The following is a 56,768-nucleotide window of genomic DNA, read 5'->3' as shown; positions in this document are numbered from 1 at the left end:
GTGCCCCCCTCCTCCGCCATCTGCTTCTGGATCTCCGCCAGCCGCCGCGCCACCTCCGGGTCACCCACGAGTCCGAGTACCGCCTCCCGCAGGGCACCCGCCGTTGCCTCCTCCATCGGCACATGACGGGCGACCCCGAGCGACTGGAGCATGTCCGCGTTACCGAACTGGTCGACGGCCTGCGGTACGGCGACCATCGGCGTCCCCGTGGCGAGGCCTTCCTGGCTGCCGCCCGCGCCCGCGTGAGTGATGAACGCGTCGGCCTGCCGCAGGACCGCCAACTGCGGTACCCAGTCCCGCACTTCGACGTTCGACGGGACCGGCCCGAGCTCGGCCGGGTCCACGTGCCTGCCGACCTGGAGCACCATGTGCCAGCCGGGCAGGTCACCGAAGGCGGCCACGCACTCGCGGTAGAAGGCGGGCTGTTTGGTGAAGGCCGAGCCGAGGGAGACGAGGAGGACCTTCTCCGCGCCGGCCGGCCGCTGCCAGTCGCCCTCCGCCGCACGGTCCCCCTGACAGGCGCCGACGAAGCTGTACACGGTCTCGTCGACCCGGTCGGCGTTCGGCTGGAGTGCCTTCGGGATCAGCACGATCGAGCGAGCGGGGTGGCCGCCGAACCGGTCGGGGTCCTCGGTGATGCCGTTCTCCTCCAGCCACGCGTGGAAGCGGGCGTAGTAGGCCCGGCCGCGCTCGGTCTTCTTCGGTTCGGCCCACATCGGTTCGGCGATCTCCTCCTCGTAGCCGTCCCAGGCGACCAGGTTCGGGGACAGCGAGACCGCCTTGACGCCCCAGCGGTGGGCGAGGACGCGGGCCGGGTACGAGGTGATGTCGTGCACCACGAGGTCGGGTTCGTCACCCTCGTACGCCTTGATCAGCTGGGGCAGGGCCTGGATGGCGTCGTTCAGGAAGGGCTCCACGTTGTCCAGGAGCGTGCTGCCCCAGGCCGAGGGGTCGTCGTCGGGGGACGGCAGCGTCGAGTGCCAGAGCCGGGGCTCGGCACCGGTCTCGGCGACCTTGTCCGCGAACACCGGCGGGATCGCGTACGTCACCCGGTGGCCGCGCGTGACGAGTTCGCGGATCACTTCGAGACTGGGGTTCACGTGGCCGTGGGCGGCGATGGAGAACATGGCGATGTGCGAGGTCATGAGCCGACCGTAAGCGAGACGATACGTCTCGTGCAACTCAATTTCCCACCGCTGTCCCTGCTGAACGCCGAGGGCAGCGCTCAGCGCCGACAGCCGCGCCCTCAGCGCTGGTAGCGCGCCAGCACCAGGTTGCCGTCCTCGACCAGCCGTTCACGCAGCTCGTCCAGGCCGATCGCACCGCTGTAGTACTCCTGGAGGGCGGGAGTGGCGATCTTGTCCTTCCACTCCGGGTAGCCGCGCACGGACTGGGCGGGCGCCGAGCGGAGGTGGGCGGCCAGGGCCGTGCCGGTGGCCCAGTCGTGCTTCTGTGTGCGCAGGGCCGGGTCCCGGAGCGCCTCGGTGCCGGTGGGCAGCATCCAGTCGCCGAGCGCGAGGCGCACCATGTTCTCGGGCCGGAGCATGAAGTCGATGAACGCGGCCGCCTGCATCTGGTGCGGGCTGTCCTCGGCGATCGAGAGCGTCTGCGGGCTGACGCCCTGGGCGAGCCCGTCCGCGCCGGCCGGGGCGGGCAGCACCTGCCAGTCGAAGCCCTTGGGCGCCTGCTGCACGATCTGCTGACGGTACGAGAACCCGAGCGGGACCATCGCGTACCGGCCGCCGAAGAACCCGGGCAGGGTGTCGGAGCCGCCCATGCCGAGCGTGCTGCCCGCCGCACTGCGGTCGGTGTTCACCTGCTCGTGCACGGTCCGCGGGACGACCGCGTCGGTGTCGTCGAAGCGGATCTCCACCTTGCCGTCCGGGCCCCGGTGGAACATCCGGCCGCCGGAGGAGAGGGAGAGGTTGAGGGTGGCCGAGACGGGTTCCTTGAGCGGCCAGGCGACGCCGTACTTGCCGTCGCCGCTCAACTCCTCGGTCACGGCACGGAATTCGGCCCAGGTCCACGGCTTCTCGGGGGTCGGGACGCGTACGCCCGCCTCCTTCAGCCAGGTGGCGTTGGCGACGAGTACACGCGGCTCCTGGAGGAACGGGACGCCGTAGACGCCGTCGCCGAACGTCGTCGTCTCCCAGCTCCGCCGCGGGATGTCGGCCTTCAGCCGCTCGGACAGCAGATCGGTCAGGTCGGCGAGGTAGCCGCCGTACGCGAAGTCGGCCAGGTCGTCGGAGGCGTCGTGGATGATGTCGGGCGCCTCACCGCCCTCGAAGGAGGTGAGCAGCTGGTCGTGGACGCCGTCCCAGCTGCCCTGGACGTACTCGACCTGGATGTCGGGGTGGACCGCGTTCCACTCCTTCACCAGCTCCTTGTTGGCCTCCACGGACTCCTGCTGCCAGGCGAGGGACTGGAAGCGCAGGGTGATCCGGCCGTCGTCGCGCCCGCCGCCGGACGAGCAGCCCGTGAGGAGCAGCAGGAGGACCACGACCAGCACGCGTGCACGCATCAGCTCTTCACCGCCCCGGCGAGCATGCCGCCCGTGATCCGCTTCTGGATGACCGCGAAGATCACGAGGGAGGGCAGGGTGGCGAGGAAGGCCGCGGCGGCGAGGGGGCCGAGGTCCGCTACGCCCTCGGCACCGATGAAGTGCGTGAGGACGACCGGCAGGGTCTGTTTCTCCGGGCTCTTGAGCAGCACGAGCGCGAAGAAGAACTCGTTCCACGCGGTGACGAAGGCGAACAGAGCCGTCGCCACGATGCCGGGCGCGAGCATCGGCGCCGTGACCGACACCAGCGTGCGTGCCCGGCCCGCGCCGTCCACCGCCGCCGCCTCCTCCAGCTCGGGCGGCACGGCCCGTACGTACCCGACGAGCATCCACAGCGCGAACGGCAGCGCCCACACCACGTACACCATGATCAGTCCCGGGACGGAGTCGATCAGCCGGAGGTTCTTCAGCACCAGGAACAGCGGGATGATCACCAGCACGAACGGGAACGCCTGGCTGACCACCACCCAGCCGGTGGCCGCCCGCGAGAGCAGGCTGCGCCGCCGGGCGATGACGTACGCCAGCGGCGTCGCGATCAGCACCGCGACGACGGCCGCCCCGACCGCCGCGACCAGGGAGTTGAACAGCGCGTCCAGCAGGGGCTGCTCGTCGAAGGCCTGCCGGAAGTTGGCGAGGGTGGGGTCCTTCGGGATCCAGGTGGGGTGCAGGCTGCCCAGTTCGCGCGGCGGCTTGAAGGCGGTGGAGAGCAACCAGAGGAAGGGGAAGGCGAGGAACACGAGATAGGCGAGCAGGGCGAGGTACTGGCCGGCACGGGCGGCCCTCCGGGTCCTCATCGCTCCTCACCTCCCCTCAGCCGGCCGACGAGATGGAGCGCGAGGATCACCGAGATCACCGCCACCATCACGCATCCCATCGCCGCCGCGTACCCGAACTGCCCGTAGCGGAAGGCCTCTTCGTAGGCGAACAGCATGGGCAGGCGGGTGCGGCCGCCGGGCCCGCCGTTGGTCAGCACGTACACGAGGGCGAAGGAGTTGAAGTTCCAGATGAAGTTCAGCGCCGTGATGGCGAGCGCCACCGGTCTGATCGCGGGCCAGGTGACCGTGCGGAAGCGCCGCCAGGCTCCGGCGCCGTCCATCGCCGCCGCCTCGTGGAGTTCGCGCGGGGTGTTCTGCAGTCCGGCGAGCAGGGCGACCGTGGTCTGGGGCATGCCCGCCCAGACGCCGACCACGATGACCGCGGGCAGGGCGGTCGCCAGTCCGCTCAGCCAGTCGCGGCCGTCGCCGAGGCCCAGGTCGCGCAGGGTCTCGTTGAGGATGCCCGCGTCCGGGTTGTAGACGAGCCGCCACATGACGCCGACGACCACCTCGGGCATCGCCCAAGGGATGATCGCCAGCGCCCGCGCCAGCCAGCGCAGCCGGAGGTCCTGGTTCAGCAGCAGGGCGAGCCCGAGCGCCAGCAGGAACTGCGGCACGGTCACCCCGACCGCCCACAGCAGACCGATGCGGAACGACTCCCAGAACAGCGTGTCGTGCAGCAGGTCCTGGAAGTTGAGCGTCCCGATCCACTGCGTGGGCGCGGTGCGGCCCGACTGGGCGTCGGTGAACGCCAGCACGATCCCGTAGAGCAGCGGTCCGACGCTCAAGACCAGGATGGGGAGCAGCGCGGGCAGGACGAGGAACCAGGCGCCGTGGTCGAGGACGCGACGGCCCCGGCCCGCACCGGGTGCGCGCTTCGTCGGGCGGGGTCGCGGTGGTCGCCTCGGCTCGGTCGCCAATGTCATGGAATCGGCTCCTCTGGGCGGCTCATGAGGGTCTGGCCACCCTGGCGGCCTCCGTCATGGTGCTGAGGGAAGGTCAGGTCGTCAAGGGACCGCGCAGCCCGTCCGACCTGTGCGAATGCGACACTGGCCGGGTTGGCGGGAAACGGCGGCCGGCGCGGCGGTTTCAAGCCATGCGAGAGCTCCGTGGATGCGGTGCGGGAGCGGCGCGGGAGTGCTGTACGGCCGGACCCGACGGACCGGACAGACCGGACGGACACCACCCAACAGACACGGCGGACACGGTGGACACAACGGAGGCGAAGGATGGACGAGGCACGGGCGCGGGCGATACTCGCCGAGGCGGGGCTGGGGCATGCCGCGGAGTTGCTCGCACTGGGCGAGAACGCGGTGTTCGCCGCCGGTGACCTGGTGGTCAAGGTCGGCCGCAGCGCCGAACTCCTCGACCGCGCGCGCCGTGAGCTGGACATCGCGGTCTGGCTCGCCGGGGCGCACGTGCCCGCCGTGCGTGCCGCCGAGCCCGAACCCCGGCTGGTGAACGGTCACCCGGTGACGCTGTGGCAGCGGCTTCCCGACGCCGTACGCCCCGCCGAGCCGCGGGATCTGGCCGGACTCCTGCGGTTGGTGCACACGCTGCCCGACCCGCCCTTCGCCCTTCCCCGCCGTGAACTGCTGGACGGTGTGGAGCGCTGGCTGCGTCTCGCGGGCGACGCGATCGACCCGGCGGACGCCGGCTTTCTGCGCGAGCGCCGCGACGGCTTCGCCGCGGCCGCCGCCTCGCTCGTCCCCCACCTGCCGCCCGGCCCGATCCACGGCGACGCCCTCCCCCGCAACGTTCACGTCGGCCCCGACGGGCCCGTCCTGGTCGACCTGGAGACCTTCTCCGCCGATCTGCGCGAGCACGACCTGGTCGTCATGGCCCTCTCCCGCGACCGCTACGGGATGGCCGCCGCGGCTTACGACTCGTTCACCGCGGCATACGGCTGGGACGTGCGGGAGTGGGAGGGCTGTTCGGTGCTGCGGGGGGCCAGGGAGACGGCGAGCTGTGCGTGGGTGGCTCAGCACGCACCGAGCAACGGCAAGGCACTGGCCGAGTTCGAGCGACGGGTGGCGTCCCTGCGGGACGGGGACGAAACGGTGCGGTGGTATCCGTTCTGAGCACGATGGCCAGGGACCGGTCGCTGTCGGCGTCGGCGTCGGCGTCGGCTTCGGCGTCGGCGTCGGGGATGGGGATGGCGATGGCGATGGCGATGGCGATGGATACACCCCCGCGCCCCTTCAGGGCGTCTCCTCGCCCTCGGTGTCCCGGTCCCGGATGATCAGTGCGGCGCGGTGCAGTTCGGCGAGGACCGTGCGGACGGCCCTGCGGGCGGTGCGTTCCGGGCGGTGCAGGGCGTCGATGTGACGTCTGGCCTGCACGCCGCTCAGGGGTCTGAGGACGAGCGCCGGGTCCGGGCGCATCGTCCAGCGGGGCATCAGGGCGAGACCGCCTCCGGCGGCCACGGCCTGGCAGGCCACCGCGAACTCGTTGATGCGGTGGGCGAAGTGGAGCCGGCGGCCGGCCGCGGCGGCGACGGCCTCCAGGGTGGCCAGGATCGGGAAGCCGTCGTGCGCCGCGATCCAGGGCTCGTCGGCCACGTCTCGCGGGGTCAGCCGCCGCTTGGCGGCCAACGGGTGGTCGGCGGGCATCGCCACATCGAGCGGCTCGCGCAGCAGCGTGGTCGCGGTCACCGTGCGCGGCCACGGCGGGGCGTGGTCGAGGCGGTGGGCGAGCACCAGGTCGTACTCGCGGGTGAGCCGCGGGAAGTCGTCCTGCGCCACGTCCGCGTCGGCGAGCGCGACCCGCGGGCCGTCCGGTCCGGCGAGGCCGCGCAGCAACAGCGGGAAGAAGGCGGTGCCCGCGCTGTGGAAGGCGGCCACCGACACCTCGCCGTCCGGGCGGTCCACGAACTCGTCGACCGTGTGCCGGGCCCGCGCCAGCGCGGTCTCCACCTTGATGGCGGCGCCCGCCAGCGCCTGCCCGGCCTCGGTGAGCACCAGCCGCCGTCCGTCCTTCTCGGTGAGCGGAACGGGGATGGAGCGCTGGAGCAGCCGTAGTTGCTGGGAGACCGCAGACGGTGTCACGAGCAGCGCCTCGGCGACCGCGGTGACACTGCCGAGTTCGCCCAGCTCCCGCAGGATCCGCAACTGTCGTTCGTCCACCTCTTCAGTGTAGGGAAGCTAAAGGGTTGTTTTAGAAGCTGGTACTGGGCTTCAGGGACGTCGGCGATGCACCGTAGGCGCGTGCCCGATGCCCGCCGTACCGACGCGGTACTCCTTCTGGTCGCGCTCGTCTGGGGTTCCAGTTATCTGTCGGCCCAGACAGCCACCGCGGCCCTCCCCGTGCTGCTGGTCCTGGTGGCGCGGTACGCGCTGTCCGCGCTCGCCTGTCTCGGTCTCGTCGCGGTCCGCCGTGGCCGACGGCTGTGGACCCGTGACGAGCTCCGGGCCGGTGTGCCCCTCGGGGTCACCCAGGCCGTCGTCCTGCTGGTCGAGACGTACGGTGTCGCGCACACGAGTGCCGCCAACGCGGGGCTGATCATCAGCCTGACCATCGTCCTCACTCCCCTCCTGGACCGCTCGGGTCACCCCGGCGGTCTGCCTCCCCGCTTCTTCGTGGCCGCCGGGGTGTGCGTGGTGGCCGTCGCGCTCCTCATGACCGGCAACGGCTTCCACGCACCCCGCAGCGGCGACCTGCTGATGCTCGGCGCCGCGGTGGTGCGGGCCGGGCACGTGGCGCTCGTCGGACGGCTGACCTCGGGCCGGGCGATACGGCCGCTGCACCTGACGACGGTGCAGACCGTGGTCGGCACCGCGCTGTTCCTGCCGCTCGCCGCCCGCGACCTGCCCGCTCTGGCACGGGCCGACACAGCGACCTGGCTCCAGTTGTTCTACCTCGCCCTGTTCTGCAGCGTGTTCGCCTTCCTCGCGCAGACCTGGGCGGTGCAGCGCACATCCGCCAGCCGGGCCAGCCTGCTCCTCGGCACCGAACCCGTCTGGGCCGCGGCGGTGGGCGTCGCCCTCGCCGGAGAACGCTTCACCTTCTTCACCGGGCTGGGCGCGGCCCTGATGGTCACCGGCACCTACTGGGGCCAGGCCATCGAACGCGCCCACCGTACGTCCGTCCCCGACAACCGCGCCGACAAGGACTCCGTATGCCGGAGCACGACACTTACCAGCACCTCATCGGCCTGCTCGACGCGTGTGCCGTCGACTACCGCCTCATCGACCACGCCCCCGAGGGCTCCACGGAGTCCGTGAGCGCCCTGCGCGGACACCCGGCCACCGAGGCCGCGAAGTGCATCGTTTTGAGGGTCAAGCTGGACCGGAAGACCACACGCCACGTCCTCGCGGTCGTCCCCGGGGACCGGCGCGTGGACCTGGACGCGGTGCGGGAGTTGTTCTCCGCGCGCTACGTCGGCTTCAGTGACGCGGCCACGGCCGAGCGGCTGGCCCGTGCCGTGCCCGGCACCGTCCTCCCGTTCAGCTTCGACCCGGACCTCGAACTCGTCGCCGACCCCGAGGTCGTCGCCCAGCCGCGGCTCTACTTCAACGCCGCCCGGCTCGACCGCTCGCTCACCCTCTCCGGCTCCGACTACGCCCGGGTGGCGAAGCCACGGGTGGAACGCATCGCCGAACGTACCCAGAGCCCGCCGGGGCACTAGACAGCCGGCTCGTCCGCCAACTCCCGCATCGGCCAGGACGCGTCCACCACCGCGTCCGGGTCGCCCTTGCGGCGCAGGAAGCTCTGGAAGTCCGCCGCCCACTCCGCGTACCACTCGATCTGGCGGCGGTGCAGCTCCGCCGGGCCGAGGGCCGCGACCTTGGGGTGGCGCTCGGCTATGGCCCGGGCCAGCCGGGCCGCGGCGAGGGCGTCGGCCGTGGCGTCGTGGGCGGAGACGAGCGTGATCCCGTACTCCGTGCAGACCGCTTCGAGGTTCCGCTTGCCGCGGCGGTAGCGGTCCACGGAGCGGTCGATCGTGTACGGGTCGATGACAGGCGCGGGGTCGAGGTCGCCGAGGCGCTCCCGCAGCGACGGCAGGCCGTGGCGGCGGAGCTCGGCGGAGAGCAGGGTGAGGTCGAAGGCCGCGTTGTAGGCGACGACCGGGACGCCCGTCCTCCAGTACGTGACGAGGACGCCCGCGATCGCGTCGGCGACCTGGTCGGCGGGGCTGCCCTCGGTCGCCGCGCGCTCGTTGCTGATGCCGTGCACCGCGACCGCGTCGGCGGGGATCTCCACGCCCGGGTCCGCGAGCCATTCCCTGCGGCCGAGCTGCTTCCCGTCCTTGAGCTCGACGACGGCCCCCGTGACGATGCGCGCCTCGCGCGGGTCCGTGCCCGTCGTCTCCAGGTCGAAGCCGATCAGCAGCTCCTGGTGCCAGCCCATGGTGGCCCCCCTTCTTGGTGGTGCGTTCCCCCAGTGGCCTCCACCCTCGCATGGGCCACTGACAATCCGACGACCGCATTCCGCTTTGCGGCGCGTACGGATCGGTCACGACACCGGTCGTGAGTCCGCCCAGGCTAGTTCGAACTCCTCGCGGTACGTCCCGAAAAGGCCGCCTTCGCCTGGCTCATCCGGCTTGAGCAGTCGCTGGCCTCCGCGCAGGACGAGCACCGGAGCCTCCATCCCGCGGGTACCGCGCAGATACGTCTGGACGACCGCTATGCCGTCCGAACCGTCGCCGTCCACGAGGTAGGCGGTGAAGCGCGGTGTCTCGTCGAAGACCTGGATCTCGAAGGCGCCCGGGTCGCGCAGCTTGGACCGCACCCGGCGCATGTGGAGGATGTTCATCTCGATCGCGCGGCTCAGCTCGCCCCGCTTGATGCCGAGTTCACGCTCGCGCCGCTTCACCGCGCTGGACGCCGGGTTCAGGAACACCAGCCGCACCCGGCATCCCGACTCGGCGAGCCGTACGAGCCGTCGCCCGGAGAAGTTCTGCACCAGCAGGTTCAGCCCTATCCCGATGGCGTCCAGCCGGCGGGCGCCGCCGAAGAGGTCCTCCGCCGGGAACTGCCGCAGCAGCCGTACCCGGTCGGGGTGCACGCCCACGACGTCCGCGTACCGGTCGCCGACGAGGGACTCCACGGCGTCCACGGGCAGCCTGCGCGCGGACGGTACGTCGCTGCCCGCGCCGAGGACCTCCAGGAGCCGGGCCGAGGCGCGTTCGGCCTGGGCCAGTACCGCCTCGGACAGCGCGCGGTTGCGGGAGACGACGTTCCGGGTGACCTCCAGCTCGTCCAGGGCCAGTTCCACGTCGCGCCGCTCGTCGACGTACGGCTCGAAGCACGGCCAGTGCTGCACCATCAGCTCGCGCAACTGCGGCAGGGTGAGGAAGCTCAGCACGTTGTCGTCGGCGGGGTCCAGCAGATAGCCCTTGCGGCGGCTGACCTCGCGTACGGCGACCGCGCGCTGCACCCACTCCTGTCCGGCGGGACCGGCGGCGGCGACCACCCAGTCGTCGCCGTGGACGGGTTCGTAGATGGGACGCAGAACAGCGGCCACGACGGCGCGCAGCCGCTGTTCGACGAGGTTCAGCCAGATGTAGGCGCGGCCGGCCCGCTGGGCGCGGGTACGCACCTCGCTCCAGGCGTCGGCGTTCCAGTCCAGTTCCGGACCGATGGAACTTATCTCCATCGGACGCGCCAGGGACACCGCGCCGGGTGGGACATCTGTGGAGTTTCCCTCGTGACCCTCGTCACCAGGAGGCAACTCCAGCCCTCCCGAGCCCACCCGCGCACCGCCTTCCGCTCCCCCGAGCTCCACCCCTACCCAACGATCAAGGAAGGGTACTCCGGGAGCGGCGGGCGGTGCAGCCGGATGGACACGCAGTTTCTCAACTGCTTCAGTCCGGTTGGCCGTTCTCGCCCGCGAGCTCGGCCGGAGTGAGCGGGTTCATGGCCGTGACGTCGCGCGGGGCGATCGAGAAGCCCTGCCAGTGGACCGGCATGGGCTCCTGGTCCTCGTCCCGCGCGATGTGGTGGAAGCCGACGTTGACCCAGGTGATCGGGTGCTTGAGGGTCTCACCGTTGACCCACTTGTCGACGGACTTGCCGGACCCGGCGGGGCAGTTGCCGAGGTTGTTGCTGGCGAACTTCTCGCACTTCTTGTACTCGGTGAAGTAGATGTCGTGCTTGGTGAAGCTGCGCCCGGGGTACTTCTGGCTGGGGCCGGGGACGATCTCGTAGCTGCGGGCGTGGCCGTCCTTGTTCTTGCCGGTCGCGCTGACCACACGCCACCAGCGCATGTTCTTGGCGTCGCCGGCGAGTTCCTTGGTGACCTTGGTGCGGGTGGTCTTGTTGGTGGGCCCCTGGTTGGCGCCGGCGGGCGGGCTGACCACGGAGTCGTACTGCTCGATCCGGTTCTTGGAGGAGCCGTCCAGGGCGAAGTTGAGCCGCCAGAAGACGTTGTGGCTGTGGCTCGTGGCCTTCGACCGGGAACCGTTGCCGATCGGCCAGCCGCGGCCGTCACCCGCGTCGTAGTCGCCTGGCGAGAGGCTGCCGGTCGCGCCGACGTTCATGCTGATCGTGCCGTCGTCCTGGAAGCGCCACTCGGTCATGTACTCGTACCAGCTGACCTTGTTGACGCTGTAGACGAGCAGGTCCTTGCCCTGCGCCTGGAAGACCTTGTTGCCGGTGTCGGCCTGCATGCGGTAGGCGTGGCCGCGCGAACGGGTCGTGGTGCACAGACCCTTGATGTTCTCGGAGTCCGAGTACATGGGCTCCCGGACCTTCACGGTCTTGATGGTGCCGCCGGGGCACTCGGACGCCTTCAGGTTCACCATGCCCTGGCCGAAGCCGTAGCCCGTCAGGTCGTCGTACTCGGCCTGGCCGTCGTCGTACGGGACATGGATCTGGCCGAGCCTGGCGTTGGTGAGGACCTTGATCGGCTTGGTCTCGCCCGGCGGCTGGTACGAGATGTCCTCCAGGGCGATCCCGGCCTCGCGGTCGTGGCGGTAGCACATCCGCCAGGTGGTGCCGGAGGCGAGCTTCTGCTCGATCCGGTAGGCCGCGCTGCAGCCCCAGGTCACGGCGGGCGCGGCCTTGGGCTGGGCGGTGGCCGGGCCCGCGGCCGTGGTGAGTCCGGCGGCCAGGGCGGTCACGGTCAGGCCGACCGCCGCCCCGCTGCGGGCACGGTTGATTCCCCGCGGCCGGAGGTCGCTGATCGGGCGCTTTGCACGCATGAAGAACTGATCCCCTTGCAGAAAGCCTGCACAGAGCAGGAAAGTCAGAAGAGTTCCGAACGTCAGGAAAGTTCGGAACGTCAGGAAAGTGGAGGTACCCGGGTCAGCCGAGCTTGGCGACCTTGCGGGTGCTCAGGTCGATGATGAAGGCGCGGGTGTCGATCCAGGGTCCGTTCTTGACCTTGCTGAAGAGCCGCAGGCACCGCTGCTCGCCGCACTTGGCGAGGGTGTCGGGCTTGGTGCCCGCGTCCGCGCGGAAGACCATGCCGCTGAGGACCAGCTGGTCGGGCGAGGTGAGTTCCTTGCCGGTGGCGTCCTTGTAGTCGGCCTTCAGGCCGGCTCCGAGCGGGTCGGCGATCAGGAGCTGGGCGGCCTCGACCGTCTCGGTACGGCTGAACGGCGGCTGCACTCCGCGCTGGGTGCCGGTCTGCTCGACCTTGCCGGTGTCGAGGTTGATGGTCCTGGTGACGAGCGTGTCGTTCTTGTAGTCGTAGAACGCGGCTTCGGCGCGGCGGGGCGCGCCCGGGTCGTCCAGCTCGTCCGCGTCCGGCTCGGCGAGCTCGACGTTGATGCGTTCGGGGCCGCGCTCGCCCTCGGCGTTCTCTCCGCTGCGGAGCAGCTGCGGGTTCAGGGCGATGCGCTCGACGCGCTCCATCTCGTCGTCGGTGAGCGGGTCACGGCCCGTCCCCTTGTCCCCCTCGGCCGGAGCCGCCTCGACGACACCGGGCTGCACCGCACCCTGTCCCTGCCCCTGCCCCGCCTGTCCCGCCTGCTGGGCGGCCTGCTGCCTGGTGCTGCCGGATTCGTCGGCGGAGACCGACCCCGGCAGCGTGATCCCCACCATCACAGCTGTCCCGGCCACCGCGATGGCCCCGCCCGCCACCACCTTCCCCAGGTGGCGGTGCACTATCTTCCGCACAATTCCCCCTACTCCCCCGGAGTCACCCAGGGGTCCATGGGTCCCGCTCGTTCGGCATACCGCGTATGCGCTGGTCGGTCGGTAAGAGGGACGTAAGTCATAGGTGGTTCCATCAGTTTGAGGGAGACTCGGCCGGGAGTCGCCCCCACGGGCACGGCGCAACTGGAAGAGTCGTATCCATGCAGGTCTGGCCTGGACAGGCGTATCCACTCGGTGCCACGTACGACGGCGCCGGCACTAACTTCGCGGTCTTCTCGGAGGCCGCCGACCGAGTCGAACTGTGCCTGCTGCACGACGACGGCTCGGAGACGGCGGTGGAGCTGCGGGAGACGGACGCGTTCGTACGGCACGCGTACCTGCCCGGGATCATGCCCGGACAGCGGTACGGCTTCCGCGTGCACGGACCGTACGCGCCGGAGCGCGGCCTGCGCTGCAACTCCGCGAAGCTGCTGCTGGACCCGTACGCGCGCGCGATCAGCGGCTCGGTCACGTGGGGCGAGGAGGTGTACGGCTACCACTTCGGGGCGCCCGAGGAGCGCAACGACCTCGACTCGGCGCCGCGCACGATGACGTCGGTGGTGGTCAACCCGTACTTCGACTGGGGCGATGACCGGCGGCCGCGCACGGAGTACCACCACACGGTGATCTACGAGGCCCATGTGAAGGGTCTGACCATGCGGCACCCCGAGCTGCCGGAGGAGCTGCGCGGCACGTACGCGGCCCTGGCGCACCCGGCGGTCATCGAGCACCTGACCGAACTGGGTGTCACCGCGCTGGAGCTGATGCCGGTGCACCAGTTCGTGAACGACCACCGGCTGGTGGACCTGGGCCTGAACAACTACTGGGGCTACAACACGATCGGCTTCTTCGCCCCGCACAACGCGTACGCGTCCTGGGGTGACCGCGGGCAGCAGGTGCTGGAGTTCAAGTCCGCGGTGCGGGCGCTGCACGAGGCCGGGATCGAGGTCATCCTGGACGTGGTCTACAACCATACGGCGGAGGGCAACCACCTGGGCCCGACGCTGTCCTTCAGGGGCCTCGACAACCCGTCGTACTACCGGCTCGCGGACGACCCGCGCTACTACATGGACACCACGGGTACGGGAAACTCCCTGCTCATGCGCTCGCCCCACGTGCTGCAGCTGATCATGGACTCGCTGCGGTACTGGGTGACCGAGATGCACGTGGACGGGTTCCGCTTCGATCTGGCGGCGACGCTGGCCCGGCAGTTCCACGAGGTGGACCGGCTGTCGTCGTTCTTCGACCTCGTCCAGCAGGACCCGGTGGTCTCCCAGGTGAAGCTGATCGCCGAGCCGTGGGACGTCGGCGAGGGCGGCTACCAGGTGGGCAACTTCCCGCCGCTGTGGACCGAGTGGAACGGCAAGTACCGGGACACGGTACGGGACCTGTGGCGGGGCGAGCCGCGCGCACTGGCGGAGTTCGCGAGCCGTCTCACGGGCTCCTCGGACCTCTACCAGGACGACGGCCGCCGCCCGCTGGCCTCGATCAACTTCGTGACCTGCCACGACGGGTTCACGCTGCACGACCTGGTCGCCTACAACGACAAGCACAACGACGCCAACGGCGAGGACAACCGCGACGGGGAGAGCCACAACCGCTCCTGGAACTGCGGCACGGAGGGCGAGACGGACGATCCCGCGGTCCTGGAGCTGCGCGCCCGCCAGATGCGGAACTTCATCGCCACGCTGATGCTGTCCCAGGGCGTGCCGATGCTCAGCCACGGCGACGAGTTCGCGCGCACCCAGCGCGGCAACAACAACGCGTACTGCCAGGACAGCGAGCTGTCCTGGGTGCCGTGGCCCGGCGAGGACGGCGGCGTCTTCGGTGATCTGCTGGACTTCACGCGCGCGATGGTGTGGTTGCGCCTGGACCACCCGGTGCTCCGGCGGCGCCGCTTCTTCCACGGGCGCCAGGTGGAGGGCACCCACGACGACCTCTCCGACATCGCCTGGTTCACCCCGGTGGGCGAGGAGATGACGCAGCGGGACTGGGACTCGGCCCAGGCGTCGGCGCTCACCGTCTTCCTCAATGGCAACGCGATCTCCGAGCCCGGCACCCGCGGCGAGCGCATCACCGACGACTCGTTCCTGCTGCTGTTCAACGCCTCCCCCAAGGCACTGGACTTCCTGATCCCGGTCGACCACGGCCGCCAGTGGCAGGTCGTCGTCGACACCTCCCGCCCGGACGGCGTACCACCACAGACGGGAGCCAAGGTGCAGGCGGGGGACAGCCTGACGCTGGTGGACCGGAGCCTGACGGTGCTGCAGCGGCCGGCGTAGGCCCTAGGCGTGTTTCGAAAGTCCCGCCTGCCCCGCGACGCCTGGCACGCACGCTCGGCTTCGCTCGCGCGGGGGACCCCCATCGCCGCCGCGGGGCCCGCCCTTCGGGCGTACGACGGGACTTTCGAAACACGCCCTTGGGGGAGCGGGTGCGCAGGTTCCCGTGCCGAGCGGGTACGTAGGTTTCCATGACGTCACCCACCGTGCCCCTGGCCACCTACCGCCTCCAGCTGCAACCGGAGTTCCCCTTCGGCGCGGCGGAGGCGGCCGTGCCGTATCTGGCCTCGCTCGGTGTGTCGCATCTGCACCTGTCGCCGGTGCTGGAGGCCGTGCCCGGCTCCGCGCACGGGTACGACGTGGTGGACCACGCGCGCGTGCGGGGCGAGCTGGGCGGGGAGGAGGCGCTGCGGTCACTGGCGCGTACCGCGCGGGCGCACGGCCTCGGGCTGGTCGTGGACATCGTGCCGAACCACATGGCGATGGCCCCCCGGCACAACCGGCCGCTGTGGGAGGTGCTGCGGGAGGGCCCGGGGTCGCCGTACGCGCGGTGGTTCGACATCGACTGGGACGTGCGAGGCGGGCAGGTGCTGCTGCCGGTGCTGGGCGGTCCGCTCGGCACGGAGATCGACCAGCTCGTGGTGGACGGGAAGGAGCTGCGCTACTACGAGCATGTGTTCCCGCTGCGCGAGGGGACCGAGAAGCTGCCCCTGCCGCAGCTCCTGGACGCGCAGTGGTACCGGCCGGTGTGGTGGCGGCTGGCCCGTACCGAGCTCAACTACCGGCGGTTCTTCAGCATTTCGGAGCTGATCGGGGTGCGGGTGGAGGACCCGGAGGTGTTCGACGCCACGCACGCGAAGATCCTTCAGCTGCTGGACGAGGGGGTCGTCGACGGACTGCGGGTCGACCATCCCGACGGGCTCGCCGATCCGGACGGGTATCTGCGGCGGCTGCACGAGGCGACGGGCGGGCGCTGGACGGTCGTCGAGAAGATCCTCGCGGAGGGCGAGCCGCTGCCCGCCGCCTGGCCGGTCGCGGGCACCACCGGGTACGACGCGCTGCGGCACGTGGACGGGCTGTTCGCCGATCCGGCGGGCGTCGGTGAACTCCTCGGCCAGTACCGGCGGTTCGCGGCGCCGGGGACCGACCGGGGCGGCCACTGGGAGTCGACGGTGCGGCGCGCCGCGTACAAGGTGCTGGGCCATGAGCTGGCCACGGAGGTCGACCGTCTCACGCGCGCGGCGCACCGGTTGTGCGACCGCTCACCCGACCCCGCCCTGCACGACCACGCCCCCTGGGCGCTGCGCACGGCCCTCGTCGAACTGCTGGTGCGCCTGGAGGTGTACCGGCCGTACACGTCCGGGGACGCCGCCCTGGTCGTCACCGAGGAGGCCGCGGCCGAGGCACGCACGGTCTTCACGGTGCCGGAGGAGTCCCGGGCCGTCGACACCGTACGGAACCTGCTGCTCGGGCGGGCCGGTGCGGGGCCCGAGGGCATGGAGCTGCGGACCCGGTTCGCGCAGACCGCGTCCGCGCTGCGCGCCAAGTCCGTGGAGGACACGGCGTTCTACCGCTACGTACCGCTGTTGTCGGCGAACGAGGTGGGCGGCGACCCGGGCGGCCCGGCCGTCGCTCCGGAGGGCTTCCACGCCTACTGCGCGCGCGTGCAGCGCGACTGGCCCGCCACGGGCACCGTCCTGTCGACGCACGACACCAAGCGCAGCGCCGACGTACGTGCCGCGCTGACCGTGCTCACCGAGTGCCCGCAGCGGTGGGCCGAGGTGCTGGCCGAGGTGACCCGTGAGGGTCCCGGCATGCCCGACCCGCAGCTGGCGTGGGCCGCCTGGCAGACGGCGTTCGGGCTGGGCCCCGCCTCCGCGGAGCGCCTCCAGGGGGCGCTGCTCAAGCATGTGCGGGAGGCCGGGCTGTACACGTCCTGGACCGAGCAGGACCCCGCGTACGAGCAGGCGGTGGCCGCCTTCGTGGCGCGGGGCCCGAGCGGCGACACCCGTATGGCCGCCCTCAGGAGTGGCCTGGAGCCCCATGTGCGGGCGAACGTCCTGGGCGCCGCCCTGGTCCATCTGACGATGCCGGGCGTGCCGGACGTCTATCAGGGCACGGAGGGCGAGTACCGGGCACTGGTGGACCCGGACAACCGGGAGCCGTTCACGCCCCAAGAACAGCCCTCGGAGAAGTCCCGGCTGACCACGGCCGCCCTGCGGTTGCGCGGCCGGCGGCCCGGCGCCTTCGGGGAGACAGCGACGTACGGGCCGCTGACCGCCGAAGGGCCGGGCGCGGCGCACTGTGTCGCCTTCGTGCGCTCGGGTGAGGTCGTCGCGGCCGTCACCCGGCTGTCGCTGCGGCTGGCCGACGCGGGCGGCTGGCGCGGGACCCGGCTGGCGCTGCCTCCGGGGCGGTGGGCCGACGTCCTCGCTCCGGAGCGGGAGTTCACGGGGCACGTACGTGTGGCGGAGCTCTTCGACCGGATGCCCGTGGCACTGCTCGAACGCGTCCACGAGGAGCGCCGCGGATAGACGCGGATAGACGCGGATAGACCAGGACGACGATCCGGCCTGGCGGTACTACCCATACCCGCGAGCGGAGCGTGCCCGTTGAGCGTGGCTCACGCGCGCGCGGGCCACGCCGGGCCGTACGCGCGCGTGGGTCATGCCGGGCCGTACGCGCGCGTGGGCGGGCGTCCGAGGGCGGGCCGCGCACGCGGACCCTGCGCCTCCTTCGCCGCGTGTCTCCCCTCGCCGGGCTCCGAGAGCGCGAACACGGCGCCCGTGTTCGCTCCCATCAGACAGGCGTTGGAGAACGTCTTCGTGTACGCGACCGTCCGGCCGTCCCACTGGCCGCGCGCCGACGCGGTGACGGGGGCGTGGACCATCGGGCAGTAGGTGTTCTTGGGCGGGATGCGGGCGATGTCGCCGTCGGCATCCCGGAGCTCCTCGCAGGCCCGGACGGCGTGCCGGTGGCCCTGGGGCGGACCGCAGAGCAGCAGCGTGCCCCGGACCTCCCGGGACCGGGCGACGTCGCCCTGGGCGACCGTGACGTAGAGCCAGTTGCCGGGAACGGTCTCCCGGGGCGCCGGATGGGCCGGGGCCGAGCCCAGCGCGAGGAGGGCGAGGGCCACCGGCAGGGCGGTGCGTACCGCGTGCGGAATGTGGTGCGTCATTCCCTGTGCATCGGCACGGCGGGCTGCGAGCCCCAGCCCCGCTCACCCGAATGCGAGTCCACGCGCGCGTGCCGCCCTGCCAGCTCGAACGCGGCGACGACCACCCGCGACTGGTACTCCACCTGGCGCGCGACCGGAATCCACCGCGCCCCGAAGCCGTCCCGGTAGTCGGCGCACCATTCGTCGATGAGCCGGTCCAGGTCGGGCAGCGCGCCGGACGGGTCCTGTCCGGCGCGGGTCACGAGCTGGTGCAGCAGTCCCGCCGTGCGCAGGGCCACCCGGCGGGCCGAGATGGCGAGGGCCGTCAGACGGGCCGTGTCGAGGGGCGGCAGAGGGCGCAGAGCGTCGCTCTTGTAGGTGTCGGGGTCCCAGGAGTCGGCGATGTCGGGTCCCACCAGTAAATAGTCGTCCACCGGCGCGAGGAGGCGGGCGGCGTCGGGACCGCCGCGCACCGAGGGGCGTACGCGCGCCAGGAGGGCCTCCAGGAGGGCCGTGTCGCGGCGCAGGGAGCGGCTGACGGAGCGGAGCACCGCGTCGGCGTCCGGGGGCGGCGTGGCGATCTCCACGGATGTCACGCCCCACATGGGGGCCTCGACGACCGCGGTCACCGTCCCGTACCGGTGCGGGTGGAACCACGTGGACTCGACGGCCGCCTCCGTTATGGCGGCGACCCGGTCGCCCGGGCTCGGTGGCGGGATGCGGTAGACGGCGGGGCCGAGCCTCGGCCAGTAGAGGGTGTCGTAGGGGCCGAGTTCGCGTGGGACGCCGAGGCGCGCGGCGGTCCGCTCGACACGCCGGGCGAGGCCGGGCAGGTCGTGGGTCAGCTCGACGAAGGCGCCGCCGACGTCCACGCCGTGCAGGGAGCACTGGAAGAAGGGCCGCAGCTCGTCCTGGACGTCGAGCAGGGCGCGGGTCTCCGGCAGGACGGCCCCGTCCGCGCCCTCGGGGAGCCACTCGGGCTGTTCCAGGAAGCCGGGGCGGAAGAAGTTCCGGAAGTAGTTCCCCAGCGTGTACGGGCCCGCCAGCCAGCGCTCGTTGCGGCGGGCGCCGTCCGGGTCGAGGCACAGCAGCAGGTTCCAGGTGACGTCGGCGTCCTCGCACAGCCGGGGCTCGGCGAGAGCCCGCTCGGCCAGACGCAGGACCGTGCCGCCGCCCACGGGTTCGTTGGCGTGCGGTCCGGCGACGACGAGGGTGTGCCGGCTGCCGTGGCCGACGGAGAGCAGCCACAGGGGCGTGCCCGCCCGTGAGGTCCCCACACGGCGCAGCCTGGCGTCCCGGGGGTGCCGGGCGACGAGGGCGGCGGCGCGGGCGGCCAGTTCGTCCACGGTCGGGTAGCGGAGGAGGGGCAGCAAGGCACACCTCCACTATGTGGCGCCGACGGTTCACCTGTTGTGCATGGCGTACGCACAGTCAGTCACGGCTTCGGAGGTACGTCAACACCACGGAAGGTAAGAGGAACTTCAGTATCTCGCTCAGTAAATCCCAGGCCAGAGCTTTGATCGGGAGCCGTCCGTGTCCTCGTCGTCCTCGTCGTCCTCGTGATCCTCGTGTATCACTGGGAGGCGAGCCGGAACGCCATCCGCCCGAAGCTCACCTGATCGCCGTCCCGGACGACGGCAGCGCCGATGACACGCCGCCCGTTCACCGTCGTGCCGTTCGTCGAACCGAGGTCGCGCAGCACCCACAGCCCGCCCTGGTGCCTGAGTTCGGCGTGCACGCGGGAGACGGTCTCGTGGCTGAGCCGCAGCCCGTTGGCGGGGTCGCGGCCTATCCGCAGGGGATGGCCGTTGCCCGCGTGGGGCAGCAGCAGCTTGGGGAGCTGCTCGGCCCGCCAGGCCCGGCGCAGCCGTACCGTGAAGCCGGAGACCGACTCGACCGTGCCGAACACCAGCCGGGACCAGCGGCTCTCGGTGGGCAGGTCGGCGGTGAGCGCGGCGAGTTCGTCGGAGCGGCGGGCCACGAGGGCGAGTTCCATGCGCCGGACGAACGTGTCGTGGGAGAGACGCCCGAGGGCGACGCCGTCGCGGAGGACCTTCAGCGCCCGGTCGCGCTCCACGTCGGACAGCCGCGCGGGATACGTGTTGAACTCGAAGGACGACGTCACGCTGGTGATTGTCGGGCAGCGCGGCCGGGGTGTCCAGAAATCGGGGAAACGGCCGCCACCGGCAACTGGGTTGTCCCACGGGGCAAATGGGCCGATTCGAAAGCGAAGTGATCGTGCGTGGCGCACCATGGACGGGCTACCTCACGATCAGCCGACGCGTCGACAAAGGAGCAGCCGTCCATGCAGTTCGAGGTGTGGGCACCGCAGGCCGACCGCGTGACGCTTCATTGCGCGGACTCCACGCGCGCGTTGACACGCGATCCCGAGCGAACGGGATGGTGGACGGGCGAGGCGGACGCGACGGACGGGACACGGTACGGGTTCGCGCTCGACGACGGCCCCGTGCTGCCCGATCCGCGCTCGCGCCGCCAGCCGGACGGGCCGGACGGCACCAGCGCGGTGGTCGACCACGAGCGGTACGCGTGGCGGGTGCCGTGGGCGGGGCGCGCCCTGCCGGGTGCGGTGCTGTACGAGCTGCACGTGGGCACGTACACCCGCGAGGGCACCCTGGACGCGGCGGCGGAGCGGCTGGGGCACCTGGCCGAACTGGGCGTCACGCATGTGCAGTTGATGCCCGTGTGCCCGTTCCCCGGAGTGCACGGCTGGGGGTACGAGGGTGTCTCGCTGTGGGCCGTGCACGAGCCGTACGGCGGGCCCGAGGCGCTGAAGCGCTTTGTCGACCGGGCGCACGAGCTGGGCCTGGGGGTCGTCCTGGACGTCGTGCACAACCACCTGGGCCCGTCCGGCAACCATCTGCCCGCGTTCGGCCCCTACTTCACGGACACGCACCACACGCCCTGGGGCGCGGCCGTGAACCTGGACGCGCCGGGCTCGGACGAGGTGCGCGCGTATCTGGCCGGCAGCGCGCTGGCGTGGCTGCGGGACTACCGGCTTGACGGGCTGCGTCTGGACGCGGTGCACGCGCTGAAGGACACGCGCGCCCGGCACTTCCTGGAGGAGCTGTCGACGGCGGTGGACGCGCTCGCCGCCGAGCTGCACAGGCCGCTGTTCCTGATCGCCGAATCCGATCTGAACGACCCGCGGGTCATCACCGCGCGCGCGGAGGGCGGGCTCGGGGTGCACGCGCAGTGGAACGACGACTTCCACCACGCGCTGCACACCACGCTCACGGGTGAGGCCCAGGGGTACTACGCGGACTTCGCCCGCGCCCCCTTCGCGGCCCTGGCGAAGACGCTCACGGACGGTTTCTTCCACGACGACACGTACTCGACGTTCCGGGCCCGCCGGCACGGCCGCCCGCTGGACCGTACGCGCCTCGCGGCACACCGGCTGCTCGGCTACACACAGACGCACGACCAGGTCGGCAACCGCGCCCAGGGCGACCGTCTGTCGGCCGCGCTGTTGCCGGAGTCCCCCGGGCTGCTGGCCTGCGCCGCCGCCCTGGTCCTCACCGGGCCCTTCACACCGATGCTGTTCATGGGCGAGGAGTGGGCGGCGGGCACGCCCTGGCAGTTCTTCACCGACCACACGGACCCGGAGCTCGCCGAGGCCGTACGCCAGGGCAGGCGCCGTGAGTTCGCGGCGCACGGCTGGGCCGGGGAGGCCACGCCCCGGCCGGGGTACATCGACAACATTCCCGACCCGCAGGACCCGGCGACCCGCGACCGTTCCTGTCTCGACTGGTCCGAGCCGGACAGGGAGCCCCACGCGCGCGTGCTCGCCTGGTACCGGGAGCTCATCGCGCTGCGCCACGCCCAGCCCGACCTCACGGACCCCGACCTCGCGGACACCAAGGTCGCCCACGACGAGGACGCCCGCTGGTTCGCGTTCCGCCGCGGTGACGTCCGGGTGGCGGTCAACCTCGGCGGGGAGACCGCGTCGATCCCGCTCGGCGTCCGCCACGCGCGCGTGCTGGCCGCGTGGGAGCCGGTTCGGGCGCCGGGGGCGGACGGGGTGTTGAGCGTGCCGGGCGAGTCGTGTGTGGTGCTGACACAGGACTGAGGCCGGCGCCACCTGCGAACGTCACTTGCGAAGCCCCAGGGGCTACAACGCCTCGTCCGGCCCGTCCCGCAGCTCCGTGACCCGCTCCAGCAGGATCGCCTCCCATGCCCTCCGCAACTGTTTCCGCAGCAGCGGGAGAGGTCCGGCGTCGCGGCCCCGGACCTTCTCGGAGAGGCGGATCACCGTGTCGCAGCGAGCCAGCCACAGGCCGCGCAGACAGGGGCGGGCGCCGTACCCGGCGAGTGTGGCGGCGCGCACCGCGGCCGGGGCTCCGACGGCGTGGGCGAGGCCCGCGATGTCCTCGGCGGGGTCGCCGACCACCGCGCCGGTCCAGTCGAGGACGCCGCGCACCCGGCCGTCGGCGCTCACCACGAGGTGCTCGCCGTGGAGGGCGTGGTGGACGAGGACGGGGGAGGGCGCGGTGAGCTGGGCGGCGGCGGGCGGGGTGAGCTGGGCGAGCCGCGTGGGGTCGAACTCGTCGGCCTGGGCGAGGTGTTCGGCGGCCCGTGCGGCGGCCCTGCGCATCGCTTCCAGGGAGCGTGGCGCGACACGCGGGACGCCGAGCGCCTCGGCCTGCCGGGCGGGAACCTCGCGCAGGCCGGTGAGAAGCCCGGCCAGGTCGTCCTCGCCGACGGCGGAGACGTCGTGGTCCTCGGCGGTGCCACCGGGCAACCGCGTGTCGAGCGTGTAGGTCAGGCCGGCCGCCCACTCGCCGTGCGCGACGCTCACCGGGACGGCGACCCCGAGGTGCGGGCGGACCAGGTCGCGCAGCCGTAGCTCGCGGCGCTGCCGTACGGCGCGGTCGCGGTCCTGGGCGAGCCGCAGCACATGGCGGGTGCCGACCCACCAGGTGGAGTGCTCGCCGCCCTCGACGACGGGCCGCACGTCGGGTCCGCCACCGCCCGGCAACAGGGAACGGGCCAGTCGGCGGACGGTGTCCGCGGTGGGGGGCGGTGCCTGGGTCATGGGTCGCGCCGTCGTCATCCGGAGGGGGTCGGGGCTCCTGGCTGCTCGTTCGGTACGGCATGCCCGGCGGGAGACCGGGCACGCCGTACGCGTCATTCGACTATCGCCATCTCGCGCTCCGAGGTGTTGAGGCGGCGCCCGCCGTCCTCGGTCACCGTCACGATGTCCTCGATGCGCACCCCGAAGCGGCCCGGCAGATAGACCCCCGGCTCGACGGAGAAGCACATGCCGGGCACCAGGGGCCGCTCCTCGCCCTCGACCATGTAGGGCGGCTCGTGCGTCGTGACGCCGATGCCGTGGCCGGTGCGGTGGATGAAGTACTCGCCGTACCCGGCCTCGGTGATCACTGCGCGGGCCGCCCGGTCGACGTCCTGGCAGGCGGCGCCCGGCCGGACCGCCCGGACGCCCTCCTCCTGGGCCGCGCGCACGATGTCGTGCACCCTGCGCTCCTCGGCGTCCGGCTCACCGACGTGGACGGTACGGGAGGTGTCGGAGCCGTAGCCGTGCTTCAGGCCGCCGAAGTCGAGGACCACCATGTCGCCGCGCTCGATGACGCGGTCGCCCGCCTCGTGGTGGGGGTTGGCGCCGTTCGGGCCCGAGGCGACGATCGTGAAGTCGACCTGGGAGTGTCCGAACTGCCGCAGCAGGCCGGCGAGATCGGCGGCGACCTCGGTCTCCCGCCGTCCGGCGAAGCGAACCTCTCGGATCTCCTCGTACGCCGCGTCGGCGGCCGCGCCGGCGGCTGCCAGCCGCTGGAGTTCCGCCGCGTCCTTGACGGCCCGCAGCATCGGCAGGGCCTCGGTGAGGGACACGTAGGCCGTGTCCGGCAGCCGGTTCTGCAGGCCGAGCAGGTGCATGGCCCAGGCGTTGTCGCTGACACCGAAGCGACCACCGGAGCGGCCGGTGCGGCCTGTACGGTCGGCGCGGCCGAGGAGGTCCGCGGCGGTCTCGTAGGGGTCCGTGCCGTCGGTCCAGTCGCGCAGGGCCAGCATCGGCGCCGCCTTCGCCGCGTCCGGCGCCTCCAGGGCCGGAACGACCAGCGCGGGGTCCTCGCCGGGCCGCAGGACCAGCAGGGTCAGCCGCTCCGTCTCCGGCGGCCGGTACCCCGTCAGCCACACCAGGTCGGGTCCGGGCGCGATCAGGACGCCGTCGAGACCGGCGTCGCCTGCGGCCCGTGCCGCGCGTCGCATGCGGGCCGTGTAGTCGTCGGCGGTGAAGGGCTCGGGCGTGCCGGTCATCGTTTCCTCCGTGCGTCGGTTCCTCCGTGCGTCCGGAGTTTCCCAGGGTCCACGGGCAGCATCCTGCCCCTCCCCCGCGGCGTGCGCGAGCCGATTGCGGCGTGGCGTCAGCTCTCCAGGGCCAGCCGCGCCCCGAGCAGCAGCAGAACGCCTCCGGAGACCTGCTCCAGACGCCGGCGCACACCGCTGCGGGACAGCACGGCCCTCATGCGGCCCACGAACCACACGTACATGCTGTAGTAGCCCGTCTCGTAGACCGCCCAGAGCGCCGCGAGCCCGATCATGGTGGGCAGGTGCGGTGCACCCTCGAACGTGGCATTCCCTCCCCTCGCGTCCATACGTCCCTCAAAGCAGGCCCCAAGCCCTCCGCGTGGTCGTCGGCGTCCGTGCGAGACGTCCTGGGGCATCCCAACATCGTGGGCCACCAGGTCGACCCGCTCACGAGCCGATTGGTCCGGGAGAACGGCCGCCCCGTGGAGGTCTGGGAACCGGTCGTGTCCTCAGAGGAACGGGACCTCGCCGTCGCGTCGCTTCCCGCCGTGACCGGCCGGGCCGCTACCTCCGGGCGCCACTGGCTCTACGCCGTGGTCCGGTGCGGGCAGTGCAGCCGGAACATGCACTACAACAAGTCTGCTGGGACCAAGTCGTCGGACGTGGCGGTCTTCAAGTGCTACGGGTCCAACAGGGAACGCCACGGAGCTGTCACAGCGCGGGCCGTGGACGTGGAGGAGTACGTCCGGGAGACCTTCTTGGAGTCCCTGGGCGACGCGCTGTACGCAGAGCGGAAGTGGGTGGGGGGCACGGACTCCCGGGCCGACCTGAAGCGGCTCCGGGCCTTCCTTACGGAGCTGGAGGAGGACCGGAAGGCTGGTCTCTATGCCACGCCGGAGGGCCGCGACAGGTTCCGCCGTCAGTACGCCGAGACGGAACAGGAGATTGCGGAGCTGGAAGCCCGGCCCGTGGTCGAGGGGGGCTGGCAGGTCGTGCCGACAGAGGACCGGCCGGCGGACGTGTGGGAGCGTTGGACAACTGAGCAGCGTGGCTCATGGCTCCGGGACTCCAGCGTCCACGTCGACATCTCCCGGCCCGCCGTGAAGCGCGCGCGGATTCCTCTGAGGGAGCGCGCCACCGTTGACTGGGGTGCGCTCACCGGTCTGTACGTGGAACTGGACGCTGTCGGCGCGGACATGGACTGACAGCTGACGCACGCACGTTATTGGGTCCTCTCCTGGATTTCGCCGTGTGTCGGGCCAAGGCCTCGGGTGCGAGGGGGCCCTGGGATGGCGAACAGGTCACGGGCCGGGACGCGCCTCCTGGGCTCGCGTTCCACGTGCTCGACGACGAGGGGCGGTCGACGAGTCACTTCAGGGTGGCGTGACGGGGCCGTCCGGAACAGGTGGCAGGTACCGGGTCCTTCCGGCGCTGGTATCAGGTGACGACCCCGGGGACCGTGGTCAGCAGCTGCCGGGTGCCGTCCGCGTGCCGCACCGTGAGCCTGACCGGTCTGCCGGGGTCCGCGGACGCGACGGCCCGTGCGAGGTCGGCGGCCCGTGCGACGCGGGTACCGCCGAAGGCCAGCAGGACGTCACCGCGGACGAGGCCCGCGGTGTGGGCGGGGCCGGGGACGTGGACGCCCACGACGAGCGCGCCCGTGCCCCTGGAGGAGTCGACGACCTCGGCACCCAGCGTGGCCCGTACGGCGGTGCTCATGGCGGTGGGAGCTGAACCACCCTGCTGTGCGACGGACGTGGGGGCGTCGGACAGCAGCGTGGAGCCTCCCGGCTGCGGCTGTGCACGCGGCCGCCCGCCGGACTCACCGGGCGCGCCCTCCTGCTGTCGCAGCTCCGCCAGCTTGCTCATGCCGATGACGGTGGCGCCGACGGCGCCGAGTCCGACCCCGGTCAGGAGCAGGACGGTGGCGGCGAGCAGGGCGAGAAGCGCGGTGGCGAGCCGTTTCCCGCGGCGGGGTGCGGCGTGCGGGCGCCGGGCGGGGCCGGACGGGGCGGACGGGCCGCCACCGCCCGACTCCTGGCCGGGCATGGGCTTCGGTCGCAACACGGTCTCTTCCATCAGTCGATCGCCTCCAGGAGTCGGTCTACCCGGCGCACGACGGTGCGACGATCCACGAAAGAGTGAGACTGGTGCGGAGGGCGGACCTCAGCCCGTGTGGCCGTCGTGGCCGCCGTGCCCGGTGCCGTGGTCGAACTTCAGTGCCTCCTCGGGCAGGACGACGAAGGGCCGCATCATGCCCATGTCCTCGTGCTCCAGCAGATGGCAGTGGTACATGAACCTGCCGTACGCCCCGTCGAAGCGGCCCATCACGCGCAGCATCTGGTTCCCCGGAACCTGGAACACGTCCTTGTGGCCGCGCTCGTTGGGCGCGAGGGGAACGCGCGTGTCCGGGTTGAACCTGATCGGTTTCACCGTGCCGCCGATCGCCGGGTCGAAGCCGGAGACGTCGTACGCGTCACGGCCGAGCAGCTGGAAGTCGGCCAGGTGGATGTGCATGGGGTGCACGACCGGAGGCGGGGCGAGGTTGAGGAAGCTCCACTGTTCATGGGAGCCCTCGGCGATGGTGAAGCCGAGCGCGTCGTTGAACGCGCGTGCCGTGCGGCGGTACGTCCTCGTGGTGCCGTCCTCGCCGGTGAGCTGGATGACGCCGTCGGTGGGGACCTGGATCTCACCGGGGTCCTTGACCTCGGTCATCTCCCAGATCTCCAGATGTCCGCCGCCGCCCTTGGTGCCCGGGGCGGTCAGCACGATCAGGCGGTGGCCGTGCCCGGTGTCGTGGGTCAGCGGGCGGAAGGAGCCGGAGAGGACCTCCGGCAGTTCGAAGGTGTCCTCCTCGCAGTGGTCGCGGACGCGGAACTCCATGACCTCCGGGTAGCGCACATCATTCACCGGGTCGGGCACTCCGGGCGCCTGCCCGCGGCCCTTGTTGACCAGCCGCAGCGTCCGGCCGGCGAGCGCGCGGAAGTCGACGAGCAGGTCGAAGCGCTCGGCCGGGGCGGCGCTCAGCACGGGCAGGTCCCCGGTGAAGTCGATGGGCACGGGCCGCGGCAGCAGCCCGCCGTCGCTGCCGATCTGGTGCACCACGCCCGGCACCGGGTTGTTGTCCTCGTCGACCAGGACCAGGTTGTAGATGCGCGCGTTCGACGCGTTGACGAGACGGAAGCGGTACCAGGCGGCGTCCACGTCCGCGTAGGGCCAGATGCGGCCGTTCACCGTCGCGTACGGGCCGCTGAAGGGCAGCGAGACCGGCTTGCCCGTCTCCGGGTGCTCGTCCACGATGCGGACCGTCTTGTGCAGCAGCCGGCCGTTGAGGCGGCCGTCCTCGTCCGTGTCCAGGTTCCGGTCGGCGAGCAGCAGCGGGATCTCCCGCTCCCCGCGGGGGAGGTGGAGGGCGTCCTCCTCGTCGTCCCGGACGAGGTAGGTGCCGTACAGGCCCGTGTGCACGTTCCACCTGGTGATGTTCATGGCGTGGTCGTGGTACCACCACTGGACCGCCTGGTGGTCGTTCGGGTATTCGGCGAGCTGGGCGTCGCCGGAGCTCACCGCGTTGTCCGCCCAGCCGTCGTTGCCGCCGCCCGTCTGGGCGCCGTGCAGGTGTGTCACCGACCAGGCGGGCAGGGCCGCCACGTTCTTGTCGGGCTCGACGCCCTCACGGCCCGGCTCGGTGGTGGCCGGCGCGGTGCCCGGGGCGCGAACGGGCACCTCGACGGCGGTGACCGGGTACTCGCTGCCCTTGGGGATGCGGTTGGTCCAGGCGATGCGGACACGCTGCCCGCGCCGCACCTCGATGGTCGGGCCCGGCACCTGTCCCTCGTAGCCCCACATCAGGGTCGGCGGCAGCTGCGGGTGGAGCCGCACCCAGGTGGGACGCAGCGCGATCTCGGTCTCCCGCAGCACGTCGCCGGACTCCGGCCGCAGAACGGGCGGGACGGGCAACGGTGTCACGTACGGCGCCAGCTCCCCCGTGGCGAGCGCCTCCTCGGTGATGTGGTCGGTGATCCTCTCGATGATGTCGGTCAAGGCTCGAACTCCCCCGTGCTGTGTTGTCTGTTCTTCCCCTTACCTCAGAAGACTCCGGACATCCCACGGAAGTTCCCTGAATATCCCGTTCCGTACAAGAAGTTTCAAAAGCCCGAAATGGAACGCTGAACTCCTGTTGCCGGTGACGACTCGGCGGTCTTTGGGGGCATCGGCGGTCATCAGCGGTGATCGGTGGTCAGAGAGTCACCGGCTGCGGCCCCCACGCGAACGGCAGCGCCGGCGCCCGGTCCGGCAGGAAGCCGTGGGCGCGGCGGGCAAGGAACTCGGCGTCGTAACGGCGGACGGTGCGGTGCCAGTTGAGGATGCCGGACAGCCAGTTCCGCAGCTCGGCCACATAGCCCTCCATGGTCGCGCGGGCCTCGTCCGGAAGGTCGAAGTCCTCGTAGACCACGGGGAGTTCGTTCTTCGCGACATGCTCGAACTGCTGCATGCGCTGGGTCATCAGATCGTGGACGACACCGAGGGCGGTCGGGTAGTCGCAGCCGAAGAACGTCTGCACGACGAGGATGCCGTTGTGGACCTCGCCCTCGTACTCGATCTCCTTCTGGTACGAGAAGCAGTCGTTCAGGAGGCACGCGTAGTCCATGGCCGCGGTCTCCAGCGACCGGACCGGGCCGCTGCGGTACACCTCCGGCGGGACGGCGGGCCCGTGGCCCATGCGGCACAGACGGAGCGTGAGGTCCGAGCCGAAGGTGGCGCGGCGCATCTCCAGGTAGTCGACCGGGTCCGGGACGCGGTTCTGGATCTGGTTGGCCAGCTCCCACAGCCAGCTCTCGGTCATCACGTCCACCGCGGCCTTCATGTCGCGGCGGGCGTCCGGGCTCATCTCGGCCGTGGTACGCCGCCAGAGGTCGACAAGGCCGCGCTCCATGCCGTTCGTGGGCACGAGGGGCGGCTCGCCGTCCAGGGGCATGCAGGCCGAGAGGCGCTCGGTGCACAGCTTGGCCGCGGCGAGGTCGCGGCGGGCGCCGAACACGAGCGGGTAGTAGTCGTCGGCGTACGTCCCCCAGGCCAGCCACTGGGCGCTGAGGTCGAGTGCCTCGGGGCCCCCGTCCGGGTCCAGGCCCGCGGAGCACAACGCCAGGTCGCAGGCGGCGAGTTTGTCCTCGTCCCAGACGCCCTCGCTCAGCATGCCCATGTGGTGCATCCAGGGCACGAGTCGCTGCCGGGCCCCGTCCAGGTCGGGATTGAGGCGGGCCTGGAACGGCATGTAGAAGTCGGGCAGCAGGGACGGGCCGACCTTCTGGAACGGCACATGGGCGTGGGCGCGCAGCCGCTGCGCCGCGGCCTCGGCGAGCAGCGTGCCCATGTCGGAGGCGGACGTGCCGAACCCTGCCCGGCGGATGAGCGCCGGGCCCGAGAGCACCGCGCCACCGAGGTCCAGTGGCCCGCGCGTCACGCTGTCGTTCATGTACCGGCTGGACCGCATGTGCCATTCGTGGCCGCCCGACTGCCAGTCCTGCAGACCCTTCGTGTACGCGGCGACGGCGGCGGCCTCCTGCGGTGTGAGCCCCTTCTCCAGGGCCAGCGCGGGGACTTCGGTGAGCGCCGTGTGCTCGAACTGGTGGAGCCGTGAGGTGAGGACGTCGTTGACGGTCTCGGCCGCTTCCTGGGTCGTACAGTCGAAGAAGGTCTCCAGGACGAGGACGCCGTTGCTGAGCTCGCCCTCGTCCTCGACCTCCCGCTGGTAGGAGAACAGGTCGTTGCGCAGGTGGACGGCGTCGGAGAACGTCTCCATCAGCACCCTGAGCGGCCTCGACTCCGCGACGGGTGCGGGCACTTCGGCGGTCGCGTACTCCACGAGGCCCGCCGACCAGGGGGCCCCGCCGACCTTGCGGCGCATCTCGATGTACTCGACGGGGTTGGCGATCCGCCCCTCGTTGATGTTGGACAGCTCCCACAGCGACTCGTTCAGCAGGTGCTCGGTGGCGACCGCGAAGCGCCTGCGCCAGTGCGCCGACATCGACGGCACCGTGCGCGCCCACAGGTCCGCGAGGCCCGCCTCGACGGGATTCTCCGGCTCGGGTACGGGCGTCGCGAGGTCCAGGGGCATGAAGAGCGGAAGCCGGTCCAGGTATGCCTTGCCGCCGGCGCGGTCCTGGCTGCGCTTGAAGGTCTCCAGGAAGTGGTCGTCGAAGAAGAACACCCACACGTACCAGTCGGTGATGAGCGAGAGCGCCGGGCCGTCGCAGTCGGGGTGTGTGTACGCGCACAACAGGCCGTAGTCGTGCGCCTCCAGGTCGGCCTGTTCCCAGATGCCGGAGCCCTCCAGCATGCCCATGTCCCGCGCCCACGCGGTCGAATGGGCGCGGGCATCGTCGAGGTGCGGGTTCAGCCGCGCGGGGTACGGCATGTAGAAGTGCGGGAGTACGAAGGGCTGCGTCATGGCCGGGCCCTACCCGTGGCCCCCAACGGCCATCCCCGGGGCGGCACATGATCACACCATCGCGTGAACGGGGGCCTGAACAGGAACCCGAACGGCACCTCAGGCGCCGGGAGGGCCGGAGAGGCCGGAAGGGTCGGCCGGCGTCCGCACCGTCCGGCCCACCTCCGCCCTCAGCTCCACGAACTCCGGCAGCCCCCGGGTGCCGATCTGGTCCCGTTCCCCGGGGAGCCGCACCGGCAGGTCCAGGACCACGCGTGAACCCGGGCCCGGGGAGAGGGCGATCACCCGGTCACCCAGGTACACGCTCTCGTCGATGTCGTGGGTGACGAAGACGATGGTCGTGTCGTCGTTGCGGTGGACCTGGAGGAGGAGGTCTTCGAGGTCCTCGCGGGTCTGGGCGTCGAGGGAGCCGAAGGGTTCGTCCATCAGCAGGAGGGAGGGGCGGCAGACCAGGGCGCGGGCGATGGCCACGCGTTGTTGCATGCCCCCGGAGAGCTGCCACGGGTGGCGCCGGGCCGCGCCGGAGAGACCGACGCGGTCCAGGATGCGCTCGGCCTCGGCCCGGCGTTCTGCGCGGGGCAGGCCGCGGCGGCGCAGCGGGAGCGCGACGTTCTCGCGAACCGACAGCCAGGGGAAGAGGGAGCGGCCGTAGTCCTGGAAGACGACGGCGAGGCCGTCGGGGACGCCCGTCACCGGGGTGCCGTCGATCGTGACCTCACCCTCGGCGGCCGGGAGCAGGCCCGCGATCGTACGCAGCAGGGTCGACTTGCCGCAGCCCGACGGGCCTACCACGCAGAGGAGTTCACCGTCGGGGACCTTGAGCGTGAGGTCGCTCAGGACGGCGTGGTCGCCGTACCACTGGCTCAGCTTGCGCAGTTCGAGCATGGGGGTGCGGTCACCTGGCCCAGGGTTCGTAGAGCGCGCCCTCGGTGCCGGTGACGCGGAGGTGCAGGAGGAAGGGGCCTTCGTCGTCGCCTCGGTGGAGGGCGTGGTCGAGGGCCTGAGGGAGTTCGCCGGGCCGTTCCGCGTACGCCGAGGGGCAGCCGAAGGAGGCGGCAAGCGCGGCGAAGTCGATTCCGGTGATGTCGGTGCCGGGGACCGGGGCGATGGCGATACGCCGACCCAGCGCACGGACGGCGCCGTAACCGGCGTTGTCGAGGACGACGTACGTGACCGGCGCACCGTGCTGGGCGGCGGTCCACAGGGCCTGCACCGAGTACATCGCCGAGCCGTCGCCGATCACGCACACCACCCGGCGGCGGTCGGCGAGCGCCCGGCCGACGGCGAGCGGCAGGCCCCAGCCGAGGGCGCCGCTGCCGGTGGTGAGGAAGCCGCCGTCGTGGGCGACCGGCACGCGCGCGTGGAGGGCGTCCCGGTGGCTGGGGGCCTCCTCCACGAGGACGCGGTCGTGCGGAAGTCGTTCGCGGAGGAGGTCGAAGACCAGCTCCGGAGTCAGGTCGCCCGATGCGGGTGCCGGGGGTGGGAGACGGCGCGGCGGCGGAGGGTCGCGATGGTCCGCGTCCTTGACCAGGGCGGCCAGTTGGGTCAGGGCCGGTTTCAGCGTCGTGACGATGCTGGTGCCCGTGGGCAGCCAGGCCGCCTGGCCCGGGTCGCAGTCCAGGTGGAAGAGCTCGGTGCCGGGGCAAAGGGGCGGGCCCTGTGTGTGGACGTGGTACGTGAAGAGCGGTGCGCCGAGGGTCACGACCACGTCGTACGGCTCCAGCGTGGCCGCCAACTGGTCCGCGACCGGCGGCAGGAAGCCCTGGAAGAGCGGGTGCGACTCAGGGAAACCGGAGCGGCCCGACAGCGGGCTGATCCACACGGCGGCGCGGGTGCGCTCGGCGAACGCCCGGACCCGCGCGTGCGCGTCCTCGTCGTCGACGCCTGGACCGATGACCACCGCGGGGCGCTCACAGGTGTCGAGGCGCGCGGCAAGGGCGGACAGCGTCTCCGGACCCGCTGTGTACGCGCCGTGCACGACCCGCGGGGTGACGGGGTCGGCGGGCCGGTCCCAGTCGTCCTCGGGGACGGAGACGAAGACAGGGCCGCGCGGATGCGTCATCGCGACGCGGTGTGCCTCGGCGAGAACGGCGGGCACATCGGCGGCGCGGTCCGGCTGGCGGCTGAACTTCACGTAGGGGCGCGGGAAGCGGGCGGGTTCGTCAGCGCCGAGGAAGGGGCGCAGCTGGAGCAGGGCGCGGGACTGCTGGCCGGCGATGACGACGAGGGGCACGCGGTCGCGGTACGCGTTGAACACCGCGCCCAGGGCGTGGCCGACCCCTCCGGCCGAGTGGAGGCTGACGAGGGCGGCGCGCCGGGTGCCGATCGCGTGCCCCGCGGCCATCGCCACGGCGACGGACTCCTGGAGGCCCAGGACGTAGGTGAAGTCCTCGGGCCAGTCGCGGAACATGCGCAGCTCCGTGGAGCCCGGGTTGCCGAAGACGGTGGTCATCCCGGTGTCCCGGCAGAACGCGAGGAAGCTGTCCAGAACGGTGGGCTGTCCCGTGGGCGGCTGGGCGCGGCGGCCTCCCGTCGGCTCAGCGGGGTCCGTGGACCCCCTTGGTCCCGCCGAGTTCACTGGTCCCGCCGACCCCATCGGTTCCATCGGTCCCGTCGGTCCCGTCGATCCCGTCATCGCGTGCCCTCCCTTCCCCGGCCGATCAGTCGCCTCTCGACCGTCAGCAAACCGGTGTTGAGCAGATAACCGAGCGCGCCCAGCAGGAGCAGCACCGCCCAGACGGTGAGGAGGTCGGAGCGGGACTGGGCGTCGGTGAGTGTGTAGCCGATTCCGTCCGCGGTGCCCGGCAGGAGTTCCGAGAACACCATGAGGATGAGTGAGAGGGACAGGCTGAGGCGCAGGCCCGCGAAGATCCGGGGCAGCGCGGACGGCAGGAACAGCAGCCACAGTCGTTCGGCGGCGTTGAGCCGCAGTACGGCGGCGACGTCGAGACGGAGCGGCTCGGTGTTGCGCGTCCCCTCCGCCGTGTTGATGAGCACCGGCCACACGGCGCTGAACACGATCGACGCGAGCTGCATCGGCGTACCGAAGTCGAAGATCACGACGAAGACGGGCACCAGCGCCGGGGGCGGGACGGCGCGCGCGAACTGCAGCACCGGATTGCACAGCGCGTACGCCCGTCGCGAGCGGCCGACGGCCACGCCGAGCGCGATCCCCGCCACTGCGGCGAGGGCGAAGCCCGCTGCCATGCGGCCGAGGCTGGGCAGGATGTTGTCGACGGCGTCCGCCGTGAGGAACGCGTGGGCGACCGGCCCGGAGAACCACAGGTCGTAGGCGTGGCGGACGATACGGCCGGGCGGCGGGAAATACACGCTGCCGTGGGCACGGGCGGCGGCCTCCCACACGAGCACGGCGACGGCCAGCACGGCCCACCGGAGCAGCGCGCCCCGGGCCGCCGCGGAGGCGGCCGCCCTCCTGCCGCCGGCCGCTCCGGACACGTCGGGCACCCCGGACACACCGGGCACAGCCACTCGGCTCACCGCTTCCGCTCCCTGTGTTCCGGCGTCCACGGAAACAACCCGCGTTCGATCCGTACGAGTACGGCGTTGACGACCAGCCCCAGCGCGCCCGCCCACACCACACCCGCCAGCACGTCCCGCGTGCCGTCCGTCGCGAGGCCCGCCTGGGCGATGAAGATGCCGAGGCCCTCGCCGAAGCCGGCCAGGATCTCCGTGGCGACCGCGAGGATGAGCGCCACGGCGGCCGAGATACGGACACCGGCAGCGATGAAGGGGGCCGTCGCGGGGAGTTCGACGCGCAGCAGAACGGCGAGGCGGCCGAAGCCGAAGGCGCGCAGGGTGTCCTTGGCCAGGGACTCGGTCTCGCCGAGGCCGTAGACCGTGTTGAACAGGATCGGCCACACCGAGGCGTACATGACGAGGACGACCTCCGTCTCCGTGCCCGAGCCGAGCAGCAGCGAGACCAGCGGGATCAGCGCGACGGACGGCAACGGCCGCAGGAACTCCACGACGGCCCGCGACGCCGCGTCGACCACCGGCACACTGCCCAGCAGCAGCCCGACCGGTACGGCGATCGCACACGCGAGGCCCAGCCCGAGGGCCCACGCCCTCAGGGTGGCGCCGACCCCGTCGAGAAAGGCGGAGTCGCCGGCCAGCTCGACTGCGCGGGCGAGGACTTCCGAGGCGGGCGGGAGGTACGTACGCCGTACGATCCCCGCCCGGCTGACCACCTCGCAGATCGCGAAAGCGAGCAGCACGCCGGCCACGCCGAGCAGGAAATCCTGCCGAACTCGAACGCGAACCCGCAGCACGCCCCGCACTCCCACCCCCACTTCACGTCACTTCACGTCACTTCACTTCACTTCACTTCACTTCAGCAGCAGGTTCCCGGGATCGAGCTCCTTCTTCAGCAGCCCTTGTTCCCGCATGAGTTCGGTGAGGCGCCGCAGCTGGTCGGCGTCGGTGGTGGCCGGATACGCGGGCAGGTGGATGGACTCGGCCTGTTCGGCGGTCACCCTGGTGTACTCGGGGAGTTGTTCCCGTACGGCATCGGGATCCTCCGTGGCGATCTTCGCGGCGGCCTCGACGGCCCGCTGGAAGGCGGCCGCGGCCTCGGGGTTCCCGGAGGCGTAACTCCGCGTGGTGACGTACCCGCTGATCGGGATGGACGTGACGGGAGAGGACCCGCCGTCGATCAGTACTCGCGCGCCGAGATCCTTCTGGATCGCGCTGGAGAACGGCTCCGCCGCGTGCACCGCTTCCACCTGGCCCCTCTCCAGGGCAGGCCCCATCTGCGGGAACGCGATCTGGCGGTACTCGGGCAGGCCCGCGCCCCGCTCCTGAAGGATCGCGTCGAGGGTCAGCGACTGGATGTTGTTGAGGATGTTGACGGCGACCTTCTTGCCCTTGAGGCCGTCGGCGTTCTTGATCGGGGAGTCCTTGGGGACGAGCACGTCCATCATGTGCGGTGCGACGCGGGCACCCTCGGCGAGGATGCGCAGGTCCAGCGTGCCCTTCTCGTCGGCCTGGAGGAAGGTGACGTAGTTGGCGCCCGCGATGACGTCGACCTGGCCCTTGGCGAGGGCGGGCAGGGCCTGGATGCTCTGCTGGACCGGCTGAATACGGACGTCGAGGCCCTCCTTCTTGAACAGCCCCCGGTTCTGCGCGAGGTACAGCGGGGCGCCGTCGGCGAGCGGCAGGGCGGCGACGGTGATCTGCCGCGAGGAGGAGTCACCGCCGGACGATCCGTCGTCACCGGCTCCCTCATCACCTCCGCAGCCCGCCAGCGTGAGGGCCAGCACGGTCGTCACCGCAGCCAACCCGACTGTCTTCTCGCGCAGTTGACGCAACGTCATGCGCGCATCGATACCTGTGGGAGCGGCTTGATCACAACGCTTCGGCGCGTCGTTCTGCGCACCCTCACAGAACACCCTCCGTACTCTTGCCGAGCCGTTGCCACCCGGTCACCGTGGTCGCATGACCTCCTTCCTGCTGCCCCATGAGGTGCACGGCGACGGCACCCACAAGGTGTTCGCCGTGCACGGCTGGTTCGCCGACCGGTCCGCCTACGCGGCCGTGCTGCCCGATCTCGACCGCGCCTCGTTCCAGTACACGCTGGTGGACTTACGCGGGTACGGCCGGGCGAAGGACGCGGTCGGCGCGTTCACGACCGCCGAGGCCGCGGCCGATCTGGTCGTGCTGGCCGACCGGCTCGGCTGGGAGCGGTTCTCCGTGGTGGGCCACTCGATGGGTGGCGCGGTGGCCCAGCGGCTGCTGGCCGTCGCCCCGCACCGGCTGCGCCGGGTCGTCGGCGTCTCCCCGGTCCCCGCCTCGGGGCTGGCCCTCCCGCCGGACCAGTGGCAGCTGTTCGCGGACGCCGCCGACAAGCCGGAGAACCGCCGCGCCATCATCGACGTCACCACCGGGAGCCGTCGCCCCGGCGCCTGGCTGGACCGGATGGTCGACCGGTCCCTCACGTGCAGCGACGCCAAAGCCTTCCGCGCCTGGCTCGACTCCTGGGCGGGCGAGGACTTCCACACCCAGGTGGAGGGTGCGGGGGTTCCGGCACTCGCCGTGACAGGAGGTCTGGACCCGGCCCTGTCGGCCGAGCTGATGCGTCAGACGTGGATGCGCTGGTATGCGCGCGGCGAGCTCTTCGAACTGCCGTGGGCCGGGCACTACGCGATGGACGAGGCCCCCCTCGACCTCGTCCGCGCCGTGGAGGACTTCCTGCGCGCCGACCCGGACACCCCGCGATGAGCACGCCGGGCACGCCGAGCACCCCACGCCCCTTTTCAGGGACGTACCCTCAGGGCCTCACCTGGATCAGCGCGTGCGCGCCGCTCGTCCGCCACCCCTGTCCCTCCGCGGCGACGAGGGCCGGCTCCGTGCGCGCGTCGAGCCCGGCGATCACATCCGACTTGAGGGTGCGCAGGGCCGCCACCGGGCCGGGGAAGTACGCCGTCGGCGTCGCGAACGGGGTGGTCGGCGGCCACAGGCGGTCGCCCACGAGACGACGGTAGTTGAGGTCACCCTTCATGATCGTGAGGTCCGCCGCCGCGAACTCCGCGCGGAGATCGTCCGGCATGTCCGCGTACGGCAGCGGGCCGCACGAGAAGGGGTGCGCCCGGAGGGTGAGGCGGCCGTCGCCCAGGGCGGACCACAGGCTCCGGCCGACGGGCGCTTCGGCGGCCACCAGGTGGCGTACGGCGTCGACGAGGTCGGCGGTCGTGGCGTCCGAGACGTAGTACGGGTACGGCTTGAGGTGCAGTACGGCCCGCTCGATGCGGTCGTGCCGGAGGAGACGGTCGGCGAGGAGCAGGTCGGGGATGAGTTCGCGGCCGGCGTTGTCGGCGACGACGACCAGCGTGCCCCCGGTCAGCAGCGGCCAGAGCGACTCGCTGTCGTCCGCGACGAGTTCGGGGGTGGCGGACTTCTCGTCGCCCGCCTGGATGCGGAAGCCGAGGTCCGCGCGGTTGCCCCACAGCGAGCCGTGGAGCAGGGCCTGGAGTTGCTCCTCGACGGGCAGGCCGTCCAGCCGGTCGAGCGCGGCGATCTCCTCGGCGGCCTGCGGGGTGTCGAGCTCGGCGAGCTTGAACGGGCGGAACGGATCGACGCCCTGCCAGGGGCCGGGGCCGAAGTAGCCGACGGCGTGCAGCAGTCTGCGGTAGAAATAGCTCTCCGACCACAGGAACGGCACCTCGAACCAGGACCGGCCGACGTACTCCTCCACGCCCCACGCCTCCCACCAGGCGTCACCGTCCAGGGGCTCGATCGCGCCGTCGACCGCGCTCTTCAGCAGCGCGTCCAGCGCCCGGTGCTGTTCGGGGCCGTACGGGAACGCGTCCCGTACCTTGCGGATGAGCGCGGGGTGGCGTTCGGCCAGCACGCTGTGCGGAAAGGAGGACGGATCGGCGCTGTGGATGACAGGGGCGTCAGGCATGGTCGGGGGCTCCTCCCTGGCGGACCGGGATGCCGGGTGGCAGGGCCACCTCCGTGGCCCGGGCATCGAGCCGCGTGCCGTAACCGGCCTCGGTCCACACGTACTTCTGATACTGCTCGGGGGTCAGGACCCCCTGCCAGGGGGTGCCGTCAGCGTAGAACACCGACGCACAGCCGGAGCAGTAGGACGCCGAGCGCGACAGCTCCTCGGCGCGCGCCCGACCCGCCGCCACGACGCGGCGCTCCCGCGCCTCCCCGCGGATCACGACGACCGTGCCGATGAGCAGCAGCACCGCAAGCAGCGAACCGCCGATCGTGTAGAGCGGCTTGTCGTCCTGCACTCCGCTGTACGCGAGGCCGGCGCACACGCCGGTCATCAGCGCGCCCTCGACGAAATGCAGCCAGGAGTCGCCGCGGGACGCCACGCCCGGCCCGCTCGCCAGCCGGTCGGACAGACCGTCGTGCACGGACGCCGGGTCGGCGCAGGTCTCCTGGACGGTACGGACCTCGGCTCCACCGCAGCCGGGACAGTTCGCTCGGGCGGGCTCTTCGGCCCCCACACTCTCCATGCGCCTACGCTAACGGCCGGCCGGTGCCCGCTCGCATCGGCCGGCCGCTTCGCGTGGGGGGTGGCGGTCGGAAAGCTCCTGGTCAGAGGGTCCTGCCGGTCAGCGGGACCCGGGGTGGACCAGTCGGCTCAGAAGGTCCGGCTCAGAAGGTCAGCTTCCAGCTGTTGAGGGTCCCGGTGTCCAGCGTGGCCGTGTCCTGGACGCGCAGCTTCCAGGTGCCGTTCGCGATCTCGCTGGAGGCGTTGACCGTGTAGGTGGTGATGACGTTGTCCGCGGAGTCCGTGCCGCTGGCGGACTTCAGACGGTACGTCGAGCCGTCCGGGGCGACGAGGTCGATCACCAGGTCACCGCGGTAGGTGTGGGTGATGTCGACGCCGACCTGGAGGGCCGAGGGCGCGTTGCCGGTGAGGCCACTGACGGTGATCGGGGACTCGACGGCCGGGCCGTTGTCCGGGATGGCGAGAGCGGAGGTGCTGGTGAAGGTGGTGCCCCCGGTGGACCCACCGCTCACCGCCTGGACCGTCTTGGCCGCGTCGGCGAGGCCGGCGCCGCAGCCGCCCGAGCAGGTGCCCGGCAGAGCACGCGCGTTGGTCTTGATCGCGGACTCGATCTGGGCGGGGGTCAGCGAGGAGTTCGCCGACTTCATCAGCGCGGCGAGGCCCGCGATGTGCGGGGCGGCCATGCTGGTGCCCTGGTAGTACGCGTACGTCTCGGAGGCCGGGCCCTGCGTGCCGGTGTTCAGCGTGGACAGGATGCCGTTGGCCGTGCCGGTGCTGGTGTCACCGCCGGGGGCCGCGATGTCCACGACCGAGCCGTAGTTGGAGTAGTAGGCCTTGGAGCCGGAACGGCCGAGCGCGGCCACCGAGATGACGTTGCTGCAGCTCGCCGGGGAGTAGTTGGCCGCGTTGGCGTTGCTGTTGCCCGCCGCGACGACGACCGTGGTGCCGCGGTTCACGGCCGCGTTGATGGCGCTCTGGGTGGCGGAGGTGCAGGAACCGCCGCCGCCGAGGCTCATGTTGATGACCTTGGCGACGTTGGTGTTGGCGGGGACTCCGGAGACCGAGCCGCCGGACGCCCAGGTGATGGCGTCGATGATGTCGGAGTCGTAGCCGCCGCACCTGCCGAGGACGCGCAGCGGGGAGACCTTCGCGTTGTACGCGATGCCCGCGACGCCCTTGTTGTTGTTCGTGACGGCGGCGATGGTGCCAGCGACATGGGTACCGTGCCAGGAGGAGGTGGTGGCCCCCCAGCCGCTGCCGCACTCGTTGGCGTTGGTCCAGTCACCGGGGTCGGCCGGGTTGCTGTCACGTCCATTGCCGTCGCCCGCGACCGCGGTGTCGGCGATGAAGTCGTAGCCGCCGACCACGTTCGCGGCGAGGTCGGAGTGGGCCACGTAGCCGGTGTCGATGACGGCGACGGTCACCCCGCTGCCCGTGGCGATGTCCCAGGCGCCCGGCACCCGCATGCCCGCGGTGGACTCGAAGAGGTCCCACTGCTTGGCGTACTCGGTGTCGTTCGGGGTGGCCAGCGGCTTGTTGAGGCGGTCCGGCACGACGTACGCGACCTGCGGGTCGGCCCGGTACTCGGCGATGACGCCGGAGACGTCCTTCGTGCTGAGGTCGTCCTCGAGGTCGACGAGGGCGGCACCGGAGCCGAGGCGGCGCTGGAAACCGAGGTTCTCCCCGGCCTCCTTGCCCTTGGCCTGGGCGTCGGCGTCGGCGGCCTTGTCGGACTTGGCCTCGGCGGCGCCCGGCTTGTAGCCGACGATGAGGCGCTCGGCGGGGACGGAGGGCGCGGCCTCGGCGGGCCCGGCGAGGGCGGGGGCCGTGTCGGCGGCGGGGGCCGTCGTCCCGGCGGGCGTCTGGGCGGCGACGGTGGTGGTCATACCGGCCACCAGGGCCGCGGAGACCGCCGCGACGGATATCAGCTTCCGTCTCACGGGACGGGAGGAGGAGATACGCAAGGGCTTGCCTTTCTTGGCCGGCTCCGGGCAGTTGCGGAGCGGCGGGGGAGTCGCTTCATCGTCGAAGTGACAGGGGGGAAGAGAAAGGAGCGGCGCTGGGGGCCGGCCTGGCGCGAGCCGACCTTCGGGGTTACTTGTGGGTCGGCTGTGGCTGGAACGATAGGCATCGCCCAGGTCAGGTGAATACGGGGAAAACCCTCGACCGGACAGGGAACTCACCCTCACTGCCTGCCACTTGGGCCGGTTGGGTCCCCTTTGGTGCGGGTTCCGGCCCCTAGTCGCGGGCAGGTGCGCGCCGATGCGCGCCGCCTGCGACCGGCGTTGAACGGACACGTCCGGTGGCTCGTACGAGTCGGTGCACCGTCCCTTCGGCAGACGGGCCGGTGCACCGCTCCCGTCGACGGCCGAGGAGGGTCCACCGGATGGACCGGACACATCGGATTCGCACGAACTCCCCGCACCGCCCCACCGCGAGCCGTGCCGCGCTCACGGCCGCTCTCACTGTCACCGCACCGCTGCTGCTCATGACGTGGGCCGCCGCTCCGGCCGGGGCGCACGGCGCGCCGACGGACCCGGTGAGCCGGGTGTCGGCGTGCTCGCCGGAGGGCGGGCAGCGGGCGCGGTCCGCCGCGTGCGAGGCGGCCGTGGCCGCGAACGGGGCGCCGTTCACGGCCTGGGACAACCTCCGGGTGGCGGGCGTGAACGGCCGTGACCGGCAGCTGATCCCGGACGGGAAGCTGTGCAGCGGGGGCCTGCCCGCCTACAAGGGCCTCGACCTGGCCCGCGCGGACTGGCCCTCGACCCGCCTCTCCCCCGGCGCGGAACTGGACCTCCGCTATCGCTCGACGATCCCGCACACCGGGACCTTCAAGCTGTACCTGACGAAGCCCGGGTACGACCCCGGCAAGCCGCTCACCTGGTCCGACCTGCCCGCGAAGCCGTTCGCCGAGATCACGGACCCGCCGCTGACGGAGGGTTCGTACCGCTTCTCGGCGAAGCTGCCGTACGACCGGTCCGGGCACCATGTGCTGTACACGATCTGGCAGAACACCAGCACGGTGGACACGTACTACTCGTGCTCGGACGTGGATTTCCCGAAAGGCGGGAGTGGGGACTCCGCCGAGGGCGGCAAGGACGCGACGAGCGCCACCGGCGCCGCGGAGGCCGGAGACGCCGCGGACGGGCGGGAGGAGGGCGCGGGTTCCGTGGCCGGGACGGAGGACGGCGCGGGCGTGGCCGGGACGGAGGACCGCTCGGGTTCCGCGGACGGGACGGAGGCTCCGGGCAGCCCGGTGACGTCCGCGACGCGCGAGTCGCGCCCGTCGATGTCGCTGATCGCGGGAGGCGGCGCCGCGGCGCTGGTGCTCGCCGCGGGCGCCGCCCTCGTGTCACGCCGGCTCAGGGGGCGGTGACCCGATCCGGGGACCTGACCGGAAGACCTGACCGGAAGAGCTGATCCGAGGCCCTTGTCCGGAGACTCAGTTGACGAAGACCGTGGCGCCGCCCTGGGCGGTGTCGGTGACCGGCGCGTACTTCGCCGTGAAGTAGCCGGTGCTGAAGCACAGGGACGAGCCCGAGGTCCTCGTGAAGGGCTGAGCGGTGAAGTTGATGCTGTTGTCACCGTTGCCCGACGTGCCCGCGATGCTGGGCGCCTGGTAGACGCAGTTGATGCTGCCCAGCAGGGTCCGCAGGACGACGGTGGTCTGGATGACCGAGCCGGCGGCCGGGGTGACGGTGACGGCGCCCGCCGAGGTGACGGCGGCCGTGTAGGGCAGGTTGTTGACCGTGACGCTGGTGACGCCGAGCACGCCGGTGACGTTGCTGGTGCAACTGCCGAAGGTGTGCTCCTTGACCGACTCGGTGGCCGTGCCGGGCGCCGCCGGGTTGTTCGTCACGTCGGCCTTGAACGTCGACGCGGCGCAGGAGACACCGCTCGTCCCGGTGGCGCTGGAGTAGAAGTTGGCGGTCGTGCCGGAGGCGAGCGACGCGCTGAGCTCGTCGCCGACCGCTACCGCGTTACCGCCCGCACTGCCGGTGGTCAGGACGGTGCCGGCGGCGGAGGCCGGGGTGACACCGGCCGCCAGCACAAGGGCGGTGGCGGTGCCGGCGAGGGCCATGAGGGACTTCGTACGCATGGGGGTGCCTCTTCTCGGAATGAGGGCTGCGGGTGGGTGCGCGCGGGGATGCGTCCGGTGCGCGCGAAAGAGGGCGTCGCGATGTGACTCACCGCTGCCGGACGACCGGACACGGCCCACGAGAAAGGAGAAGGGGAAGGGGACCGTGCCGGTGCTGTGGAGGGGGTGATCCGGGCGCCACGGATCCGGGGGAAACCAGGGAGAGTTCTAGACCTGCCGAAGAGCCAACGTCAAGGCGCTGCAAGCAAGTTGATGGAACGTCACGCGAATCTCGCTGACGCATCACTGACGCGTCACTGACACACCGTCAAGATCACCTACACCAAGAGATGTTGAATGCAAGACGAAAAGCCCGAGGTGAGAGCGTTCCCCCTCTTCACAAGTAGGGCACAACCAACATCTCTTTGCCACAACTCTCTTGACCCTTGAATGTAACCACGGGTAACTTCCTGGTCGGCTACTGCGGCGTAGCAATCAAGCGCCGCAACCGCTGTCCGCGCCAGGACAACGTGCCGTTTGATTTCCCGCCTATCGCGTTGACAGTGCCCAGGGAGCAGACATGGCCTCACCCGCGGACGCCACGGCGTCCAACGACTCCACCCCCGTCAGACCGGAGAGGCGCGGGCGGGTCCGCATGCGCCGCGCCGCCGTGATGGCGGTGCCGGCCACGGCGCTCACCGCGGCACTGATGATCCTCACCGCCGAGGGCGCCCTCGGGGTCCAGTTCGCCATCTCCGGCATGCCGTTCGTGGTCACCGCCGACAAACTCGAAGGCCAGGGCTTCGCGCAGTACGGCTCGCTGGACGAGATGATCCCGGACAGCCCCAACCAGGGCGACACCGGCGGCCAGGTCCTCGTCGTCACCTCGGTCGTGAAGAACGGCAAGCTGAACAACCTCTGCCAGAGCGTCGACCTCGGCGGCATCAAGCTCGTCCTCACCGCCGGCGGCGGGTCCACGCCCGTGAGCGTGAAGAACCTCGCCATCGACTCCGACGAGATCAAGGGCGACGCCGCGTTCAACAACATCGAGATCGGCCGCGACTCCAGCACCTTCGACAAGGTCGACCAGAAGGGCCCCAAGGGCGTCTACGGCCAGCAGGCGGAAAAGGTCGTCATCACCGACCTGTACCAGCACAACTACGCCGCCACCGCCGCCGTCTTCAAGCTGCCCGACCTGCGCATGTGGTTCGGCGACAAGGGCTGCCCCCAGTGAACCGCTTCCACGAGTGGAGGGGGCAGCGGCCCTTCGTGGGCGGGCTGCTGCTCGCCCTGGGCGGCGCGGAGATCCTGGTGACCATGAAGGCACCCCTCCCGGTCATCCTGCACATCGGCATGCAGGGACTCGCCGGGTACCTGATACCCGGCGTAATGATCGTCTGCGGGCTGCTGATCATGTTCAACCCGGCGCAGCGGCTGTTCTACTCGATCATCGGTGTGCTGCTCTCGGTCGGCACCTGGCTCACCTCCAACATCGGAGGGTTCCTCATCGGGCTGGTGCTCGGCGTGACCGGCAGCGTGCTGGCCTTCGGCTGGCTCCCGGACCAGGAACCCCGCAAGAAGCGCCACCAGCTGCGCCGCCACCGCGACCAGGCGTCCCCCGCCGCCACCCCGTAGAACCGGCCTCAGGTCCGGCCGGAGCGGGATGTCAGAGCGCGGGCCGGGCCGTGAGGGCCGCCGACAGCGCCTCGTGGAGGTGGGTCGCGTCCGTGCACTCGCGGCCGTACGCCACCGGGACGTGCCAGTACAGGCCGGGGCCCTTCGTGCGGCGCGGGGGCGGGACGGCGACGTGGCTGCCGTGGCCCAGCACCTGGACCTCCGGGAGCCGCCAGTCGGCCGCCTCACCGGGCGGGACCAGCCAGTACAGGATGTCGCCGTAACCGTCCCTGATGACCGCGCCGGTATCGTCGCCGAGGACACCGAGCGCCCGGACACCCGGCGCGAACGGCACACGCACCGCGTCCCACCAGCAGCCGGCGGCCAGGGTGCGCACCTCGGCGCCATGGGTGGACATCCATCGCGGAACCCTGCGGACTGTCATCTCGTCACCGGCCTTACTGAGGGTTCTTCGAGCGTAACGAGCACGTGGGGCCGTCGGCTTGTCGCGGCGCGCACGGGAGTTGTCGGCGCGCGCACGGAAGTTCCTTCCGTGCGCAGCGCTCACAGATGCCCTCCTCGGCGAAACTACTGTGGCGTAGGGTGACGGGCCGTACGGATGGTTCGACTGCCCGGGAGGCCCCCATGGGACACCCAACCCCCTTACTGATAGACGCGACCGGCCGTGACATCCACGGCGAAGCCTCCCGAATACGCGCGAGGGGCCCGCTGACCCGCGTCGAGCTCCCCGGCGAGGTCGAGGCATGGGCGGTCAGCAGCCCCGACCTGCTGAAGCGGCTGCTCACCGATCCGAGGGTGTCCAAGGACGCGCGACAGCACTGGCCCCGGTTCATCGACGGCCATATCACCCCGGACTGGCCGCTGTTCACCTGGGTCGCCGTGCACAACATGTTCACCGCGTACGGCGGCGACCACAAACGCCTGCGCACCCTCGTGTCCAAGGCCTTCACCGCACGCCGTACGGCCGCGCTCAAGCCCCGCATCGAGGCGATCACCAGGGAACTCCTCGACGACATCGAGAAGGCCGGGACCGGCTCCGAGCCCGTCGATCTGCGCGAGGCGTTGTGCTACCCGCTGCCGATCCGGGTGATCAGCGAGCTGTTCGGCCTGCCCGAGGAGAACAGCGCAGAGCTGCGGAAGCTGGTGGACCGCATCTTCGACACCTCCGCCGAACCGGGCGAGATGACCGCCGCCTACGAGCGGCTGTACGCCGTGCTGGGCGAACTCGTCGCCGCCAAACGGCAGTCACCCGGCGACGACCTCACCACCGGACTGATCACGGCCCGCGACGAGGAGGGCGACACCCGGCTCAGCGAGCAGGAGCTGCTGGACACGCTGGTGCTGATGATCAGCGCCGGGCACGAGACCACGGTCAACCTCCTCGACAACGCGATCCACTCCCTGCTCACCCACCCCGAGCAGCTCGCGCACGTGACGTCGGGCCGGGCCTCCTGGGACGACGTGGTGGAGGAGACGCTGCGCCGCGACGCCCCCGTCGCCAGCCTGCCGCTGCGGTACGCCGTGGAGGACATCGACCTCGGTGAACTCGGCGGCCCCGAGGGGACGGTGATCCGCAAGGGCGAACCGATCCTGGCCGCCTACGCCGCCGCCGGCCGCCACCCCGAGCTGCACGGTGCGGACGCGGACGCCTTCGACGTCACCCGGGCCGACAAGGAGCACCTGGCCTTCGGGTACGGCGTCCACCACTGCCTGGGCGCACCGCTGGGCCGTATGGAGGCCATGGTCGCCCTGCCGGCCCTGTTCGAGCGCTTCCCCTCCCTCGAACTCGCCGCCGAGAAAGAGGAGTTGGGCCACGTGGAGTCCTTCATCTCCAACGGTCACCGCCGCCTGCCGGTACGCCTCGGCTGACGGCGACGGCCGTGGGAGAGGTCACTCCCCGCGCCACCACGCCAGCAGTCGGGCCCAGCCGCTCTTCGGGCGGCCGGGCTCGGCCGTGGGGAGTGCGTACTGCGCGCTCGGGCTGTACGGGCCCGCCGCCGGCCCGCTCCGGGGTGCCGGCGCCGCGTCCGCGGCCGGTGCGGTGACGGCGGTCGGCGGGAACGTCACCGGCAGTGCGGCGAGCGCCCGGTGGAAGGGGCCGGGACGCCACTCCAGCTCATCGACCGGCACGGCCAGTTCGATGTCCGGCAGACGGTCGAGGAGCTTCTCCACCGCCACCGCGGCGATCAGCCGGGCCTCGCTCTGCGCCGGGCACTTGTGCGGGCCGGCGCTCCACGCCAGGTGGGCGCGGTTGCCCGCCCGCTGATCGGAGGACAGGGCGGGGTCGGTGTTGGCGGCGGCGAGGCTGACGACGAGGGGATCGCCCGCCCTGAGCAGCGTGCCCTCGTACATGACGTCGTGCCTCGGGTAGTGCACCGCGTAGTTGGCCATCGGCGGATCGGTCCACAGCATCTCGTCGAGGGCGTCCTCCACCGGCATGCTGCCTCCGGAGAGGCTGCCCGCGAACCGGTCGTCGGACAGCAGCAGCCGCAGAACGCCCGCGATCAGGTTCTGCTGCGGCTCGGTGCCCGCGCCCATGAGCACGACGAGGCTGTGGACCATCTCGTCGACCGCGAGCTCCGCCGGATGCGCCAGCAGCCAGGACGTCACGTCGTGGCCGGGCCGGGCCCGCTTCAGCTCGACCAGTTCGATGAGGGTGGTCGTCAGCAGCTCGTTGGCCTTCTCGGCGTCCACCCCGTCGAAGATCCCCGACATGCCCTCGACCAGCCGGACCCCGTAGTCCGCCGGGCACCCGAAGAGGTGGTTGAACACGAGCAGCGGCAGGACCTGCGCATACTCGCCGAGCAGGTCCGCCTCCCCCGTCGGCGCGAACCGGTCGATGAGCGTGTCGGCGCTGCGCTCCACATAGCCGCGCAGCGTGTTCGGGTCGACGCGGGCCAGGCTGTCGGTGATGGCGCCGCGCAGCCGCCGGTGCTCCTCGCCGTCGGTGAACAGGGCGTTGGGCCGGTACATCATCATCGGCACGACCGGGCTGTCCATGGGGACGGTGCCGTCGGCGAGGTCGTTCCAGCGGCGCGGGTCCTTGGCGAAGGTCTCCGGGGTGCGCAGGACGTGCAGGGCGGCGGCGTACGACGTGACGAGCCTGGCCCGCACACCGGGCGCGAGCTCGACGGGCGCGGTCGGCCCCTTCTTCCGCAGCCGGTGGTAGACGGCGCCGGGATCGGAGGCGAACTCGGGGCCGTACATGGGCTCGTGGGCCGGGCAGCCCGGGGGCGGAACGGGCGGTACGGGTGGGACGGAGTTCACGCGTGCTCCAGTTTGCCGGTGCGGCCGATCAGATACTCGACGAGGGCGATCAGCGCCCGCGTGGACGACTCCTGTTCGCGGGCGTCGCAGCGGACGAGCGGGGTCTCCGGCAGCAGGTCGAGGGCCTCGCGCACCTCGTCCAGCTCGAACACGGGCGCGCCGTCGAAGTGGTTGACGGCGACCGCGTACGGCAGCCCCAGATCCTCCAGGACGCCCATGACCTCGAAGGACTGGTCGATCCTCCGGGTGTCGGCGAGGACGAGCGCACCGAGGGCACCCCGGGTCATGTCCTGCCACAGCTCGGCGAAGCGCTGCTGGCCCGGCGTGCCGAACATGTACAGCACGAGGCGGTCGCTGAGGGTGAGCCGGCCGAAGTCGAGGGCGACCGTGGTGGTCGTCTTGTCGCGCGTACCGGCCAGGTCGTCGACCACGGCGCCCGCCCGGGTCATGACCTCCTCGGTGCGCAGCGGCCGGATCTCGGAGAGCGAACCGACGAACGTGGTCTTGCCGACCGCGAAGTGACCGACGACCAGCAGCTTGACCGCGGTCTTCACGGTGGGAAGCAGATAGACGTCGGACGTGGCGTCAGAGGCGGGCGCGGAGCCCATCGAGGACCTCCTCCAGGATGCGGATGTCGAACGCCGGGTTCGCCGGAACGTACGGAGCGCGGGTGACGAGATGGCCGCTGTCCATGAGGTCGGCGACCAGCACCTTGGTGACGCTGACCGGCAGCGCCAGGTGCCCGGCCACCTCGGCGATCGACAGTGCGCCGGGCCTGCACAGCTCCACCACCCGGCGCTTCTCCGGACTGAGACCGGTCAGCGGCAGGTCTTCCCCGGTGACCACCATCGTGACCAGGTCCAGGGTGTTGCGGGTCGGGAAGGCGCGGCCGTCCGTGACGACGTACGACCTCACCAGTCGCTCCGGAGGGCGGCGCCGGGAGGTCATGCCGGGCTGCCGGTGTCCAGTCGGGCCGGGCTGGTCAGCTGCTGGCCGAGCCGGTCGACCAGCTTGTGCATGCGGTACGTCACGGCTTCCATGTCCACGTGCTCGCTGGTGGAGACCGCGAGGTAGGTGCCCTCACCGGCGGCTATGAGGAAGACGAAGCCGTGCCCGAACTCGATGAGCGTCTGCCGCCACGGGGTGTCCGGGGTTCCGCAGAACTCGGCCGTGCTCCGGCTGATGGACTGCAACCCGGCGAGCCCCGCCGCGAACCGCTCGGCGTTGTCCTGGTCGATCTGGGCGGAGTGGGCGCGCAGCATGCCGTCGGCGGAGAGCAGGATCGCGTGCCGCGCCTCGGGCACCTTCAGCACGTCGTCGAGCATCCAGCCCAGTTCGTTCGTCGTGGGCTCGATCATGCGTGGGGGGTCCCTTCATCGTGGTGGCGCGTCGCCTGCGTGGCTTCTTGCGGGGCGGGGTCGTCTCGTACGGCGCCGGAGTCGCGATTCCGCTCCGGCTCGGGTTCCTTGCCGAGGACTTCCCACACGGGCTCGTACCGCGGGGTTTCCGGCGCGGATTCCGGCGCGGCGGCACGGCGTATGGCTTCGAGAGCGGCCTCGAACCGGTCCGTCTCCCCGACGGCGTCGTCGCCCGCGGCTTTCGGCGCGTTCTCAGTGAGTGCGGCGCTCGCACCCGGTGCGCCGTCACGCACGGGCTCATGGGCCGCCGTCTCCGGGGCGGGCGGTACGGGCTCCTCCGGCGTTTCCCGCCGCTGGGCCTCGCCGACCGTCCGTTCTCCCCGCTCCCCCGCCTCGCGGCCGAAGCGGGTGCCGCGGGCGAAGGCGCCCATGATGCGGGCGTTCTCCTCGGGCGAGCGGGTGGGGGCGTCCTCCGTCGAGGCGGAGGCGGGCGCGGAGGGGGGCGTGGCGGCCTTCGACGGGGTGCGACGGCGCCGCTTCGGCAGACCGCCCATCGTCGTGCCCTCCGGCTCCGTCCGGTGCGAGGCGAATTCGGTCACGGACTCCGGCTCGGGCTCGGGTGCGGGTGCGGGGGTACGGCGCGCGGGCGTCTCGACGACCACGGGCTTCGGGGCCGGGGTGTCCGCGTAGGTGAGCAGGCCCGACGGGACGAACACCACGGCGCGGACACCGCCGTACGGCGACCGTGTGTCCACGGAGACGCTGAAGCCGTAGCGCCGGGCGAGCACACCGATGACGGAGAAGCCGAACTGGGGCGGGTCGTCGAGGCGGGTCACGTCCACCGAGATCCGCCCGCTCAGCAGCTCGCCCGCCCGCTCGACCGCCTGCCCGTCCATGCCGACGCCGGCGTCGTCGATGACCACGCACGCGCCGTTGTGCACGGCCTGGACGTTGACCTCGACGTGGGTGCCCGGCTGCGAGTGGCGGGCCGCGTTGTCGAGGAGCTCGGCGACGGCGAGGACGACGGGCTCCACCGCGCGGCTCTCCACGGCGAGGTCGACCTGGCCGGTGACGCGGACGCGCCGGTAGTCGCGGATACGGGACGTCGCGCCGCGGACGACCTCGACCAGCGGTGAGGTCGCGCGCTGGCGCCCCGGCCAGGAGCCGCACAGCACGGCGATGGCCTGGGCGCGGCGGCCGAACTGGGCGTTGGTGTGGTCGATCTCCATCAGGTCGCGCAGCACGTCGGGGCGGTCGTGCCGCTCCTGCATCTCGGAGATGGACACCTGCTGCTCGTTGGCGAGGGCCTGGATGGAGCGCATCGACGCCTTCAGCGCGGCCTTCGCGGACTGGTCGGCGCGTGCCTGCGCGTGCTCCACGGCGCCGGAGAAGCGGGCCAGGATCTCGTCGAGACCCTTCGCGAACTCCGTGTCGGCCAGCCGGGCGTCGAGGGGGCCGGGGACCGGCTGGTGCGAGGAGTCCGCGAGGGCGGGCAGGCGGACCAGGACCATATGGCGCAGTTCCTCGTCGCGTGCGCGCAGTCCGTCCGCGAGGACCACGCTGCGTCCGCGCTGCCGACGGGAGATCCCGTGCTGACGCAGCAGAAGCACGGCAGTGGCCAGCAACAGCGCGGCCAGGCCCCAGGTCACCGCCTCCGGCATGGGCTCGGTCATGAGGTCACAAGTCCTTACGTCACGTGCATAATTCGCCACGTCCTCACGTCGTCTCGGGCGCGCATGAGTGGGCGGAGCGCCTGATGCTAGTTCCATCACGGCGCGCTCACTTTCCCTCACACGCAGGGAAGTTGCCGTGCGGCGCACAGCTGGTGCGCGCGGTGCGGGAGGGTGCGCGGCACGCAACTCCGGCATATGCCCTGGCTGATGGTCGCCCATGGCAACCGGTGGCCCACTAGGGTTTCCCGCAGTAACAGCCGGTGTACGCGAACGGAAAGCGTCGCCCGGCCGTACAGAAGAGCATGTACGACACGGTCGGGACCCGTCGCCGCGAAGGAGGTTCGTTGCCCGCGGGAAGCTACACCGTCGAGTCGCAGACCACTTCAGATGTGGAAGCGCACGAACGCGCCGACTTCTGGAGCGAGCACATCGGGGCGTACCACTCCCGGATGGGCTTCAGATACACCCGGCCCGACAGCTTCCACGGCGAGACGATCCGTCAGCTCACCGGGGCCTACCAGCTCGTCAGGTACTCCTCGGACGAGGTGGAGTACAGCCGGACCCCGCGTCAGGTGCGGCACGATCCCGACGAGGACTACCGTCTGCTGCTGCCCGTGCGGGGGGAGATCGTGCTGCGGCAGGACGGCCAGGAGGCCCGGCTCACCCCGGGGACGGGTGCGCTGGTCACGTTCGGGGCGCCGTTCCTGTGCCACCAGGGCGCGGACATCGAGGCGTTCATCCTCACCATCCCGGCCTGTGAGGTGGACGGCCCGCTGAACCGGAAGTCACCGGTGGCGACGGGCTTCGACCTGACCCGGGGTCTGGGCCGGATCGTGCACTCGATGCTGAACGACCTGCACGAGGAGCGCGACCACCTCACCGATCCGCAGTTCAACGCCGTCTCCGACCGCATCGTCGAACTGGTCTGCATGCTCACCGTGGGCGACGACCGCCCCGACGCACCCGGTCACCTGGGCGAGGTCGAGGCCATGGTCCGCCGCTATGTGCGCGAGCACGCCTCCGACGCGGGCCTCACGGGTACGTCGATGGCGCACGCCCTGGGCTGGTCGCTGCGCCAGATACAGCTCGCCCTGCAGCGCGCGGGCACCACGCCCCGCGATCTGATCCGCGAGGAGCGCCTGCGGCTGGTCCGTGACCGCCTTCAGTGCGCGGAGTGCGAGCACCTGACGATCACGGACCTGGCCCATGCCTCGGGCTTCTCCTCGGCCAGCACGCTGAGCACGGCGTTCCGCCAGCGGTACGGCGTGAGCCCGCGCGAGATGCGGTACCGGTCCCGCTGACGCGGGACCACCTCCGGGCCGGCTCTTGCCGAGCTGCCTCGCCCTCGCCCCGAAGGATTCCGCTTTCCCGGATCCGGAACGCAGGTCAACCGGCCCCGGACGCCACCGGACCGATCACACGGATGAGCCACACATCCGCCGATCCACCAGGCAGCCAGCCCGGGAACCCGGCGAACCGTCGCATGTCCGGTCCGGACAACCGGCGTTACGTTGTACACCGATATTCGGACACCCGGCGTCACGGAGAAGCGCACAGCGAACTCCGTGCCCTTACCACCTGAATCAGCCAAGCGGACCCGGTGAAGCCCGCGCCGAGAACCCGGGGGAGCGACCGGCCACGACGCACCCGCAGGCCACTGCACCTGACCTTCCCCGGAGCCGCTCAGCCGGGGAACGCTCCCGCGATCCCGCTCGTGCCGAGGCGCTCGAAGCGTTCCTGGACGTTGGCCGCGAACGCCTGCTGCTCGCTGCCGGAGTAGGCCTGACCTGTGATGTTCATGGCCACGGTCAGAACACCGCTGATGGGAGCGCCCGGCGAGGTGCGCACCGGGGTGCACAGGAAGCTGAACTCCTGTGGCTGCGGGTAGTCGTACGTGGCGATCTGGGCGCGACCGAGCGTGGCGGGCCGGCCGCCGTGGAAGGCGTCGTCCATCGCGTTGAAGACCCCGATGGACTCCAGGCCGGGCAGTGCCATCCTGCCCGGGCTGAACTGCGGGACCATGCCGAAGGCCTGGCCCTGCTTGCCGTTGGCGTACCGCAGCAGATGGTTCGGGCCCTCGGTGAGCATGATCGGGAAGGGGGCGCCGTCGAAGACCGCGAAGAGTTCCTGCTGCTGCGCGAGCAGGCTGTCGCGCAGCTTGAAGTCGGCGAGCAGGGTCTCGGTGAGCTCCTGCATGTGCTCGCGTATTCGGCGGTCCCAGGCCCGGGGCTTGAAGTCGGCGACACACACGGTGCCGAGCACCATGCCGGTGTTGTCGCGCAGCGGGGTGCCCAGGTACGAGCGCACGCCCAGGTCGTTGACCAGGGCGTTTCCCTTGAAGCGTGGGTAGTCGAAGACGTCGTCCAGGGCGAGCTGGGACCCCTGGGCCACCACGTGCGGGCAGAAGCCGTAGTCGCCGGGTGCCTCTCGGGAGAGGTTGCTCAGGTCGAAGGGGATGGCTCCGTGATCGGGGTCCGCCTTGTCGTCGGGCGAGGAGGTCGGCACGTACATGCCGCGGAACATCTGCCGCTCGTCGTTGATGAAGTTCACCATGGCCAGCGGGGACTGGGTGAAGCTTGCCGCGAGCCGGGCGACGCGGTCGAAGGTGGCTTCCGCGTCAACGTTGTTGAGGCCGAGAACCTGCAGTCGCAGCTTGCGCTGATCACCCGCGAGGCGCGTCTGCTCGGATGTGGTCAGGGGATCCATGAGGTCAGATGAAAGCAGAATATACGACTCCGCGGATCACCCCACCCCTTAAATTCCGTCCCACTTGGCTCATCATCAACACCTGGACGGCCGGGGCGACGTGACCTCCGGACCCTGCTTGAGCACCTGAGGGCCCCTCCGGTCCGGCCACCTCGTGCGCATGCCCAATCTCAGAGTCTGTCCAACTATTTACAGGTTTCAACCTCAGGCGATCACTTCCCGCCAATCCTTGGGCGGGAAACGGGCGGAAACGATTTCGCGTACGACAATCGTGCGGTGGGCCGATTTTCGACGATCGCCTGTGCGGCGCGCTGGGGAGAGAGGGCTTGGGTCGGTGGGGCAAGTGCGGTTCGGTACGCGGGCACCACGACGCGAGTGTGGGCGGGAACACCCTGGCGTCCTGGACGGTTTCACGCCAAGATCCACTGTGCGCACAGCACCACGGTGCACTATCCGGATCGGTCGGCCGCCGTTCCGGTTAGGCGCAAGCCACGCACCTAGCTGCACGGCGGTAACCCCGGTCGACGAGGTCCGGGAACTCGCCTCACACTCGTAACCCGTTCCCATCCGCCCGCAGCCGGGGACCCCGGTGGTGAAGCGGACGTCAAGCGCGCCATCACACACGCTCATCGACGAAGCAGTGAAGGAGAGTTCCGTTGAAGAGGTCGGACGTGGACTCACGGTCCGTGGCAGTGGTCGGTATGGCCTGCCGACTCCCCGGTGCATCCGGGGCCGATGAACTGTGGGCCCTGCTGCGCAGCGGTAGCGACGTCACGAGTGAAACCCCACCGGAACGTTACGATGTCGACGCTCTGTTCGATCCCCATCCCGGCCCCGGCAAGCTCGCCAGCCGACGCGCCGGGTACGTGGATGCCGCCGACTTCGACGCCGAGTTCTTCGGGCTGTCCGGAGCGGAGGCGGTCGAGCTCGACCCCCAGCAGCGGCTGCTGCTGATGACCGCGTGGGAGGCGCTGGAGGACGCGGGCCAGCGGCCCGACCAGCTGGCCGGCAGTCGAGCCGGGGTGTTCGTGGGCAACGCACGGGCGGACTATCTGGAGCTGGCGCTCCGGCAGGGCCCGGAGGCGGTGACGGCCGCCCACCTCCACAACTTCCGCTCGTTGCTGGCCGCCCGGCTGTCCCACTTCTACGACCTTCGCGGGCCCAGCGTCGTCGTGGACACGGCCTGCTCATCGTCGCTGACCGCTGTTCACCAGGCGGTGCAGAGCCTGCGAGCCAGGGAGACTCCCCTCGCCCTGGTGGCCGGGGTGAACATCAAAATACGCCCCGATGAAGGTCTGGTGATGACCGCGGCCGGGGGGATGTCCGCCGACGGCCGCAGCCGGTTCGGGGACGCGGCAGCCGACGGGCACGCGCCGAGCGACGCGGTCGGCGTCGTCGTACTGAAGCCGCTCACGGCCGCCCTCGCCGACGGGGACCGCATCCGCGCCGTCATCCAGGGCAGCGCCGTCGGCAACGACGGCCGCACCAGCGACTCGGTGCTCAACTCCTCGCTCACCGGGCAGCTGGAGGTGCTGCGCTGGGCGTACGAGGACGCCGCGCTGGACCCGGCCGAGGTGGACTACGTGGAGGCGCACGGCTCCGGCTCCCCCTCCTTCGACCCACTGGAACTCACCGCACTGGGCCAGGTGCTGGGCCGGGGCCGGCCCACCAACCGGCCGCTCCTGGTGGGATCGGTGAAGACCAACATCGGGCACGCGGAGGCCGCCGGCGGTCTGGCCGGGCTGATCAAGACGGTGCTGTGCCTGGAGCACGGGAAAGTACCGGCCAGCCTCCACCTCAGCACCCCGAACCCCAAGGTCCCCTGGGACAGGCTGCCGCTGGCGATACCCGGCGCCCTGTGCAAGCTGCCCGACCGGGGCCGGCCGGCCGTCGCGGGCGTCTCCGCACAGGGCTCCTCGGCGCTCAACGCGCATGTGGTCCTGCGCCAGGCCGACACCCCCAAGTCCCGCGTGAGGGACGCAAAGCCGGGCAAACCATACGTGCTCCCGCTCTCCGCCCGTACGCCCGCGGCCCTCGACGCCCTGGCCCGCAGGTACGCCGACCACCTCTCCCCCACCGGGCCCGGCTGGGCCCACTCGGTGCGGGACATCTGTTTCAGCGCAGCCACCCGACGCCAGCACCACGAGCACCGGATGGCCGTCGTCGGCGCCACCCACGAGGAACTGGTCGCCGCGCTCACCGGGATGCCGGGCGCGGGCGGCGAGTCCGAGCTCGCCGCCCAGTACCGCGAGGGCGAGCACGTGGACTGGAACAAGGAGTTCAAGAGGGGTGGCAACTACGTGCCGCTCCCCCTGTATCCCTGGCAGACGAAACGGTACTGGCAGGGCGAGGGGACCACCGCCGACGACAGCGACCTGACCTCATGGGTGCTGCGCGAGCACGCCCGCACCGGTTTCGACGACGGCTCCACCCTCACCGAGATCGGCATCGACTCCCTCGCGAAGCTGCGCATCGTCGTCGAGCTGACGAAACGGTCCAACCACGAGGTCGACCCCGAGGAGTTCGGCCGGCTGCGCACGGTCGGCGAACTACGCGAATGGACCCGGGCTCTGGAGGCCGCGGCGCGATGACTGATCCGCAGATCCGGACCCCCGAGGACGACCACGCGGCGAGCGAGCCGCGGTCCCCGGGAGCAGTCGACAGGGGCACGGGGGTTGCTTCACGGACAGCGGACGGGGTGCCCGCGCACGCGGTGCTCACCCCACAGCACACAGCCGGGACGGGCGCGGGCGCGCCGGACCCGGCGAAGGCCACGGTCGCCGGCAGCGGGAGCCAGGAGGTCACTCCACTGACCTCCGGCACCGGGACGGTGAGCCACCCGGCGACCCTCTACGACTGGTTCGCCCGGTCCGCCGACGAGTTCGGGGACTCGTTGGTCGCCCTGGAGATCGACGGCGAGGAGCTCACCTACGCACGGCTGCGCGGCCTCGCGGAGCGGATCGCGGGGCGGCTGGTCGCGGCGGGGGCCGGTGTCCCGCCTCGGCGCGTCGGGCTGATGGCGAGCCGGTCGGTGGTCTCGTACGCGGGCTACCTGGCGATCCTGCGGGCCGGCGCGACCGTCGTCGTGCTCAACCCGGAGCATCCGGCGGGGCGGACCGCCGACATCGTTCGGGCGGCGGAGCTGGACCTCGTCCTCACGGACACACCCGGAAACGATCCAGCCATTCCTCAACTCGTCCTGGAGCCAAGGGAGTTGGGCGAACTGGCCGCCGAGCCCAAACCCGACATCGAGTACCCACGGGTCACTCCGGACGATCTCGCGTACATCATCTTCACGTCCGGCTCGACCGGTGCACCGAAGGGTGTGCCGATCACTCACCGCAACATCTCGGCCAATCTCAGTCATGTGGCGTCCCGTTACGACATCGGGCCGGGCAGCCGCCTCTCACAGGCCTTCGAGCTCACCTTCGACGGCTCGGTGC

The 56,768-nt window shown here is 71.3% G+C and carries 47 protein-coding genes and 2 pseudogenes (1 of these 49 running past the window's edge); 15 read left to right on the top strand and 34 right to left on the bottom strand.

All coding sequences use genetic code 11. The features are described 5' to 3' along the window. The 4 genes from mgt to FPZ41_RS08955 all read right to left on the bottom strand — a co-directional run. Positions 1-1,145 carry the 5' portion of a macrolide-inactivating glycosyltransferase gene (mgt, locus tag FPZ41_RS08970; protein ID WP_152860795.1) on the bottom strand. It extends 46 nt beyond the left edge of the window, so only the first 1,145 of its 1,191 coding nucleotides appear in the window; the start codon lies at positions 1,143-1,145; its stop codon lies off the left edge, out of view. Positions 1,146-1,246: 101 nt separating this feature from the next. Next, positions 1,247-2,521 (bottom strand): ABC transporter substrate-binding protein, encoded by a 1,275-nt coding sequence (locus FPZ41_RS08965; RefSeq protein ID WP_152860793.1) that lies wholly within the window; start codon positions 2,519-2,521, stop codon positions 1,247-1,249. Then, positions 2,521-3,354, bottom strand: coding sequence for a carbohydrate ABC transporter permease (locus FPZ41_RS08960; protein ID WP_152860791.1), 834 nt, complete (start codon positions 3,352-3,354; stop codon positions 2,521-2,523). The genes FPZ41_RS08965 and FPZ41_RS08960 overlap by 1 nt, the downstream gene beginning before the upstream one ends. Beyond that, positions 3,351-4,301 carry a carbohydrate ABC transporter permease gene (locus FPZ41_RS08955; RefSeq protein WP_152860789.1) on the bottom strand — a complete coding sequence of 317 codons (951 nt, stop codon included), beginning with the start codon at positions 4,299-4,301 and terminating at the stop codon, positions 3,351-3,353. Before FPZ41_RS08955 ends, FPZ41_RS08960 begins: the two co-directional genes overlap by 4 nt. A 303-nt stretch (positions 4,302-4,604) precedes the next feature. Here FPZ41_RS08955 and FPZ41_RS08950 point away from each other — a divergent pair, with 303 nt between their 5' ends. After that, positions 4,605-5,456: a phosphotransferase enzyme family protein gene (locus FPZ41_RS08950; protein ID WP_152860787.1), complete on the top strand. Its 852-nt coding sequence runs from the start codon at positions 4,605-4,607 to the stop codon at positions 5,454-5,456. Positions 5,457-5,576: 120 nt separating this feature from the next. On the opposite strand, the gene FPZ41_RS08945 is transcribed toward FPZ41_RS08950, so the two are convergent. Further along, positions 5,577-6,500, bottom strand: coding sequence for a LysR family transcriptional regulator (locus FPZ41_RS08945; RefSeq protein ID WP_322619988.1), 924 nt, complete (start codon positions 6,498-6,500; stop codon positions 5,577-5,579). An 81-nt stretch (positions 6,501-6,581) separates the two neighbouring features. Between FPZ41_RS08945 and FPZ41_RS08940 the strand changes: the two genes are divergently transcribed. Both FPZ41_RS08940 and FPZ41_RS08935 read left to right on the top strand, forming a co-directional pair. Next, positions 6,582-7,598, top strand: a complete 1,017-nt coding sequence (locus tag FPZ41_RS08940) for a DMT family transporter (protein WP_322619987.1) — start codon at positions 6,582-6,584, stop codon at positions 7,596-7,598. Continuing rightward, on the top strand, positions 7,493-8,002 hold the full coding sequence (locus FPZ41_RS08935) for a YbaK/EbsC family protein (RefSeq protein WP_152860783.1): 510 nt from the start codon (positions 7,493-7,495) through the stop codon (positions 8,000-8,002). Before FPZ41_RS08940 ends, FPZ41_RS08935 begins: the two co-directional genes overlap by 106 nt. On the opposite strand, the gene FPZ41_RS08930 is transcribed toward FPZ41_RS08935, so the two are convergent. The 4 genes from FPZ41_RS08930 to FPZ41_RS08915 all read right to left on the bottom strand — a co-directional run bounded on the left by FPZ41_RS08930 (position 7,999) and on the right by FPZ41_RS08915 (position 12,437). Next, positions 7,999-8,724, bottom strand: coding sequence for a 3'-5' exonuclease (locus FPZ41_RS08930; RefSeq protein ID WP_152860781.1), 726 nt, complete (start codon positions 8,722-8,724; stop codon positions 7,999-8,001). The genes FPZ41_RS08935 and FPZ41_RS08930 overlap by 4 nt on opposite strands. Before the next feature lie 105 nt (positions 8,725-8,829). Further along, positions 8,830-10,068: an SAV2148 family HEPN domain-containing protein gene (locus FPZ41_RS08925; RefSeq protein WP_322619989.1), complete on the bottom strand. Its 1,239-nt coding sequence runs from the start codon at positions 10,066-10,068 to the stop codon at positions 8,830-8,832. A 112-nt stretch (positions 10,069-10,180) separates the two neighbouring features. Continuing rightward, the gene (locus tag FPZ41_RS08920) at positions 10,181-11,518 is read right to left on the bottom strand and encodes a copper amine oxidase (protein WP_152860779.1); all 1,338 of its coding nucleotides are present in this window, start codon (positions 11,516-11,518) and stop codon (positions 10,181-10,183) included. Positions 11,519-11,621: 103 nt separating this feature from the next. Beyond that, positions 11,622-12,437, bottom strand: a complete 816-nt coding sequence (locus tag FPZ41_RS08915) for a Tat pathway signal sequence domain protein (RefSeq protein ID WP_322619986.1) — start codon at positions 12,435-12,437, stop codon at positions 11,622-11,624. A gap of 179 nt (positions 12,438-12,616) precedes the next feature. Between FPZ41_RS08915 and glgX the strand changes: the two genes are divergently transcribed. Continuing rightward, a complete protein-coding gene (gene glgX / locus FPZ41_RS08910; RefSeq protein WP_152860777.1) occupies positions 12,617-14,737 on the top strand; it encodes a glycogen debranching protein GlgX in 2,121 nt (706 codons plus the stop codon). A 188-nt stretch (positions 14,738-14,925) separates the two neighbouring features. Continuing rightward, positions 14,926-17,268 (top strand): malto-oligosyltrehalose synthase, encoded by a 2,343-nt coding sequence (gene treY / locus FPZ41_RS08905; RefSeq protein ID WP_152860775.1) that lies wholly within the window; start codon positions 14,926-14,928, stop codon positions 17,266-17,268. Positions 17,269-17,399: 131 nt separating this feature from the next. Here treY and FPZ41_RS08900 read toward each other — a convergent pair whose 3' ends face one another. The 3 genes from FPZ41_RS08900 to FPZ41_RS08890 all read right to left on the bottom strand — a co-directional run bounded on the left by FPZ41_RS08900 (position 17,400) and on the right by FPZ41_RS08890 (position 20,016). Then, complete coding sequence (locus tag FPZ41_RS08900) at positions 17,400-17,912, bottom strand: SSI family serine proteinase inhibitor (protein WP_152860773.1); 513 nt, start codon at positions 17,910-17,912, stop codon at positions 17,400-17,402. Beyond that, positions 17,909-19,264 carry a M14 family zinc carboxypeptidase gene (locus tag FPZ41_RS08895; protein WP_152860771.1) on the bottom strand — a complete coding sequence of 452 codons (1,356 nt, stop codon included), beginning with the start codon at positions 19,262-19,264 and terminating at the stop codon, positions 17,909-17,911. Before FPZ41_RS08895 ends, FPZ41_RS08900 begins: the two co-directional genes overlap by 4 nt. Positions 19,265-19,464: 200 nt before the next feature. Next, the gene (locus FPZ41_RS08890) at positions 19,465-20,016 is read right to left on the bottom strand and encodes a DUF1707 and FHA domain-containing protein (RefSeq protein ID WP_322619985.1); all 552 of its coding nucleotides are present in this window, start codon (positions 20,014-20,016) and stop codon (positions 19,465-19,467) included. Positions 20,017-20,196: 180 nt separating this feature from the next. Here FPZ41_RS08890 and treZ point away from each other — a divergent pair, with 180 nt between their 5' ends. Next, a complete protein-coding gene (treZ, locus tag FPZ41_RS08885) occupies positions 20,197-21,978 on the top strand; it encodes a malto-oligosyltrehalose trehalohydrolase (RefSeq protein ID WP_152860767.1) in 1,782 nt (593 codons plus the stop codon). Positions 21,979-22,020: 42 nt separating this feature from the next. On the opposite strand, the gene FPZ41_RS08880 is transcribed toward treZ, so the two are convergent. The 3 genes and pseudogenes from FPZ41_RS08880 to FPZ41_RS08870 all read right to left on the bottom strand — a co-directional run. Beyond that, positions 22,021-22,944, bottom strand: a complete 924-nt coding sequence (locus FPZ41_RS08880; RefSeq protein WP_152860765.1) for an aminoglycoside phosphotransferase family protein — start codon at positions 22,942-22,944, stop codon at positions 22,021-22,023. A 92-nt stretch (positions 22,945-23,036) separates the two neighbouring features. Beyond that, on the bottom strand, positions 23,037-24,182 hold the full coding sequence (locus FPZ41_RS08875; RefSeq protein ID WP_152860762.1) for an aminopeptidase P family protein: 1,146 nt from the start codon (positions 24,180-24,182) through the stop codon (positions 23,037-23,039). 107 nt (positions 24,183-24,289) lie between these two features. After that, positions 24,290-24,490, bottom strand: a pseudogene (locus FPZ41_RS08870) (LysE family translocator); the annotation flags it as partial. A gap of 108 nt (positions 24,491-24,598) precedes the next feature. Between FPZ41_RS08870 and FPZ41_RS08865 the strand changes: the two are divergent. After that, a complete protein-coding gene (locus FPZ41_RS08865; protein WP_152860760.1) occupies positions 24,599-25,378 on the top strand; it encodes a zinc ribbon domain-containing protein in 780 nt (259 codons plus the stop codon). A gap of 232 nt (positions 25,379-25,610) precedes the next feature. Here FPZ41_RS08865 and FPZ41_RS08855 read toward each other — a convergent pair whose 3' ends face one another. From FPZ41_RS08855 to FPZ41_RS08820, 8 genes are all read right to left on the bottom strand, one after another. Beyond that, entirely contained in the window at positions 25,611-26,240 is a 630-nt protein-coding gene (locus FPZ41_RS08855; protein WP_407698762.1) for a PDZ domain-containing protein, read from the bottom strand. Positions 26,241-26,339: 99 nt separating this feature from the next. After that, complete coding sequence (gene phsA / locus FPZ41_RS08850; protein ID WP_152860756.1) at positions 26,340-28,214, bottom strand: O-aminophenol oxidase PhsA; 1,875 nt, start codon at positions 28,212-28,214, stop codon at positions 26,340-26,342. Between the two features lie 196 nt (positions 28,215-28,410). After that, positions 28,411-30,621, bottom strand: coding sequence for a germacradienol/geosmin synthase Cyc2 (gene cyc2 / locus FPZ41_RS08845; protein WP_152860754.1), 2,211 nt, complete (start codon positions 30,619-30,621; stop codon positions 28,411-28,413). Between the two features lie 99 nt (positions 30,622-30,720). Continuing rightward, positions 30,721-31,506 (bottom strand): ABC transporter ATP-binding protein, encoded by a 786-nt coding sequence (locus tag FPZ41_RS08840; protein WP_152860752.1) that lies wholly within the window; start codon positions 31,504-31,506, stop codon positions 30,721-30,723. A 10-nt stretch (positions 31,507-31,516) separates the two neighbouring features. Beyond that, positions 31,517-33,199 (bottom strand): benzoylformate decarboxylase, encoded by a 1,683-nt coding sequence (gene mdlC, locus FPZ41_RS08835; protein ID WP_407698764.1) that lies wholly within the window; start codon positions 33,197-33,199, stop codon positions 31,517-31,519. A gap of 53 nt (positions 33,200-33,252) precedes the next feature. Then, entirely contained in the window at positions 33,253-34,119 is an 867-nt protein-coding gene (locus tag FPZ41_RS08830) for an ABC transporter permease (RefSeq protein WP_407698761.1), read from the bottom strand. Beyond that, a complete protein-coding gene (locus tag FPZ41_RS08825) occupies positions 34,116-34,865 on the bottom strand; it encodes an ABC transporter permease (protein WP_322619984.1) in 750 nt (249 codons plus the stop codon). Before FPZ41_RS08825 ends, FPZ41_RS08830 begins: the two co-directional genes overlap by 4 nt. A gap of 102 nt (positions 34,866-34,967) precedes the next feature. After that, complete coding sequence (locus tag FPZ41_RS08820; RefSeq protein ID WP_152860751.1) at positions 34,968-35,954, bottom strand: ABC transporter substrate-binding protein; 987 nt, start codon at positions 35,952-35,954, stop codon at positions 34,968-34,970. Between the two features lie 121 nt (positions 35,955-36,075). Between FPZ41_RS08820 and FPZ41_RS08815 the strand changes: the two genes are divergently transcribed. Beyond that, positions 36,076-36,858 (top strand): alpha/beta fold hydrolase, encoded by a 783-nt coding sequence (locus FPZ41_RS08815; protein WP_152860749.1) that lies wholly within the window; start codon positions 36,076-36,078, stop codon positions 36,856-36,858. Between the two features lie 49 nt (positions 36,859-36,907). Here FPZ41_RS08815 and FPZ41_RS08810 read toward each other — a convergent pair whose 3' ends face one another. From FPZ41_RS08810 to FPZ41_RS08800, 3 genes are all read right to left on the bottom strand, one after another. Beyond that, the gene (locus FPZ41_RS08810; RefSeq protein WP_152860747.1) at positions 36,908-38,041 is read right to left on the bottom strand and encodes a damage-control phosphatase ARMT1 family protein; all 1,134 of its coding nucleotides are present in this window, start codon (positions 38,039-38,041) and stop codon (positions 36,908-36,910) included. After that, positions 38,034-38,609 (bottom strand): hypothetical protein, encoded by a 576-nt coding sequence (locus tag FPZ41_RS08805; protein WP_152860745.1) that lies wholly within the window; start codon positions 38,607-38,609, stop codon positions 38,034-38,036. Before FPZ41_RS08805 ends, FPZ41_RS08810 begins: the two co-directional genes overlap by 8 nt. A 142-nt stretch (positions 38,610-38,751) precedes the next feature. Next, positions 38,752-40,494, bottom strand: coding sequence for a S8 family peptidase (locus FPZ41_RS08800; protein ID WP_407698763.1), 1,743 nt, complete (start codon positions 40,492-40,494; stop codon positions 38,752-38,754). Positions 40,495-40,994: 500 nt separating this feature from the next. Between FPZ41_RS08800 and FPZ41_RS08795 the strand changes: the two genes are divergently transcribed. Continuing rightward, positions 40,995-41,984 (top strand): lytic polysaccharide monooxygenase, encoded by a 990-nt coding sequence (locus FPZ41_RS08795; RefSeq protein ID WP_152860741.1) that lies wholly within the window; start codon positions 40,995-40,997, stop codon positions 41,982-41,984. Positions 41,985-42,050: 66 nt separating this feature from the next. Here the strand turns inward: FPZ41_RS08795 and FPZ41_RS08790 are convergent, their stop codons facing one another. Continuing rightward, a complete protein-coding gene (locus FPZ41_RS08790) occupies positions 42,051-42,707 on the bottom strand; it encodes a Tat pathway signal sequence domain protein (protein ID WP_152860739.1) in 657 nt (218 codons plus the stop codon). A gap of 559 nt (positions 42,708-43,266) precedes the next feature. Between FPZ41_RS08790 and FPZ41_RS08785 the strand changes: the two genes are divergently transcribed. Both FPZ41_RS08785 and FPZ41_RS08780 read left to right on the top strand, forming a co-directional pair. Continuing rightward, positions 43,267-43,920 (top strand): DUF6230 family protein, encoded by a 654-nt coding sequence (locus FPZ41_RS08785; RefSeq protein WP_152860737.1) that lies wholly within the window; start codon positions 43,267-43,269, stop codon positions 43,918-43,920. Further along, positions 43,917-44,321 carry a DUF6114 domain-containing protein gene (locus FPZ41_RS08780; protein ID WP_322619983.1) on the top strand — a complete coding sequence of 135 codons (405 nt, stop codon included), beginning with the start codon at positions 43,917-43,919 and terminating at the stop codon, positions 44,319-44,321. The genes FPZ41_RS08785 and FPZ41_RS08780 overlap by 4 nt, the downstream gene beginning before the upstream one ends. A gap of 31 nt (positions 44,322-44,352) precedes the next feature. Here the strand turns inward: FPZ41_RS08780 and FPZ41_RS08775 are convergent, their stop codons facing one another. Beyond that, complete coding sequence (locus FPZ41_RS08775; RefSeq protein ID WP_228022610.1) at positions 44,353-44,718, bottom strand: hypothetical protein; 366 nt, start codon at positions 44,716-44,718, stop codon at positions 44,353-44,355. A 227-nt stretch (positions 44,719-44,945) separates the two neighbouring features. Here FPZ41_RS08775 and FPZ41_RS08770 point away from each other — a divergent pair, with 227 nt between their 5' ends. Further along, a complete protein-coding gene (locus tag FPZ41_RS08770; RefSeq protein ID WP_152860735.1) occupies positions 44,946-46,190 on the top strand; it encodes a cytochrome P450 family protein in 1,245 nt (414 codons plus the stop codon). Between the two features lie 21 nt (positions 46,191-46,211). On the opposite strand, the gene FPZ41_RS08765 is transcribed toward FPZ41_RS08770, so the two are convergent. The 5 genes and pseudogenes from FPZ41_RS08765 to FPZ41_RS08745 form a co-directional block, all read right to left on the bottom strand. After that, a complete protein-coding gene (locus FPZ41_RS08765) occupies positions 46,212-47,528 on the bottom strand; it encodes a cytochrome P450 (protein WP_152860805.1) in 1,317 nt (438 codons plus the stop codon). A gap of 56 nt (positions 47,529-47,584) precedes the next feature. Then, positions 47,585-48,196 (bottom strand): GTP-binding protein, encoded by a 612-nt coding sequence (locus tag FPZ41_RS08760; RefSeq protein ID WP_152860733.1) that lies wholly within the window; start codon positions 48,194-48,196, stop codon positions 47,585-47,587. Then, positions 48,174-48,536 carry a DUF742 domain-containing protein gene (locus tag FPZ41_RS08755; RefSeq protein WP_131563670.1) on the bottom strand — a complete coding sequence of 121 codons (363 nt, stop codon included), beginning with the start codon at positions 48,534-48,536 and terminating at the stop codon, positions 48,174-48,176. The genes FPZ41_RS08760 and FPZ41_RS08755 overlap by 23 nt, the downstream gene beginning before the upstream one ends. Further along, a complete protein-coding gene (locus FPZ41_RS08750) occupies positions 48,533-48,946 on the bottom strand; it encodes a roadblock/LC7 domain-containing protein (protein WP_131563671.1) in 414 nt (137 codons plus the stop codon). The genes FPZ41_RS08755 and FPZ41_RS08750 overlap by 4 nt, the downstream gene beginning before the upstream one ends. Positions 48,947-49,320: 374 nt before the next feature. Continuing rightward, positions 49,321-50,619 (bottom strand): annotated as a pseudogene (locus FPZ41_RS08745) (ATP-binding protein); the annotation flags it as partial. 344 nt (positions 50,620-50,963) lie between these two features. On the opposite strand from FPZ41_RS08745, the gene FPZ41_RS08740 reads away from it, so the two are divergent. Then, positions 50,964-51,920, top strand: coding sequence for an AraC-like ligand-binding domain-containing protein (locus FPZ41_RS08740; protein ID WP_152860729.1), 957 nt, complete (start codon positions 50,964-50,966; stop codon positions 51,918-51,920). Positions 51,921-52,302: 382 nt separating this feature from the next. On the opposite strand, the gene FPZ41_RS08735 is transcribed toward FPZ41_RS08740, so the two are convergent. Next, positions 52,303-53,325 (bottom strand): GAF domain-containing protein, encoded by a 1,023-nt coding sequence (locus tag FPZ41_RS08735; RefSeq protein WP_131571465.1) that lies wholly within the window; start codon positions 53,323-53,325, stop codon positions 52,303-52,305. 656 nt (positions 53,326-53,981) lie between these two features. Between FPZ41_RS08735 and FPZ41_RS08730 the strand changes: the two genes are divergently transcribed. Together FPZ41_RS08730 and FPZ41_RS08725 are read left to right on the top strand one after the other, a co-directional pair. Further along, a complete protein-coding gene (locus FPZ41_RS08730) occupies positions 53,982-55,916 on the top strand; it encodes a type I polyketide synthase (RefSeq protein WP_152860727.1) in 1,935 nt (644 codons plus the stop codon). Next, positions 55,913-56,768, top strand: an 856-nt coding sequence (locus tag FPZ41_RS08725; RefSeq protein WP_152860725.1) for an AMP-binding protein, incomplete at its 3' end; no start/stop codon positions are given. The genes FPZ41_RS08730 and FPZ41_RS08725, both read left to right, overlap by 4 nt.

Origin of the sequence: Streptomyces acidicola (assembly GCF_009377235.1) — a bacterium.
GTDB lineage: Bacteria > Actinomycetota > Actinomycetes > Streptomycetales > Streptomycetaceae > Streptomyces > Streptomyces acidicola.
The sequence above is the reverse complement of the archived record's forward strand: the minus strand, read 5'-3'. Positions and strand labels throughout refer to the sequence as shown.

Excerpts from the sequence above, each read along its gene's own strand:
- FPZ41_RS08965 (WP_152860793.1), bottom strand. The coding sequence starts at position 2,521 with ATGCGTGCACGCGTGCTGGTCGTGGTCCTCCTGCTGCTCCTCACGGGC.
- FPZ41_RS08960 (WP_152860791.1), bottom strand. The coding sequence starts at position 3,354 with ATGAGGACCCGGAGGGCCGCCCGTGCCGGCCAGTACCTCGCCCTGCTC.
- FPZ41_RS08955 (WP_152860789.1), bottom strand. The coding sequence starts at position 4,301 with ATGACATTGGCGACCGAGCCGAGGCGACCACCGCGACCCCGCCCGACG.
- FPZ41_RS08950 (WP_152860787.1), top strand. The coding sequence starts at position 4,605 with ATGGACGAGGCACGGGCGCGGGCGATACTCGCCGAGGCGGGGCTGGGG.
- FPZ41_RS08935 (WP_152860783.1), top strand. The coding sequence starts at position 7,493 with ATGCCGGAGCACGACACTTACCAGCACCTCATCGGCCTGCTCGACGCG.
- FPZ41_RS08930 (WP_152860781.1), bottom strand. The coding sequence starts at position 8,724 with ATGGGCTGGCACCAGGAGCTGCTGATCGGCTTCGACCTGGAGACGACG.
- FPZ41_RS08920 (WP_152860779.1), bottom strand. The coding sequence starts at position 11,518 with ATGCGTGCAAAGCGCCCGATCAGCGACCTCCGGCCGCGGGGAATCAAC.
- glgX (WP_152860777.1), top strand. The coding sequence starts at position 12,617 with ATGCAGGTCTGGCCTGGACAGGCGTATCCACTCGGTGCCACGTACGAC.
- treY (WP_152860775.1), top strand. The coding sequence starts at position 14,926 with ATGACGTCACCCACCGTGCCCCTGGCCACCTACCGCCTCCAGCTGCAA.
- FPZ41_RS08900 (WP_152860773.1), bottom strand. The coding sequence starts at position 17,912 with ATGACGCACCACATTCCGCACGCGGTACGCACCGCCCTGCCGGTGGCC.
- treZ (WP_152860767.1), top strand. The coding sequence starts at position 20,197 with ATGCAGTTCGAGGTGTGGGCACCGCAGGCCGACCGCGTGACGCTTCAT.
- FPZ41_RS08880 (WP_152860765.1), bottom strand. The coding sequence starts at position 22,944 with ATGACCCAGGCACCGCCCCCCACCGCGGACACCGTCCGCCGACTGGCC.
- FPZ41_RS08875 (WP_152860762.1), bottom strand. The coding sequence starts at position 24,182 with ATGACCGGCACGCCCGAGCCCTTCACCGCCGACGACTACACGGCCCGC.
- cyc2 (WP_152860754.1), bottom strand. The coding sequence starts at position 30,621 with ATGACGCAGCCCTTCGTACTCCCGCACTTCTACATGCCGTACCCCGCG.
- FPZ41_RS08840 (WP_152860752.1), bottom strand. The coding sequence starts at position 31,506 with ATGCTCGAACTGCGCAAGCTGAGCCAGTGGTACGGCGACCACGCCGTC.
- FPZ41_RS08820 (WP_152860751.1), bottom strand. The coding sequence starts at position 35,954 with ATGACGTTGCGTCAACTGCGCGAGAAGACAGTCGGGTTGGCTGCGGTG.
- FPZ41_RS08815 (WP_152860749.1), top strand. The coding sequence starts at position 36,076 with ATGACCTCCTTCCTGCTGCCCCATGAGGTGCACGGCGACGGCACCCAC.
- FPZ41_RS08810 (WP_152860747.1), bottom strand. The coding sequence starts at position 38,041 with ATGCCTGACGCCCCTGTCATCCACAGCGCCGATCCGTCCTCCTTTCCG.
- FPZ41_RS08805 (WP_152860745.1), bottom strand. The coding sequence starts at position 38,609 with ATGGAGAGTGTGGGGGCCGAAGAGCCCGCCCGAGCGAACTGTCCCGGC.
- FPZ41_RS08800 (WP_407698763.1), bottom strand. The coding sequence starts at position 40,494 with ATGACCACCACCGTCGCCGCCCAGACGCCCGCCGGGACGACGGCCCCC.
- FPZ41_RS08795 (WP_152860741.1), top strand. The coding sequence starts at position 40,995 with ATGGACCGGACACATCGGATTCGCACGAACTCCCCGCACCGCCCCACC.
- FPZ41_RS08790 (WP_152860739.1), bottom strand. The coding sequence starts at position 42,707 with ATGCGTACGAAGTCCCTCATGGCCCTCGCCGGCACCGCCACCGCCCTT.
- FPZ41_RS08785 (WP_152860737.1), top strand. The coding sequence starts at position 43,267 with ATGGCCTCACCCGCGGACGCCACGGCGTCCAACGACTCCACCCCCGTC.
- FPZ41_RS08775 (WP_228022610.1), bottom strand. The coding sequence starts at position 44,718 with ATGTCCACCCATGGCGCCGAGGTGCGCACCCTGGCCGCCGGCTGCTGG.
- FPZ41_RS08770 (WP_152860735.1), top strand. The coding sequence starts at position 44,946 with ATGGGACACCCAACCCCCTTACTGATAGACGCGACCGGCCGTGACATC.
- FPZ41_RS08765 (WP_152860805.1), bottom strand. The coding sequence starts at position 47,528 with ATGTACGGCCCCGAGTTCGCCTCCGATCCCGGCGCCGTCTACCACCGG.
- FPZ41_RS08760 (WP_152860733.1), bottom strand. The coding sequence starts at position 48,196 with ATGGGCTCCGCGCCCGCCTCTGACGCCACGTCCGACGTCTATCTGCTT.
- FPZ41_RS08755 (WP_131563670.1), bottom strand. The coding sequence starts at position 48,536 with ATGACCTCCCGGCGCCGCCCTCCGGAGCGACTGGTGAGGTCGTACGTC.
- FPZ41_RS08750 (WP_131563671.1), bottom strand. The coding sequence starts at position 48,946 with ATGATCGAGCCCACGACGAACGAACTGGGCTGGATGCTCGACGACGTG.
- FPZ41_RS08735 (WP_131571465.1), bottom strand. The coding sequence starts at position 53,325 with ATGGATCCCCTGACCACATCCGAGCAGACGCGCCTCGCGGGTGATCAG.